The 57,671-nt window shown below is 61.4% G+C and carries 49 protein-coding genes; 30 read left to right on the top strand and 19 right to left on the bottom strand.

Annotation, left to right across the window (positions count from 1 at the left end):
• The first annotated feature begins 284 nt into the window (after nt 1-284).
• From QRN48_RS18600 to QRN48_RS18610, 3 genes are all read left to right on the top strand, one after another.
• Nucleotides 285-752 carry a DUF1203 domain-containing protein gene (locus QRN48_RS18600; RefSeq protein ID WP_191945593.1) on the top strand — a complete coding sequence of 156 codons (468 nt, stop codon included), beginning with the start codon at nt 285-287 and terminating at the stop codon, nt 750-752.
• 434 nt (nt 753-1,186) lie between these two features.
• Nucleotides 1,187-1,888, top strand: coding sequence for a glutathione S-transferase family protein (locus QRN48_RS18605; RefSeq protein ID WP_191945592.1), 702 nt, complete (start codon nt 1,187-1,189; stop codon nt 1,886-1,888).
• Nucleotides 1,889-2,134: 246 nt separating this feature from the next.
• Nucleotides 2,135-2,698, top strand: coding sequence for a TetR/AcrR family transcriptional regulator (locus QRN48_RS18610; RefSeq protein ID WP_285352259.1), 564 nt, complete (start codon nt 2,135-2,137; stop codon nt 2,696-2,698).
• 117 nt (nt 2,699-2,815) lie between these two features.
• Here the strand turns inward: QRN48_RS18610 and QRN48_RS18615 are convergent, their stop codons facing one another.
• Nucleotides 2,816-4,186 (bottom strand): HAMP domain-containing sensor histidine kinase, encoded by a 1,371-nt coding sequence (locus QRN48_RS18615; protein ID WP_191945590.1) that lies wholly within the window; start codon nt 4,184-4,186, stop codon nt 2,816-2,818.
• A complete protein-coding gene (locus QRN48_RS18620; RefSeq protein ID WP_191945589.1) occupies nt 4,179-4,925 on the bottom strand; it encodes a response regulator transcription factor in 747 nt (248 codons plus the stop codon). Before QRN48_RS18620 ends, QRN48_RS18615 begins: the two co-directional genes overlap by 8 nt.
• Before the next feature lie 673 nt (nt 4,926-5,598).
• On the opposite strand from QRN48_RS18620, the gene QRN48_RS18625 reads away from it, so the two are divergent.
• From QRN48_RS18625 to QRN48_RS18640, 4 genes are all read left to right on the top strand, one after another.
• On the top strand, nt 5,599-8,352 hold the full coding sequence (locus QRN48_RS18625) for an ATP-binding protein (RefSeq protein WP_191945588.1): 2,754 nt from the start codon (nt 5,599-5,601) through the stop codon (nt 8,350-8,352).
• 713 nt (nt 8,353-9,065) lie between these two features.
• Nucleotides 9,066-10,049: a 2-hydroxyacid dehydrogenase gene (locus QRN48_RS18630; protein WP_285352265.1), complete on the top strand. Its 984-nt coding sequence runs from the start codon at nt 9,066-9,068 to the stop codon at nt 10,047-10,049.
• A gap of 143 nt (nt 10,050-10,192) precedes the next feature.
• Entirely contained in the window at nt 10,193-10,630 is a 438-nt protein-coding gene (locus QRN48_RS18635; RefSeq protein WP_285352267.1) for a hypothetical protein, read from the top strand.
• Nucleotides 10,627-11,031 (top strand): META domain-containing protein, encoded by a 405-nt coding sequence (locus QRN48_RS18640; RefSeq protein ID WP_191945585.1) that lies wholly within the window; start codon nt 10,627-10,629, stop codon nt 11,029-11,031. The genes QRN48_RS18635 and QRN48_RS18640 overlap by 4 nt, the downstream gene beginning before the upstream one ends.
• A 34-nt stretch (nt 11,032-11,065) precedes the next feature.
• Here the strand turns inward: QRN48_RS18640 and QRN48_RS18645 are convergent, their stop codons facing one another.
• From QRN48_RS18645 to QRN48_RS18675, 7 genes are all read right to left on the bottom strand, one after another.
• On the bottom strand, nt 11,066-11,620 hold the full coding sequence (locus tag QRN48_RS18645; RefSeq protein WP_191945584.1) for an ankyrin repeat domain-containing protein: 555 nt from the start codon (nt 11,618-11,620) through the stop codon (nt 11,066-11,068).
• Nucleotides 11,621-11,690: 70 nt separating this feature from the next.
• Nucleotides 11,691-13,166, bottom strand: a complete 1,476-nt coding sequence (katB, locus tag QRN48_RS18650) for a catalase KatB (RefSeq protein WP_244653757.1) — start codon at nt 13,164-13,166, stop codon at nt 11,691-11,693.
• Between the two features lie 204 nt (nt 13,167-13,370).
• On the bottom strand, nt 13,371-14,495 hold the full coding sequence (locus QRN48_RS18655; RefSeq protein WP_191945582.1) for an acyltransferase family protein: 1,125 nt from the start codon (nt 14,493-14,495) through the stop codon (nt 13,371-13,373).
• 219 nt (nt 14,496-14,714) lie between these two features.
• Nucleotides 14,715-15,746 carry a hypothetical protein gene (locus QRN48_RS18660; RefSeq protein ID WP_285352271.1) on the bottom strand — a complete coding sequence of 344 codons (1,032 nt, stop codon included), beginning with the start codon at nt 15,744-15,746 and terminating at the stop codon, nt 14,715-14,717.
• Nucleotides 15,743-17,704 (bottom strand): hypothetical protein, encoded by a 1,962-nt coding sequence (locus QRN48_RS18665; RefSeq protein ID WP_285352273.1) that lies wholly within the window; start codon nt 17,702-17,704, stop codon nt 15,743-15,745. Before QRN48_RS18665 ends, QRN48_RS18660 begins: the two co-directional genes overlap by 4 nt.
• A complete protein-coding gene (locus QRN48_RS18670; RefSeq protein ID WP_285352275.1) occupies nt 17,704-18,597 on the bottom strand; it encodes an SH3 domain-containing protein in 894 nt (297 codons plus the stop codon). The genes QRN48_RS18665 and QRN48_RS18670 overlap by 1 nt, the downstream gene beginning before the upstream one ends.
• A gap of 137 nt (nt 18,598-18,734) precedes the next feature.
• Nucleotides 18,735-19,559 carry an SDR family NAD(P)-dependent oxidoreductase gene (locus QRN48_RS18675; RefSeq protein ID WP_276209509.1) on the bottom strand — a complete coding sequence of 275 codons (825 nt, stop codon included), beginning with the start codon at nt 19,557-19,559 and terminating at the stop codon, nt 18,735-18,737.
• Between the two features lie 191 nt (nt 19,560-19,750).
• Between QRN48_RS18675 and QRN48_RS18680 the strand changes: the two genes are divergently transcribed.
• Entirely contained in the window at nt 19,751-21,211 is a 1,461-nt protein-coding gene (locus tag QRN48_RS18680; protein ID WP_285352278.1) for an MFS transporter, read from the top strand.
• A 20-nt stretch (nt 21,212-21,231) separates the two neighbouring features.
• Here QRN48_RS18680 and QRN48_RS18685 read toward each other — a convergent pair whose 3' ends face one another.
• On the bottom strand, nt 21,232-22,083 hold the full coding sequence (locus QRN48_RS18685) for a LysR family transcriptional regulator (RefSeq protein ID WP_037012065.1): 852 nt from the start codon (nt 22,081-22,083) through the stop codon (nt 21,232-21,234).
• A 64-nt stretch (nt 22,084-22,147) separates the two neighbouring features.
• Nucleotides 22,148-22,615, bottom strand: coding sequence for a TlpA family protein disulfide reductase (locus QRN48_RS18690; protein WP_285352280.1), 468 nt, complete (start codon nt 22,613-22,615; stop codon nt 22,148-22,150).
• A gap of 134 nt (nt 22,616-22,749) precedes the next feature.
• Here QRN48_RS18690 and arsC point away from each other — a divergent pair, with 134 nt between their 5' ends.
• From arsC to QRN48_RS18770, 16 genes are all read left to right on the top strand, one after another.
• Nucleotides 22,750-23,103 carry an arsenate reductase (glutaredoxin) gene (gene arsC, locus QRN48_RS18695; protein ID WP_285352281.1) on the top strand — a complete coding sequence of 118 codons (354 nt, stop codon included), beginning with the start codon at nt 22,750-22,752 and terminating at the stop codon, nt 23,101-23,103.
• Nucleotides 23,100-23,705 carry an NAD(P)H:quinone oxidoreductase gene (gene wrbA / locus QRN48_RS18700; RefSeq protein WP_037012069.1) on the top strand — a complete coding sequence of 202 codons (606 nt, stop codon included), beginning with the start codon at nt 23,100-23,102 and terminating at the stop codon, nt 23,703-23,705. Before arsC ends, wrbA begins: the two co-directional genes overlap by 4 nt.
• Nucleotides 23,706-23,948: 243 nt before the next feature.
• Entirely contained in the window at nt 23,949-24,620 is a 672-nt protein-coding gene (locus tag QRN48_RS18705; protein WP_037012071.1) for a DNA-3-methyladenine glycosylase I, read from the top strand.
• A 90-nt stretch (nt 24,621-24,710) separates the two neighbouring features.
• Nucleotides 24,711-25,394 (top strand): GntR family transcriptional regulator, encoded by a 684-nt coding sequence (locus QRN48_RS18710; protein WP_285352283.1) that lies wholly within the window; start codon nt 24,711-24,713, stop codon nt 25,392-25,394.
• Between the two features lie 708 nt (nt 25,395-26,102).
• Nucleotides 26,103-27,053 (top strand): 4-hydroxyproline epimerase, encoded by a 951-nt coding sequence (locus tag QRN48_RS18715; protein WP_191945575.1) that lies wholly within the window; start codon nt 26,103-26,105, stop codon nt 27,051-27,053.
• Nucleotides 27,050-28,186 (top strand): NAD(P)/FAD-dependent oxidoreductase, encoded by a 1,137-nt coding sequence (locus QRN48_RS18720; RefSeq protein WP_285352286.1) that lies wholly within the window; start codon nt 27,050-27,052, stop codon nt 28,184-28,186. Before QRN48_RS18715 ends, QRN48_RS18720 begins: the two co-directional genes overlap by 4 nt.
• Complete coding sequence (locus QRN48_RS18725; RefSeq protein WP_191945573.1) at nt 28,179-28,415, top strand: (2Fe-2S)-binding protein; 237 nt, start codon at nt 28,179-28,181, stop codon at nt 28,413-28,415. Before QRN48_RS18720 ends, QRN48_RS18725 begins: the two co-directional genes overlap by 8 nt.
• Nucleotides 28,412-29,668: an FAD-dependent oxidoreductase gene (locus QRN48_RS18730; RefSeq protein ID WP_285352288.1), complete on the top strand. Its 1,257-nt coding sequence runs from the start codon at nt 28,412-28,414 to the stop codon at nt 29,666-29,668. The genes QRN48_RS18725 and QRN48_RS18730 overlap by 4 nt, the downstream gene beginning before the upstream one ends.
• 421 nt (nt 29,669-30,089) lie before the next feature.
• Complete coding sequence (locus tag QRN48_RS18735; protein WP_285352290.1) at nt 30,090-30,842, top strand: AraC family transcriptional regulator; 753 nt, start codon at nt 30,090-30,092, stop codon at nt 30,840-30,842.
• Nucleotides 30,843-31,282: 440 nt separating this feature from the next.
• On the top strand, nt 31,283-32,095 hold the full coding sequence (locus QRN48_RS18740; RefSeq protein WP_285352292.1) for an ABC transporter substrate-binding protein: 813 nt from the start codon (nt 31,283-31,285) through the stop codon (nt 32,093-32,095).
• A 589-nt stretch (nt 32,096-32,684) separates the two neighbouring features.
• Complete coding sequence (gene lhpI, locus QRN48_RS18745; protein ID WP_285352294.1) at nt 32,685-34,457, top strand: cis-3-hydroxy-L-proline dehydratase; 1,773 nt, start codon at nt 32,685-32,687, stop codon at nt 34,455-34,457.
• Nucleotides 34,450-35,115 carry an amino acid ABC transporter permease gene (locus QRN48_RS18750; RefSeq protein ID WP_065992814.1) on the top strand — a complete coding sequence of 222 codons (666 nt, stop codon included), beginning with the start codon at nt 34,450-34,452 and terminating at the stop codon, nt 35,113-35,115. Before lhpI ends, QRN48_RS18750 begins: the two co-directional genes overlap by 8 nt.
• A gap of 10 nt (nt 35,116-35,125) precedes the next feature.
• The gene (locus QRN48_RS18755; protein ID WP_285352297.1) at nt 35,126-35,776 is read left to right on the top strand and encodes an amino acid ABC transporter permease; all 651 of its coding nucleotides are present in this window, start codon (nt 35,126-35,128) and stop codon (nt 35,774-35,776) included.
• Complete coding sequence (locus QRN48_RS18760; RefSeq protein WP_037012088.1) at nt 35,769-36,491, top strand: amino acid ABC transporter ATP-binding protein; 723 nt, start codon at nt 35,769-35,771, stop codon at nt 36,489-36,491. Before QRN48_RS18755 ends, QRN48_RS18760 begins: the two co-directional genes overlap by 8 nt.
• 495 nt (nt 36,492-36,986) lie before the next feature.
• A complete protein-coding gene (locus QRN48_RS18765; protein ID WP_285352300.1) occupies nt 36,987-38,024 on the top strand; it encodes a trans-3-hydroxy-L-proline dehydratase in 1,038 nt (345 codons plus the stop codon).
• A gap of 247 nt (nt 38,025-38,271) precedes the next feature.
• Nucleotides 38,272-39,189, top strand: coding sequence for a dihydrodipicolinate synthase family protein (locus tag QRN48_RS18770; RefSeq protein ID WP_191945564.1), 918 nt, complete (start codon nt 38,272-38,274; stop codon nt 39,187-39,189).
• Nucleotides 39,190-39,432: 243 nt separating this feature from the next.
• Here the strand turns inward: QRN48_RS18770 and ttcA are convergent, their stop codons facing one another.
• Nucleotides 39,433-40,311, bottom strand: a complete 879-nt coding sequence (gene ttcA / locus QRN48_RS18775) for a tRNA 2-thiocytidine(32) synthetase TtcA (protein ID WP_285352303.1) — start codon at nt 40,309-40,311, stop codon at nt 39,433-39,435.
• A gap of 270 nt (nt 40,312-40,581) precedes the next feature.
• On the opposite strand from ttcA, the gene QRN48_RS18780 reads away from it, so the two are divergent.
• Both QRN48_RS18780 and QRN48_RS18785 read left to right on the top strand, forming a co-directional pair.
• Nucleotides 40,582-41,184 (top strand): Yip1 family protein, encoded by a 603-nt coding sequence (locus tag QRN48_RS18780; protein WP_037012096.1) that lies wholly within the window; start codon nt 40,582-40,584, stop codon nt 41,182-41,184.
• Nucleotides 41,185-41,288: 104 nt separating this feature from the next.
• Nucleotides 41,289-41,783 (top strand): SprT family zinc-dependent metalloprotease, encoded by a 495-nt coding sequence (locus QRN48_RS18785; RefSeq protein WP_037012098.1) that lies wholly within the window; start codon nt 41,289-41,291, stop codon nt 41,781-41,783.
• Between the two features lie 1,025 nt (nt 41,784-42,808).
• On the opposite strand, the gene QRN48_RS18790 is transcribed toward QRN48_RS18785, so the two are convergent.
• The 4 genes from QRN48_RS18790 to QRN48_RS18805 form a co-directional block, all read right to left on the bottom strand.
• The gene (locus QRN48_RS18790; protein ID WP_191945561.1) at nt 42,809-44,146 is read right to left on the bottom strand and encodes a dicarboxylate/amino acid:cation symporter; all 1,338 of its coding nucleotides are present in this window, start codon (nt 44,144-44,146) and stop codon (nt 42,809-42,811) included.
• Between the two features lie 307 nt (nt 44,147-44,453).
• Nucleotides 44,454-45,797, bottom strand: coding sequence for an ATP-binding protein (locus tag QRN48_RS18795; RefSeq protein WP_037012099.1), 1,344 nt, complete (start codon nt 45,795-45,797; stop codon nt 44,454-44,456).
• Nucleotides 45,794-46,471 (bottom strand): response regulator transcription factor, encoded by a 678-nt coding sequence (locus QRN48_RS18800; RefSeq protein ID WP_037012102.1) that lies wholly within the window; start codon nt 46,469-46,471, stop codon nt 45,794-45,796. The genes QRN48_RS18795 and QRN48_RS18800 overlap by 4 nt, the downstream gene beginning before the upstream one ends.
• Nucleotides 46,472-46,627: 156 nt before the next feature.
• Nucleotides 46,628-47,071 carry a hypothetical protein gene (locus QRN48_RS18805; RefSeq protein ID WP_285352309.1) on the bottom strand — a complete coding sequence of 148 codons (444 nt, stop codon included), beginning with the start codon at nt 47,069-47,071 and terminating at the stop codon, nt 46,628-46,630.
• An 887-nt stretch (nt 47,072-47,958) separates the two neighbouring features.
• Here QRN48_RS18805 and QRN48_RS18810 point away from each other — a divergent pair.
• Nucleotides 47,959-48,684, top strand: a complete 726-nt coding sequence (locus tag QRN48_RS18810) for a 4'-phosphopantetheinyl transferase family protein (RefSeq protein WP_285352311.1) — start codon at nt 47,959-47,961, stop codon at nt 48,682-48,684.
• A gap of 107 nt (nt 48,685-48,791) precedes the next feature.
• Here QRN48_RS18810 and fhuF read toward each other — a convergent pair whose 3' ends face one another.
• From fhuF to QRN48_RS18825, 3 genes are read right to left on the bottom strand one after another with little or no spacing between them, the layout of a single operon-like run.
• Complete coding sequence (gene fhuF, locus QRN48_RS18815; RefSeq protein WP_285352313.1) at nt 48,792-49,508, bottom strand: siderophore-iron reductase FhuF; 717 nt, start codon at nt 49,506-49,508, stop codon at nt 48,792-48,794.
• On the bottom strand, nt 49,466-51,097 hold the full coding sequence (locus tag QRN48_RS18820) for an ATP-binding protein (protein WP_285352315.1): 1,632 nt from the start codon (nt 51,095-51,097) through the stop codon (nt 49,466-49,468). Before QRN48_RS18820 ends, fhuF begins: the two co-directional genes overlap by 43 nt.
• The gene (locus QRN48_RS18825) at nt 51,094-51,837 is read right to left on the bottom strand and encodes a response regulator (protein WP_285352317.1); all 744 of its coding nucleotides are present in this window, start codon (nt 51,835-51,837) and stop codon (nt 51,094-51,096) included. The genes QRN48_RS18820 and QRN48_RS18825 overlap by 4 nt, the downstream gene beginning before the upstream one ends.
• A gap of 1,284 nt (nt 51,838-53,121) precedes the next feature.
• Here QRN48_RS18825 and QRN48_RS18830 point away from each other — a divergent pair.
• The 3 genes from QRN48_RS18830 (at nt 53,122) to QRN48_RS18840 (ending at nt 57,054) form a co-directional block, all read left to right on the top strand.
• A complete protein-coding gene (locus QRN48_RS18830; RefSeq protein WP_285352319.1) occupies nt 53,122-56,037 on the top strand; it encodes a ribonucleoside-diphosphate reductase subunit alpha in 2,916 nt (971 codons plus the stop codon).
• Between the two features lie 247 nt (nt 56,038-56,284).
• The gene (locus QRN48_RS18835; RefSeq protein ID WP_108120523.1) at nt 56,285-56,455 is read left to right on the top strand and encodes a YhfG family protein; all 171 of its coding nucleotides are present in this window, start codon (nt 56,285-56,287) and stop codon (nt 56,453-56,455) included.
• Complete coding sequence (locus QRN48_RS18840; RefSeq protein WP_285352322.1) at nt 56,455-57,054, top strand: putative adenosine monophosphate-protein transferase Fic; 600 nt, start codon at nt 56,455-56,457, stop codon at nt 57,052-57,054. The genes QRN48_RS18835 and QRN48_RS18840 overlap by 1 nt, the downstream gene beginning before the upstream one ends.
• The last annotated feature ends 617 nt before the right edge of the window (nt 57,055-57,671 follow it).

Consider the following 57,671-nt stretch of genomic DNA (forward strand, 5'->3'; position numbering starts at 1 on the left):
TTATTAAATCACGGCACTGAATTCCAGACTCGCCCTGCATCCTGCGGTGCTTGTCTCAGCCACAACGTCAACGGATGCGTTCTTCTCTCACCCAAGAGAAGATCACCCCTCATCTTTTTACGGCCAATGCAGAGTCAGCTTCGGGTCGATAGCTGTCAGTTGCAGCTCTCTGGTTTCGACTCAAAGCAGCCGGTCGGGGCAGTTGAATAAGGCAGCAAGAATCAGATAGTAAGTACTGTGCGTCTTACAGTCTGATAGGACTCCGAACCAATAGGAGTCCGACCATGGCGTTCCGTATAACTGGCCTTGCCCCCGAGCCATTCCAGTCACTTTATGGATTGCCCGACCAGGATCTGGCATCTTTTGGAGTGAAGCGTTACATCGTCGACAGCAACCCGGGTTTTCCTGACCGTATCGAAATGAAAGATGCGGAACTGGGTCAGAGCGTGCTTTTACTCAACCATGTCTGTCAGCCAGCCAAGACGCCATACCGCGCTTCACACGCGATCTTCATACGGGAGTGGGCTACGCAAGCTTATGACGCAGTCGACCAGGTACCTGAGTCGATGCGCATCCGCCTGCTATCACTTCGTGCTTTCAATGATGATGGGATGATGCTGGAAGCCGACGTAGCTGATGGAATGGTGATGGAACCTGTAGTCACTCGGATGTTTGCCAATCCAGAGGTAAGTTACATTCATGTTCACAATGCCAAACAGGGTTGCTACTCAGGGCGAATAGATCGGGCGTAGTTAACGCAGGTCTGTTTGGCCATTCCTTCTATCGAGTCTACCGGTTACCGACTGACCGCTCTTGCCCGCTGCGGCCGGTTGCAACTGACCGATCTTGTCCCAGAGTTGACTGTCAGCTACACCCTTCTTCTCGTACCCATACTGCCTAGCCAGCCTGAACCACGTGGCCTTGCTGGAGTTGCAGTACGCGGTCAAATCCATGCAGGCCGGCATCTCGGATAAAGCACGTGAATCGCGCCCGATGCCACGCGGCGCGCGCCCTTCCGGATCGAACCGAGCGAGACACCTCAATCGAACCAATGCAGCCAGACACCGCGAGAAAAAATTTACCTAACAATCGTTAGATAGGTGTTGACGAGGGCCAGCTGCTTCGCTAAGGTTTGTATACCTAACGAGTGTTAGGTAGACAAACCATCTCTTTTGCAGGATTAACCATGACTACTCAACTCCAGCTTTTCACTTCACCTTCGGCCTTCCCTAACCCGCAGCGTCTGCGCCTGTTCATGCACGAAAAGGGCATCGCTGACCAATTTGCCGAGACCATCTACGACATGTCCCCTGTCGGCGAACAGCGTGGCTGGCGTCATTTGAATATGAACCCGTGGGGCGAAACGCCCACCCTTCAACTGGCTGACGGAAGCTACATTTCAGAAACGGCTGCCATCGTTCGTTATCTCGATCAGGAGTATCCCGGTCGCAAGATCATGGGAGCGACCCCACTGGAACAGGGTCTGGACAACATGTGGGATAACCGGGTGTGGGTGCACATCCTGTACCGCATCGTTACCGCGTTCCATGTGTTGCACACCGGGCTCGGCTTCAAGCTGGAACTGACCAAAAACGAAGCCTGGGGCGAGCACTGCCGTAAGGAAGCGTTGGCTCACGCTGCACTGGTCAATCGTCATCTGTCAGACGGCCGCGAATGGCTGCTGGGCGGCGATGCCCCGACCTTCTCGGACATTACCCTGGCAACCGCGATCGCCTTCTCGAAATTCCCGGTCAACGCCACCCCGTTGGACGAGCGTTTTGAGTTTCTGGATGCGTACTGGCAGCGCTGGACCAAGCGTCCGAGCTTCCAGGCTGCCTACGCTGATGGCAACAGCGGCATTCCTGAACTGGATTCGCCAGCCCGATAACGGTATCTCAATGGAAACTCCGTACGCCGAGATCGCCACACGCAGGCTTTCTCGGTGACGGCAGTGGTCTCCTTGGTATCGGATGACGATGCCGCCTGCTGGACCTTGATGGAACGGCTGCTGTTTAAAGATCCAACTCGCCTTGAGCTCGCTGCTCTCGATGGCAATCTACCGGTCACACGGCAGGCCTTTGCTGTAAATTAGCCACCCTGTTTAAGAGATCGTCCCAAGACGAAAGGCATCAAGATGAGCGTCAACGCCAAAGAGGCCATTTTGCTGGCTGCCAAGAAAATCGCCCAGTCGCAGGGCTACAACGGTTTGAATTTCCGCGACCTTGCGCAAGCCGTTGGTATCAAAGCGGCGAGTGTTTACTACCATTTCCCAAGCAAAGCCGACCTGGGCATTGCCGTTGCCAAACGGTATTGGGAGGACGGCGCGCTCGCGCTCGAGATGATCGAATCTGAAAGCTCTTCCCCGATCGAGGCCTTGCGTCGCTTTCCCGAGATCTTCCGCAGATCGCTTGAGGCCGACAATCGTCTCTGCCTGGGGAGCTTCATGGGGGCTGAAACCGACACTCTGCCCACCGAGATGACGAAAGAAATTCAGACCTTTGCTGATGTGAACATTGCGTGGCTAACCAAGCTTCTATTGGCTGCGAAGGTGTGCGAACCCAGTGAGAGTGAATCCCGAGCACGTGCCATTTTTTCCGCTATTGTCGGTGCCCAGCTCTTCGCCAGAAGTCGCTCGGACATCTCGCTTTTCGATGCCCTGGTCGATTCGTATCGCGCGTATGGGCCGTTGCCGGCGTAGCAAACGCCGCGCCGTGAGCTTTTCGACACGGGTTGAATAGCAGGCTGCTTTGGGGGGCGAGCAGTTCGTAAATGACGGCTGAGGGTGTGCTTGCCCGATACACCTCTTTTCACGGGGTTACGCCCCTCCCCCCACAGCCAGCCGCATGGTCATGCGCAGCCCCTGCCCCGTGTTCTCGGCCCACAGATCGCCGCCTTGCAGCCGCAGCGAATTGCGCGCGATGCTCAAGCCCAGGCCGAAACCGCCGTCACCGGGACGCGCGCCGTCCAGGCGGATGAACGGCGCGAAGATGCGCTCCAAGTCGCCTTCGTCGATGCCCCCGCCTTCGTCTTCCAGCCAGAGCAGCCAGTCATCTCCGTCAAGACGCCCGTCCAGGCGCACGATCCCTTGCGGGGGTGAATGCCGGATGGCGTTGCGCAGAATGTTTTCCAGCGCCTGTGCCAGCGTATTGAGATGGCCACTCACCCAGCATTCGCTGTCCAGATCGCAACGCAATTGGCGGGACGGCCAGCAGGTTTCGAAACAGGCGTCGTCCACCAGCATTTCCCAAAGCGCCACAACCTGAATATCTTCACCGGGAAGTTTTTCGCGTTCGGTGTCCAGCCAGGCCAGTTGCAGGGTGTCATCCACCAGCCGGCGCATGCCGTCGACCTCACGCCGCAAGCGCTCGCGCAGTTCAGTCAGGCTTTGCTCGCTGTCGCACGCCACTCGCAGGCGACTGAGCGGCGTGCGCAGTTCATGGGAAAGGTCACGCAGCAACTGCTGTTGAACCTGCACGGTGGAATGCAGGCGCGCGGCCATGTGATCAAACGCGCGGTTCAGCTCGCCCAGTTCGTCGCGGCGCCCGGTCATTTGCGGGGAGAGACGGCTGGACAGTCGGTCGGCACGCCAGGCGTTGGCCTGTTCGCGCAGTTGATTGAGCGGGCGGATCAGCAGGCGGTACAGCCCTACGCACAACAGCAAGGTGAACAGCGCAGGAATCAGCACGTTGGTGAGCATTTGCCCGATGAGCGCATATCGCCCGGGCTTGAAGCGCTGGGGCAATTCGATCACCAGACTGCCTGCGTCGGGGTTGCCGGGGAAGGCAATCTTGAGCCAGGGCACGGCCTTTTGGCGTGTGCTCATGGGCCAGTCAATGCCGCGCATGAAGGTCATGTGTTGCGACTGATCCCGGGTCAGCGGCGCGCTGCCCAGTGGCTGCAAATCGCTGCCGATCACTGTGATCCAGACGTCTTCCTGCTGACGAATGTGCGTTAGCCATGTGTCGATGCCCGCTCGCCCGCCGGTGTCCCAGGCCTGTTCAGCCTGGGCCGCATAGCCATTGAGTACCCTATGGGCTTCGGCGCTCAGGTAGGCGTTGCGGGTCTCTATGTAGCGGCCCCAATACCAGCTCAGCCAGATCATCAGCAGGCAGAATCCCACCAGCAGAATGGCCAGTTTCCAGAACAGCGAGTGGCGGCCGGGCAGCCGTTTGCGCACCTCAGGCATCCAGCACGACCGCCGTCAAGACATAGCCTTTGCCCCAGACCGTACGCACCTGCCGCGCCTGGTATCCGATGGCCTTGAGCTTGCGGCGAATCTGGCTGATGTGCATGTCCAGGCTGCGGTCATGCTGTGAGTAGCCGCGCTGGAGCACATGCTGATAGAGAAAGGCTTTGCTGAGGACGTCTTCGGGATTGCGCCAGAGGGTGTCGAGCAGGCGGAACTCGGTGCCGGTCAACTGTGCCGGGGCCCCCGCGAACAACACGTCGCAACGCCCTTCGTCGAACGTCAGGCCGTGCGCATCTTCGGTGTCGTCATCGGGCTCCGGCGGGCTTACCGTCAGCGCGTGAAAACGTCGCTCGAGTTCGACCCGGCGCAGGATGGCTTCGATGCGCACTCGCAGCTCATCGACGCTGAAGGGCTTGGGCAGGTAATCGTCGGCACCGTTCTGAAAGCCGGTGATGCGGTCGGCCTCGGCCCCCAGCGCCGACATCAGGATGATTGGCATGCTGTGGCGACGCCGCAGGTGGGTAAGGATGTCGAGGCCGTTCATGCCCGGCAGCAAGATGTCCATCAGCACGACGTCGAACGGCTCTCGCTGCGCGCAGGCCAGCCCTTCGGCGCCATTCTGGCACCAGGTCACCTGAAACCCGCAGCGGTCAAGCTGGTCGTGGACGAAAGCGCCGAGCACGGGGTCGTCCTCGATGGCGAGTATGTGGGGGCGTTGGGTGCTGGCGGGAGTCATTGGCGTCTGCGACTGATTCTCAAGACGCGGATTATTCAAGATTGAGCGTGCCGGGGCAATGCTGGCCCGCCGGTGCCGTGCGCTTTTCAGTGCTGCCGCGGTCAGGGAACCAGACAACCAGGACACCGTCGATTTCCGCGGTGTTACCTCTAATGCATTCCCGGCTAAAGCCGGTCCCACAATGCGTACGCGTTTCTATAGTGGAACCGGCTTCAACAGGTCCCATGGGGCGTACGCGTTTCTATAGTGGAACCGGCTTCAGCAGGTCCCATTTGGCGTGCGCATTTCTGTAGTGGAACCGGCTTCAGCAGGTGCCATCAGGCTTGCGCATTTCTGTAGTGGAACCGGCTTCAGCAGGTGCCATCAGGCGTGCGCGTTCGTGCAGTGGGCACGGCTTGAGCAGGTCCCGTAGGCCTACGCGTTTTTATAGTGGGACCGGCTTCAGCCGGGAAGAGGCCAGTTTGCGCACCCTCCATTGCGCGGTGTGATGTGTCGCTTTTCCCCACCTAAAGCGACTGCTGCGTGGGCAGTTTTCCGTCCATCAGATGCTCGCGCGATTCATCGGGCCAACCCTGGGGAAGCGCAAATGACTACACTGCGCAGATGATCAAGCGTTACGCGCCGCATTGACGCAGCCGTTGCTTGGATTCGTCGGAATTGCTGGAGAACACGTGTGCTGAGAAAAGTGGGCATCAAAGGCCGCGTCATGCTACTGACCCTGGTGCCGGCCTGCATGATGGCGGCATTGCTCGGGGGTTATTTCACCTGGATGCAGCTGTCTGAGCTGCAGACCCAACTGCTCAAGCGTGGCGAGATGATCGCCAACGAGCTGGCGCCCCTGTCTGCCGGTGCGCTGGCTGATGGTGATCAGGCCATGCTGGAGCGTATCGCCGGGCAAGTGCTGGAGCAGGCCGACGTGCGCGCGGTGTCGTTCCTCGACGCTGACCGCGCCATGTTGGCGCACGCCGGGCCGAGCATGATCAACCAGGCCCCGGTCGGTAATAGCTCCCACATACAGCAGCGTTCGGAAAACGACGCCACGCGCTACCTGATGCCGGTGTTCGGGCGCAGTCGCCACCTGACCGGCAATGTCGTTCCGGCCGAGGCCGACCGCCTGCTGGGCTGGGTCGAACTGGAGCTTTCACACAACGGGACGCTGTTGCGCGGCTATCGCAGTCTGTTCGCCAGCCTGATCCTGATTCTCATCGGTCTGGGTCTGACCGCCATGCTGGCGTTGCGCATGAGCCGCACCATCAATGGGCCGATCACGCAGATCAAACACGTGGTCGCGCAGCTCAAAGACGGCAACCTTGAAGCGCGGCTGCCGCCGATGGGCAGTTACGAACTCGACCAACTGGGCTCGGGCATCAACCGCATGGCGGCGACGCTGCAGAACGCCCAGGAAGAATTGCAGCACAGCATCGAGCAGGCCACAGAAGACGTGCGTCAGAATCTGGAAACCATCGAGATCCAGAACATCGAGCTGGATCTGGCGCGCAAGGAGGCCCTGGAGGCCAGTCGGATCAAGTCCGAGTTTCTGGCAAACATGAGCCACGAAATCCGCACGCCGCTCAACGGCATCCTCGGCTTCACCCACCTGTTGCAGAAAAGCGAGCTCACGCCGCGCCAGTACGACTACCTGGGGACCATCGAAAAATCTGCCGATAACCTGCTCAGCATCATCAACGAGATTCTCGATTTCTCGAAGATCGAGGCTGGCAAGCTGGTGCTCGACGCAATCCCCTTCAACCTGCGCGACCTGTTGCAGGACACACTGACCATTCTTGCCCCCGCGGCCCACGCCAAACAGCTGGAGCTGGTGAGCCTGGTCTACCGCGACACGCCGCTGTCACTGGTCGGGGACCCACTGCGGCTGAGGCAGATTCTGACCAATCTAGTCAGCAACGCGATCAAGTTCACCCGCGAGGGGACCATCGTCGCGCGGGCGATGCTGGAGGAAGAGCACGACACCACCGTGCAACTGCGCATCAGCGTGCAGGACACCGGCATCGGGCTGTCCAGTCAGGACGTGCGTGCGCTGTTTCAGGCGTTCAGCCAGGCAGACAACTCGCTGTCGCGCCATTCCGGCGGGACCGGGCTGGGGCTGGTGATTTCCAAGCGACTGGTCGAGCAGATGGGCGGCGAAATCGGCGTCGAAAGCACGCCGGGCGAAGGCTCTGAATTCTGGATCAGCCTGACGCTGCCGAAAACCCGCGACGACCTCGAAGACCTGCCCGCCCCGCCGCTGCTGGGCCGGCGCGTAGCGGTGCTGGAGCATCACGACCTGTCACGCCAGGCGCTTGAGCACCAGTTGGAGGATTGCGGTTTGCAGCCGATGGTCTTCAACAATCTGGAGAACCTCATCAACGGCGTAACGGTGGTGCATCAGACGCCCCACGCCATCGACATGGCTGTGTTGGGGGTGACCGCCCACGAACTGCCACCCGAGCGCCTGCGCCAGCAAATCTGGGACCTGGAAAACCTCAATTGCAAGGTGCTGGTGCTGTGCCCGACCACCGAGCAGGCGCTGTATCAATTGTCGGTGCCTGATGCGTACAACCAGCTTCAAGCCAAGCCGGCCTGTACGCGCAAGTTGCGCCGCGCCCTGTCGGAGCTGATCAATCCCAAGCAGTTGCGCAACGAGGTGCCGGAGCCGCTGTCGAGCCGGCCGCCGCGCATTCTGTGCGTCGACGACAACCCGGCGAACCTGCTGCTGGTGCAGACGTTGCTCGAAGACATGGGCGCGAAAGTGATGGCGGTCGACAGCGGTTACGCTGCCGTGCAGGCGGTGCAGGACGAACCTTTCGATCTGGTGTTGATGGACGTGCAAATGCCGGGCATGGACGGCCGTCAGGCGACCGAGGCGATTCGCGGCTGGGAAAGCGAGCGCCAGGCGACGTCGCTGCCAATCGTCGCTCTGACCGCCCACGCCATGGCCAACGAAAAGCGCGCGCTGTTGCAGAGCGGGATGGATGACTACCTGACCAAACCGATCAGCGAACGCCAGCTGGCGCAAGTGGTGTTGAAATGGACCGGACTGGCGTTGCGCAATCAGGCGCCGGAGCGGCACGTCGAATTTGCCCAGAACGGGCTCAACCTGCAGGTGCTCGATCATGAGGAGGGGCTGCGCCTGGCAGCGGGTAAAGCCGACCTGGCGGCGGACATGCTGGCCATGCTGCTGGCTTCTCTGGCCACCGACCGGGAAGCGATCCGTAACGCCCGCGAGGCCAAGGATACCGTTGCGCTGATTGAACGCGTGCATCGTTTGCACGGTGCGACCCGTTACTGCGGCGTTCCGCAACTGCGCGCGGCGTGCCAGCGCAGCGAAACCCTGCTCAAACAGGATTCTGCCGACAGCGACAAGGCGCTGGACGAGTTGGAGAAGGCGATCAGCCGGCTCGAGACCGAGGCCCGCGTGACGGCTTGATCTGGGTCATCGTGTTCGGTTTTTTAATGGATAGACTGCGGGGTTTCGGTGGTGGATCAGGATGAATAGCGAGTGCTGAAGGGCCCTGTTCGCCAGCAAGCCGGCTCCTGCAGTGGATTAGCGTTAGCTTGATATTCCGCGTCCCCGCCAGGTCCGTAGGAGCCGGCTTGCTGGCGAACGCGGTGGGTCAGGCAATGGCGATAGGGCTGGCAGATCGCGATGTATCAAGCGATGGCTATGGCGCGAACAGATCGCGGTGGGTCAGGCCATGGCGATGGCGCCGGCAGATCGCATTCGCGGGCAACCGCGCTCCTGCAGTGGGTTTGGGTCATCCCCCAATTTCGCGTTCAATACCACATCTGTAGGAGCCGGCTTGCTGGCGAACGCGGTGGTCAGGCAATGACGAAGGCCCTGACGAATCGCGGTGGGTCAGGTGATGACGAAGGCGCGAACAGATCGCGGTGTATCAGGCAAGTACGATGGCGCTGACAGCACGCGTTCGCGGGCAAGCGCGCTCCTACAATGGGTTTGGGTCAGCCCCCAATTTCGCGTCCGATACCACATCTGTAGGAGCCGGCTTGCTGGCGAACGCGGTGGTCAGGCAATGACGATGACGCCGACAGATCGCGTTCGCGGGCAAGCGCGCTCCTACAGTGGGTTGGGTGACCGCCCCAACGCGTTCGAATTCAAGGCCCATCTTTTGAGGAGCAACCATGCGTACGCTTATCTACAGCAGCCAAACCTACGACCGCGAGAGCTTTCTGGCCGCGCAGGTCCTGGCGGACATCGAACTGCACTTCCAGCCCGCGCGGTTGACGCTGGACACCGTGGCGCTGGCCGAGGCGTATGAGGTGGTCTGCGCGTTTATCAATGACGACCTGAGCGCGCCCGTGCTTGAGCAACTGGCCGCTGGCGGCACACGGCTCATCGCCTTGCGCTCGGCAGGTTTCAATCACGTCGATCTTGCTGCCGCCCGGCGTCTGGGCCTGGGCGTCGTTCGGGTGCCCGCCTACTCTCCCCATGCGGTGGCGGAGCATGCGGTGGCGTTGATCCTGTCGCTGAACCGCCACCTGCACCGCGCCTGTAACCGGACCCGCGACGGCGATTTCAGCCTCCACGGCCTGACCGGTTTCGACCTGGTCGGCAAGACCGTCGGCGTGGTCGGCACCGGACAGATTGGCGCCACTTTCGCGCGCATCATGGCGGGCTTCGGCTGCAAACTGCTGGCCTACGACCCTTACCCCAACCCGCAAGTCGAGGCGCTGGGCGCGCGCTATCTGCCCCTCGACGCCTTGCTCGCCGAAGCGCACATCATCAGTTTGCACTGCCCGCTCAACGACGACACCCGGCACTTGATCAACCCCGCGTCGCTGTCACGCATGCAGCGTGGCGCGATGCTGATCAACACCGGACGCGGCGCGCTGGTCAACACGCCGGCATTGATCGACGCGCTGAAAAGCGGCCAGCTGGGGTACCTGGGGCTCGACGTCTACGAAGAAGAAGCCCAGCTGTTTTTCGAAGACCGTTCGGACCTGCCGCTGCAGGACGATGTGCTCGCCCGCCTGCTGACATTCCCCAACGTGGTGGTCACCGCCCATCAGGCGTTTCTCACCCGTGAAGCCCTTGGCGCCATTGCGCAGACGACGCTGGACAACATCAGCGGCTGGGCGACAGGTAGCCCGCAGAATCAGGTGTAGCCCATCGTTCCCAACTGCGTTCTGCCTGCCGCGGTACGGCTTCGGCACAGGCCACGGCACGGCAGATCAGCCCGGTCGTCCGCCGCGCGGCTGCGAGAACCCCGCCGCTAAGTGTTAGCATGCGCGCCTATTTGGAGACCCCCATGGCCGAACACGATTTTCGCTACAGCATGCTTACCCCTCAACACACCCTGATCGAATTCCGCAGCCTGGCCGTCGGTCGTTATCAAGTGACCGGCAACGGCGGCTCAATCAAGCCCGACGACGTTCTATTGGTCACTGTCAAAGGCAGCAAAGAGCTGTTCATGCGCCTGAACGTGGAAAAGGTCCGTCACCTGATCAACCCCACCGGCCAATGGGTAGCCGTGGCCAACGGCCCGGCGTTTACCGAGCTGGCGATCCACACCTGGAAGGTCAACTGCAACGACTGCGGCAAAGAGCGTGAAATCGAATTCATGGTCGATGGCAAAGACGGCAAAAAAGCCCTGAAACCCGCTGCCACCGCGCGCATTCAGGAGCTGGGCTGGAAGGTCGTCGGCGAGAACCACCTGTGCCCTGCCTGCGCGAAGAAAGCCGCATGAAATCGCTGTTGTTGACACTGCTGACAGCCACCCTGATGACCGGCTGTGCCAGCGAGCCTGCACCGCTCAAACAGGACCACGGCTACGTGCTGGAATGGATCGGCGAGCGTCCGTTGATCGACAACAGCCACCTGACCATTACCCTGGGCAACGACGGCCGCGCTTACGGCAACGCCGGCTGCAACCACTGGTTCGCGCCTTACCAATTGCAGGGCGAGACCCTGAGCTTCGGCCCGGTCGGAAGCACCCGCAAAATGTGCGCGCCGGCACTGATGGAGCAGGAGCATCGCTTCCTTGAAGCGCTGGGCAACGTGCAGCGATGGGACATCTCGCCCATCGAGCAATTGCGCCTGTGGCCTGCCCAGGGCAAACCGTTGCGGTTTTGGCTGGAAGAGAACTGACCGCATCCGGACTCACGAATGCGCGTCGCGTGAGTCACCGGGTCGCCGGCAACGGCTGGAATTCCCCGCGCTCCAAATTCTGCACCCGGTTGCCCATGGCGTCCGTTGCATTGAGATCCGCACCTTTGGCGGCCAGTGCCTCAAGAATGTCTTTGCGATGGAACAGCGCCGCGTACATGGCGGCGGTCTGACCGGCGTTATTGCGTTGATCGGCCGCGCAGTCAGCGGCGACCAGTTGCCGAGCGATGCTGAGCTCGCCTTTGAATATCGCCCCCATCAAGGCCGTGTTGCCCCTTAGATCCTTGGCGCAGGGATCAGCACCCGCATTCAGCAGTTGAGTAACGGCCGCTTGTTGCCCGTGGTAAGCAGCGAGAATCAGAGCGGTGTAGCCTTTTTCGTCCTGTACGTTCAGATCGAACCTGGCATTGACGAACTCGCTGAGCATGTCCTGGCGGCCGTCTCGGGCGGCCTGAAAGAACAGCTCCCTGAGCTGCGCCTGGGTGTCGGCGGCGGTGCCGGTATCAGACGGACTGGCGTGGGCCATGCTCGCCGTCATACACAGCAGCAACGCATACAGGGTTGTGCGCATGTGATGTCCTCCACAAGGTGATCGGTTCCAAAAGCCTCGGCCCGCCGTGCAAGCGGGCCGAGGGGGTCGGTCAGTCCTGCAGTGCCGCGGCCAGTTGCTTGACCTTGGCCAGATCGCCCTTGGCAACCTTGGCTACGCCGGTGCCGTATTCCGGGTCAGCCTTGTAAAGGAACGACAGCATGATGTTCTTGCTTTCGGTATCGGTCGTCGCCAGCGATTCACCAAAACTCTGAATCAGGTCCTTGCGGTCCTTCTCGCTATAGGAACGGTACAAGTCGCCCGCCTGCTTGAAGTTCTGCTCTTTCTGGATTTTGGCTTGCTGGGTGCTGCCGGACAACGGCAGTTGGCTGTAGCGCGCCTGTTCCACCGCTGGACGCGGGTTGAGTCGGCTTGGCTCGTAGTTCACGCCAGTCGTGGTGTGCCCGGTATTGAGCGGCCCGTCCTGGTTGCCGTTGTTGACCTTCACCCGTGGCGCGTTGATCGGCAGGCTCAGCACATTCGGGCCCACGCGATAGAGCTGCGTGTCGGCGTAGGAAAACACCCGGCCTTGCAGCAGGCGGTCTTCCGAAGGCTCGATACCCGGCACGACGTTGGCGGGCGCCATGGCGACCTGCTCGGTTTCCTGGAAGTAGTTATCCACGTTCTTGTTCAAGACCATCTGGCCGATTTTGCGCTCGGGGATATTTGGCCAGATTTTGGTCGCGTCCAGCGGGTCGAAGTCGAACTTCGCCAGGTCCTCAGGCTTGACCACCTGGACGTACAGGTCCCACTTCGGAAACTCGCCCTTGTTGATGGCGGCAACCAAGTCGTTGGTCAGGTGGCTGTAGTCCTTGGACTGCACCTCGGCGACTTGCTGTGGATCGAGGTTTTTCAGGCCCTGCAGGCTTTTCCAATGGAACTTCACATAGTTGACTTCGCCCTTGGCGTTCACCAGTTTGTAGGCGTGTACGCCGTTGCCGTCCATGGTCCGATAGCTGGCGGGTGTGCCTTCGTTGGAGTACAGCAGCGTCAATGTGCGCGTGGCTTCCGGAACGTGCGAGAAGAAGTCGAAACGTCGCGAATCGTCATCCAGGTTGGTGCGCGGGTCAGGCTTGAAGGCGTGGACCATGTCCGGGAACTTGATCGCGTCACGGATGAAAAAGGTCGGGAAGTTATTGCCGACCAGGTCCCAGTTGCCATCGGCCGTGTAGAACTTGGTGGCGAATCCGCGAGGGTCGCGCAGGGTTTCAGGGGAGTGGTTGCCGTGAACAACGGCCGAGAACCGCACGAATACCGGTGTGTGCTCGCCTTTGCTGAAGACCTTCGCTTTGCTCAGGTCAGAGGCGTCGTCGGAGGCGACGAATTCGCCGTGTACGCCCGTCCCACGCGCATGCACGACGCGCTCGGGAATGCGTTCGCGATCAAAGCGCTGGAGTTTTTGCAGCAATTGCACGTCTTGCAAGAGGACCGGGCCGGTGGGGCCGGCGGTTTGGGAGTTCTGGTTATCGCCGACGGCGGCGCCGTTGTCGCGGGTCAGGGTGTCTGCATAAGCGGCAGAACTGACCATCAGGCTCGCGCCAATCAGGCTGGCGGCGATAGGGGAGCGGGGTAAGTACATCGTGGACTCTCTCTGTTTTGGTTGTTCTGAGAGTCAAAGCCTACGGTCCGAGCCCGTTATTCCTGAATTGGTTCTGGCTATGTGTTTGATAAATTAACAAATATTGACGCTGGCGTGGTTATCGGCGTAACGGCGGTAGAAGGACTCACTGCGTTAACCCGCCGGGACCATCCTGCGCCGCAGCAACTGCTTGCCCAACCCCTGCCCTTTGAGCTCAACGTAGTGGTAAGTGGCGCAGGAAACCGTCACCACCACCGCCAGAATCAGCAGCACCATCACGTTATTCGACCAGACATGACCTGTGTCCAGGTAACGGATATCCCCGATCATGGGCGCGGCTTCCAGGCCGGTCTTCTTCTGCACCACCATAAACCCCGAAATCACGAAGAACAGCACGGCCAGATGGGTCAGATAGATCGAATAGGACCAGCGCCCCAGACGCGCGAAGAATTCGTACCTGAGCACCCGCGAGAGCGCGCCGCCATCGAAGGCAAACAACACGATGGTCACACAGAACACTGCGCTGGCGGCCAATGATTTTTGCTGCAACTGACTGGTCAGCACCGCCCAGATCGCAATGGCTGCCAGCGCTTCCAGCACGCTGAGCAGCGCAAAGCCCGGCGCTATCCTGCGTCTGAGATGGTTAAAGCACACGTAAGCCAGGGTTCCGGCGAAAAAACAACCCAGACCCTTTTGCGCGTAACTGGTCAGCACGTCCGCCTGACTGTAGAACAGCGCAAATCCGCTGAGGGCAATAACGGCCCACAGCAGGTAGCGACCCACGGACGCGGTGAGCATGGTTGCGGCGAAGACCATATAGGTCCAGTACTCGATGCTGATGCTCCAGGCCGGGGTATTGAATGACAGGTTTTCCGTCAGGTGTGTCCAGCTTTGCAGCAGCAGGAGATTGGGCAGAATCTGCGAGGGCGCGTAGATGCCGGTGAACGGCGTCTGATTGAAGCCGAATCCGTGTTGGTAGGCGGCGTACTTGATGAACTCCAGGCCGACGAACACCGCGAGCATGACGGCATGCAGGGGCAAAAGGCGAAAGGTGCGAGACACCAGAAAGTGGTTGAAATCCAGTTGCGGCTTGCTGCCGTAGGCATGAGCCATGACGAAGCCGCTGAGGACGAAGAAGAACTCGACGAACAGGTCGGCATTGGAGAAGAAGGCCCACTCCGTGACGCTGCCGACCAGGTGAGTGTGGTAGAGCACAACCGCTATCGCGCAAATACCGCGCAGGCTGTCCAGCGCGTGAAATCGTCTCACCTCTTGCATACGAATCCCCGATCAGTTGCTATCGCTCGAAAGCGCCTAAAGCAACCCATCGGGTTCGGCCGCGTTAATACCTCAGGCCAGACGATAGCCCAGCATTGGTTTTGCGCAAGGGAAGTGGTCGAAGACGTGTGATGAAGTGAGGTCAAGGCATGTTGAAGGCCCCTCCCCCATGGGGAGAGGACTTCGATATGTGCGGGTTTGAGCCTGCCGGCGCCAGACCTACAGTGAACTCACCTCGGGATTCAACCGCTCCAGCACGCGCCTGCTATTGCCTCCTCCAAACACACTCATCAGGTCCATGACCCGTACCGGGTCTTTCGGGTCAATGCTCAACTGGATGCCGTCGTTTTTGCCCTTGAACAGCTTGACCATCAGCTCGCAGCCATCACTGAGCATCGGCGCATTCTGCCGCATGCCGCTTTCACAGTTCTTCTGCCAGTTATCCAGGCTTGTTTCAAACCAGGCCTGACGCTGTTTATCGGCGCTGCCGGCAAGCGGGTCCAATGGCGTTGCGTAACGCTGCTGCAGCAGCGCACTGCGCTTGACCATCCCCTTGTCCTGGAAGCTGACTTTCAGCTCGCTCAACTCAGCCCTCGCGAATGCGCCTTGCAAACCCTGGGCTGCGCCGCCGAGTACCGCATAGGCGTCCGTCCTGCTGCCGCGTTGCAAGTCGTTGACCGTACGGTGAAGGTCCTTGACGTTGTCCATGCGATAGCTGGCACTGAAGGTGAACAGGTCAGGCATGTCTACGAAGGTTTCGCCCGTCGCCCGGGTGGCGTCGTCATCCAGGTCAAGGAACAGCGTGAGGTCGAACGGTTTGAGTTGATTGCGCCCGCTGCTCAACAGAGGGCCAAAACCATTCATGCCCATGAAGCCTGCGCCCATCATGCTCGCCATGGCACCCAGGTTTTTGAGGCTCTGCAGCGAGCCGTCAGAAGCCTGAATGCCGGCGGCTTGCAGGCGAACACGGGAACGGCTGTCGCTGTTGATCAGATCGGTCAACGTGACGGTGTCGGCATGTACACCGCCGGACTTGCCGTTACCAAACTCGACGCCTTTGATCACGACCTTGCCGCCGAAGGGCGACGAGCTCACCGACGCCCAACTGAGGCTGTCATTGAGATGGTTGTCGTACACAAAGTCGTCCAGACGCTTCTCGGCCTGCTTGCTGGCATAGGCACAGAGACCAAAATAACCCGCTGCGAGAATCACCACAGCGGCAGCAGGGACAAGCAGTTTTTTCTGGATCATTGCACATCCCCCTCGATACTGCGGTCAGGCCAGGCCTGTTTGAATACCTGGCGCGCCGCGTCGGGTGTCCAGTTGTCGTCGCCCAACTGCATGCGCATGAGTTTCAGTGGATCACGCAGATCGCTGCAGCCCTCTTCGGCGCACGGCTGAAGGTAACTGACAGCGACCAGGGTCAGTGGCAGGTCTTCCCCGTCTCGCTTGACCGGATCCAGCGTGACGTTGCCTTTGGCCAGAAACCAACCCTTCTCGGGTTTTGAATTGGCACCCACGATGTCCAGCTGAGATTCATAGGGATAGTCGGTTTCCCAACGTCCGTCCGACTTGCCGCTTATGTGCACAATCTGGCTGTAGTCGGCTTTGCCGCCGGCCACCAGGCGGGCATACCCTCCTCCCGACATGGGTGAATAACTGACGTCGTTCAGCAGTCGAGACTGGATCTTTTTAAGGTCTTTGGTTTCGGTTTTCAGCCGGGCAAATTGCTCAAGTTGAGTCTGCGCCTGGTAGCCAGCCTGCTGAAGCTTGAGCTGTTCTTCAAACTGGCGCTGATTTTCGGCAGCACGTTGTCGCTCGGCCATCTGCGCCTCATGCATGAAGAGGTAGTTGTTGGCGTTTTGCGGGTTGAACTGCCAGCCTTTGGTGCTCCAGCTACGGTTGATATTGATTTCGTAAAGCCAGCTGTCGCGGTCATTTTTCAGCAGGCCCTGCGATAGATCCCGAACGGCGATGAAGTTAACGCCTGAGGTCTTCGGCTGAACCTGGTCCAGCGCGCTCAGCGCACTGAACACAGTGGTTTTAATGGTTTCAAGCTGGCGGAAAAGCTCCTGATTCTCAGCGACAGCCACCAGCGCCGGGTTGCGTGTATCCCAAGAGCCACTCCAGCTGTAAGACGCTCGCAGCAGGTAATGAATGCGGCTGGCCGGGTCACTGGCAAGCAGCATCAGGGCGTTCTTCTGGTTGTCGAAACCCACGATTGGCAGCGCCGGCGCCTGGCGATTGAACGCGATGCCCTTATGGAAGCTGCCCTCATATTCCTTCAGCTTCACCCCGTCTGCGCGCATGAGCACCACTGCCCCTTCGCCTGTGGCGTAGCCATCGGAGCCACAGGTCACACCGGTGGATTTGGCACTGACAAAGTTGGCGTCACCGTCCGGCTTGTAGGTGGTCCGAAACAGGCAGCCGTTCTGGTCTTTGAGCTCGTAGAAAAAGGTCGCGGCCTTGATCGCATCGGCCTCGGCGGGCGGTGTCCAGCCGGACACCGCAAAAGCCGGCGCCACACGGGCGTTCGTCGCGGGCGCATGTGATTCGGGCAGCGCAATCGGATCAGCCGCTTGTGGCGTTGCAGCAGCGGGTGCGGCTGCAGGCGGTGCAGGGGCTGGAGCTGGAGCTGGAGCTGCAGCCACTGCAGGCGCAGGTGGCGGAACTGGATCTGAAGCCGCAGAGGCTGCAGGTGCAGGTGCAGTCACCGGATTTGCCGCCTTAGCCGCAGCGGGTACAGCGGGTGCAGGTGCAGGTGCAGGTGCAGGAACAACCGGCGCGGAGGTCGGGTTTGGCTCAGGCACACGTGCGGCAGCGCTTTCAGAGCCCGATGCAGCCGACGCAGGGCTTGCCGCTACGTGGCTGGACCAATCCTCAGCCTTCGCGGCCGCGCCATTGGCAACAAGCTGACCTTGGGCGTTGTAGCTTTTCCAGGTCACCGTCGCAGCGCTCGGGCACTGGCTGGCAAGCAGGCCGCCCAGTTTAGGCAGCAGGCGCGCCACCGCTGCGTTATCCGGCGAGCCTGCGAAGGCAAAGCGCAACGCAAGCGGGTTGGTGCACCACGGCTGGTTGTCGGCATGGTCAACGAATACTTCGACGTTTTCGCCCTTGGAAAACGCCAGTCGGTACGCGGCCGCATGGACGTTCGCGCAGACGGCGAGCCCCAGGAGGGCCAGCGGCAATTGTTTACTCAGGTTTTTCATCAAATCAGTTCCCAGGCGCCGTCGCCCGCCTGGCAGGCCTTGACAGTCTGCTTCTCGGCTTGACTGTCCTTGGCTTTGACGTCGTAGGTAATCGTGCGGCAGGTGGTTTGTGCAGTGAGCTTGTCTTCCACCGGCTTGGCATCGATGGCATCAAGATCTACGCCCTGTTTGGCGGCGCTGGCAGCGTCGAGGTTGTCCAGATCGGTGGCGCTGTCGGCAGGCGCCTGTTTGGCAGCATTGGCGGCAACCATGACAGGCTTGGGCGCCACGGCTTCCACCAGTGGGGCGTACACGTAGCCTACGGTCACGCCGCGGCGGCCGACCATGATCCAGTCGTTGTGGGTGCGGCCCAACGCCGTGAAGGTCGAGCTCGGCGGTAACCCACCCACTTTCTCGGCATTGCTGTCCGGCGCGCTGCGCAGGTTGGCCGATTTGATGGTCCGGTAGGGCTTGTTCAACACGGTCATGTCGGTGACCGGCTGGATCTTCGGCAGGCGCTTGACCGCTACCTGGCGCGCCTGGGTCTCGGTACTTACCGGGGTAATTTGTGCGGTGCTGCCGCTGTGATCGGACTGCCAGCTGCTGGCCTGCCCGTCCTGGTTTCTGCTGAGCACTTGCTGGGTCTGGACGGCGAGCGCCGCACGGTCAGCCTCATCCATCTTCGCGCCGATGGTTTTACCCAGCAATGCGCCGCCGAGGCCGCCGATCAACATCGCTGCGGTTCGCCCGCCGCCCGAGCCAATGCGGCTGCCGATCAGCACACCAGCGGCGCCGCCAATGACCGTGCCGATGTTTTCCTTGTTAGCCCAGTCGGGACCCGACGTGGCGCAACCGGATGAAAAACCAATGCTCAATACGAGCAACGCGGCAGCGGTTTTTTTTGCAAGATCCATCGCACAGTCCTCTGGCGTAAAAGAGAAATCTGCAGGGATGGATCAGCACATCGGTGTAATCAAGCGGCCTTCATCCCTGAAGAAGTGCGCGGATTACACACAAATTCGAAAAGAGTCACAACAAGTTTCACGGTGCGTCAGATTTGCGACAAGCCTCCATCCACCATCAATTCCACGCCGTTCACGTATCTGGCGTCTTCAGATGCCAGGAACAGCGCCGCACTGGCGATTTCTTCGGGCTCTGCCATGTAGCCCAGGGGCGTGATCCGCTCGACGTGCTGGCGCAATGCAGCGATGTCGCTCTCGCTCATGTTGAGGCCGTTGTCCATTAGTGGCGTGCGGGTGAAGCCAGGGCTCAAAACGTTCGCGCGGATTCTACGGTCCTTGAGCTCATTGGCCCACGTGCGCGCAAAAGATCGCACTGCCGCCTTGGACGCGTTGTACAGGCTCAATCCTTCCATGCCGTTGCTGGAGCAAATCGAGGCGGTCAGGATGATGGAGGAAGCGTCCTTCATCAGGGGAAGAAGCGTCTGGACGCTGAAGAAAACGCCTTTGACGTTAACGTCAAACATGCCGTAGTAAGCGGCCTCGCTGGTTTTTCCCAGCGGATTTTTCTCGCATATTCCGGCGTTCGCGAACACGGCGTCCAGCCGGTCGCCCTGCCTTTCAATTGTGGCCTTGAGCGCATCCAGATCCGCCTGGCACGACACATTGGAGATCACCGCAACGGCCTTGTCGCCGAGCCTGTCAGCCGCCGCGCCCAGCGTGTCTGCTCCCCGTCCGGTGATGTAAACGCGTTTCGCTCCCTCGGCGATCAAGCCTTGTGCGATGGAAAAACCGATCCCCGTGGACCCGCCTGTTACGACGGCCACCTGCTGGGCGAATTTACCTGACATGTCTGACTTCCTGGTTGTGGATATTGGAGGTGGTCTGGAACGACCTCGCCCAATGATGAGCGTCACGGCAGCCGCGCGGCACTGACACGAATGAACGACCACCGTGCAGTTTTGTAAGGCGAAAAGGCGGCAGCATTCGCCTAAGTTGGGGCGCAGCGGTCTGGCCGGCCGGGCGAGACGCCTGTTCCAAACGGCCGGGTCTTTAATCTCTGTCTTTCTCTCGCTGCGAACCCTGAGTTCCGCACAGGATGTCTGTCATGTCCCGAACCGAAATTGAAATCGACGCGCCCGACCCTCGGCGCTGGTTGATGTTCGCCATATTGCTGGTAGGGGCGTTTCTCCCGCCTCTGGATTTTTTTATCGTTAACGTCGCGCTGCCGTCGATCCAGCAGGACCTGGGCACCGGGTCCTCGGCCGAGCAGTTGGTGATCTCCTCTTATGCGACGCTTTATGCCGTGACCCTGATAACCGGTGGGCGGCTTGGCGATCTGTACGGGCGGGGGCGGATGTTTTTCCTGGGTCTGCTGGGCTTCGCCGCGGCGTCGCTGATGTGCGGCCTGGCGGCGTCACCCGGGATGCTCATCCTGGGACGCGCCTTGCAGGGCGTGACCGCCGCCGTCATGGCGCCTCAGGCCCTCGCCTCGGTGCAGGCGATCTTCCCGGCGTCGCAAAGACCACTGGCATTAAGTCTGTATGGGGCTGTATTCGGGCTCGCGTCCGTGATCGGCCAAGCGCTGGGTGGCTTTTTGATTGCGGTCGACGTGATGGGCATGGGCTGGCGTGCGATTTTTCTGGTCAATCTGCCGGTGGCATTGCTGGTCATCGCGTTCGGCCTTCCGGTGCTCAAGGAAACCCGTGCGCGGCGCGCCAGCAAGCTCGACCTGGTGGGCACGGCATTGTCGATGCTGACACTGACTGCGCTGGTGGTGCCCTTGATTGAGGGGCGCGCAGCAGGATGGCCGCTGTGGGCATTGTTATCTCTGGCCGCAGCGCCCGTGCTGGCCGCGCTGTTCTGGCGCTATGAAACCCGCCTGCACCTGGCCGGCGGCACGCCCCTCCTCGACCCGGCTGCGCTAAAGGCGCCTGGTCTCGGCCGAGCTTTACTGGTCGCGCTGTGTTTCTACGCGGTCGGCGTGTTTTTTCTGATTTTTTCGGTGTACGTCCAAGGCGCGCTGCAGATGAGCGCACTGGACGCCGGGCTGATCTTTTTGCCCTTTGGAGCGGGATTTCTGCTCGGTCCCCTGTCGGTTCCTGCACTCAGGCGCATCCTTGGAGACTACGTGAATCCCGCTGGCATGGGACTGGAAGTCATCGGCTTTCTATGGCTCGGCTGGCTGGTGTCATCAACCCCGGCCGCGATCGCACCACCCTTCAGTTCCCTGGCCGTCATTCTGTTTCTGATCGGATTGGGGCAAGGGCTGGCGCTGCCGACCTTGATGCGCATGGTGACGGGCCGAGTCGCGCCAGCGTATGCCGGCATGATCGCAGGCATCACCAGCGCCACATTGCAGATCAGCACATCGCTGAGCGTCGCCCTGATTGGCGGCGTGTTCTATACGCTGCAAGGGGAACAGGCAACGACAGTCAGCATTACTCACGCCTTCACGGTCTCTGTTCTGTGCATCGCCGTCTGCCTGGCGGCAGGTGTTGCGCTGAGCCTGAGTCTGGTCCGCCAGCCTGTGCAGATAACGGAAACCTCGGCTGCGCGCTCGACCTGAGAAACGACGACCCTCCCGCTCTACCCTGCGCCGATCATGCTTGAGGCAAGGTCGGCCAGCGCACGCAACCGATCCATCTGGCGCATGTCCTGGTGATAGCCCATCCAGATGTCTCGTCCCGGTGGCGGCTCGTCCTCATCCAACCGTCGCAGCCCCGGCTCCGAGTCGCCCAGCACCCGGGGCAAGACGGCGACGCCCAGACCTTTCGCACACATTCGCGCCTGAACCGTTCGGCTACTGCTGGTGAACACGGTGCGTGCGAGCGGATAACGCTGCTGCAGCCATTGCACGTCAGGGTAGTGAGCCTGGGCGACATTCATGAGAATCAGGCCCAGGCCCTCGCCGTCAGTATTCGGCGCCGGGGCATGCAGCGCGGCGTAAAGTCCGTAGGGCAATGTGGTCAGCTTGCGATGGACGATGTCAGGTTCGGTAAAAGGGACGATCCGGAAGGCAATGTCGGCGTCCCGGCGGGCAAGGTCAAACAACCGATGCCCGGCGATGACCTCAGGAACGATCAGCGGATACCGCCGCACCAGTTCGCTGAGGACCGGCGACAGCACGTGGCAGGCGAACCAGTCCGCTGAGGAGATGCGCAACAGCCCTTCCGGCTGATCGCCATGCCCTGCCAGACGACGTTCGATGGCCAGGGCGCTGTGTTCCATGTCCTGCGCCAGACTGAGAATCTTCTCGCCGCTGTCGGTGAGTACCAGCCCTTGGGCAGTGCGCAGAAAAAACGGCTGCCCGCTGGTTTGCTCAAGCACTTGCAGGCGTCGCCCCACCGTCGGGTGACTGACCCCCAACTGCCGGGCGGCGCCACCCAGCGAGCCGCTGCGGGCAATCGCCAGAAACACCCGCATGTCACTCCAGTCCATGCCTCACCCCGTTCGAAAATAAAGGACGAGGCTGCAACAATGGCAGTCCCGCAGCAATACCGCCTCACCCCCTGCCCTTCAGCTCCGCCAGTTTCTGCATGACGCCCGCTGCCGTCTGCTCGCCCATCAGTTGCTCGCGCACCTTGCCTTTGTCGTCAATGATGTAGGTCACCGGGAGGGCTTCGCTTTTGGGGAGGTCGTAATGCTCGGCGGGGTCTTGGGCCAGCACAGTGAATGTGATGCCGAGTGCCTTGCTGGCGCTCTTGAGGTCTTCACCTTGCAGGTTGTCGAAATTGACACCGAAGACGCTGACGTTCTGATCTTTCAATTGCTCGGACAGCCGGTTCAGTTCGGGGATTTCCGTACGGCACGGGCCGCACCACTCGGCCCAGTAATTGAACACCAGCCAGTGCTTGTCGATGCGGTCGCTGGCCACTTTCTGGCCGTTCTGGTCCGTGCCCAGGTCCACGCCGCAGCCGCTGAGCAACAGACTTCCCACCAGCGCTGCTACCGCTGCCAATCGCCTTGCCATGATGCCGTTTCCTTCTGCGTGCTGTTTATTCCGGCTCTTCGCGGTGTCGGTTGTGCATCGTTCAACGCTCGATACCGGTCATTGCCGTGACGAAGGTAGAATAGCCGCCACCTCAGGCAAGATGCGACCTGCAAATGACCGAACTGACGCTCTACCACAACCCGCGTTGCAGCAAATCCCGTGGCGCGCTGGAATTGCTCGAAGCCCGCGGCCTGACGCCGACCCTCATCCGTTACCTGGAAACCCCTCCCGACGCGGCGCAATTGCGCGACCTGCTGAGCAAGCTCGGCATTGGCGCGCGTGCACTGATGCGCACCGGTGAGGAGGAGTACAAAATCCTCAATCTGGCCGACACCGGCCTCAGCGACGAACAACTGATCGCTGCGATGGCGGCGCATCCCAAGTTGATCGAACGCCCGATTCTCGTCGTTGGCGACAAGGCCGTGATTGGCCGCCCGCCGGAAAACATCCTGGAGATCCTGCCGTGAGTGCGCCTTATATTCTGGTTTTGTTTTACAGCCGTAACGGCGCAACGGGCGAAATGGCCCGGCAGATCGCCCGCGGCATCGAGATGGGCGGCATGGAGGCGCGGTTGCGCACCGTTCCGGCCGTGTCCACCGACTGCGAAGCGGTGGCCCCGAGCATTCCGGAGACCGGCGCCTTGTACGCCACGCTGGACGACCTGAAAAACTGCGCCGGCCTGGCGCTGGGCAGCCCGACCCGCTTTGGCAACATGGCCGCGCCCTTGAAGTACTTCCTCGACGGCACCAGTAACCTGTGGCTGACCGGCGCGCTGGTGGGCAAACCTGCCAGCGTGTTCACCTCCACCGCCAGCTTGCACGGCGGCCAGGAAACCACGTTGCTGTCGATGCTGCTGCCGCTGCTGCACCATGGCATGCTGATCAGCGGCCTGCCGTACAGCGAAGCGGCATTGGTCGAAACCCGTGGCGGCGGCACGCCTTATGGCGCGAGCCACCACGCAGGGGCGGACGGCAAGCGCGCGCTGGATGAACACGAAACCGCGCTGTGCCGCGCACTGGGCCAGCGTCTGGCGAAAACCGCGCTGCTGCTGGATCCGGCCAAGGGTTAACAACCGCAGGCAGTGCTCGCGCTCGATTGTGGGAACCCCTTGCTCAAACCGGGTCGAATGCACAGCTTTGTGAACGCGCACCGGGGCTGGGCCGCAGCGATCTGTCCGAGACGTCGCCATCGACTGATACGACGATTCTTGGCTGCGGCCCAGACCCAGCGCGCCCCTGCAAGGGGGCGGCGTCAACATTCGTAACCGGTTTTGAGCAGCGATCGCGCACATGAATTTTGTTTTGGAGAGGGCATGCAAGACTACAAATGGCTGAATGAATACTGTCTCAACCGCTTTGGTTCCGCCGCCGCCCTTGAGGCGCATCTGCCCACCCCTGCCACGCCGAAGAAACTCAAGGCCCTGACTGACGACCGCTACCTGTCGACCATGGCGCTGCGGGTATTTCGTGCCGGCCTCAAACACAGCCTGGTGGACGCCAAATGGCCGGCCTTCGAGCAGGTCTTCTTCGGCTTCGATCCGGAAAAAGTCACGCTGATGGGCGGCGACCATCTGGAACGCCTGATGCAGGACGCGAGGATCATCCGCCACCTGGGCAAGCTCAAAAGTGTGCCGCGCAACGCGCAGTTGATCCTCGACATCGCCCATGAACACGGCAGCTTCGGCAATTTCATCGCCGACTGGCCAGTGACCGACATCGTCGGGCTGTGGCGCTATCTGTTCAAGCACGGCAACCAGATGGGCGGGCTGTCGGCGCCCCGTTTCCTGCGCATGGTCGGCAAGGACACCTTCATCCCCAGCCATGACGTGGTGGCTGCGCTCAACGCCCAGAAAATCGTCGACCGCGTGCCGAGCAGTCAGCGCGATCAGGCAGCGGTGCAGACGGCGTTCAACCAGTGGCACGCCGAGAGCGGCAGGCCGATGAGCCAGCTGTCGATGATGCTGTCTTACACCGCCAACCACTGATCGCTTTCCCGGCAGAGCAAAAAGACACAGCGCGTAACAAATCGGCGGTCGTATACAATATTCGCCATCCGTTCCTGCCGAGTCATTCGCGTGCCTTTTCTTCTTTCTGACGCCCCCAACCTCGGCGTCGCGCCCTCCGCGTCCGAGGTGATCTCCAAATACCTGCGCGAGTCGATCATCTCGGGGCAATTCGCCGAGGACGAGCCGATTCGCCAGGACGACATTGCCCGGGTGTTCAACGTGAGCAAGATCCCGGTCCGTGAAGCCCTGAAGCGCCTGGAGGCCGAAGGACTGGTGCAATTCCAGCGCAACAAGGGCGCCGTGGTCACGCGGATTTCCGAGCCGGAGCTGGCGCAGATTTTCGAAGTGCGGGTGCTGCTGGAGGTCCAGGCCATACGCCTTGCAGTGCCAAGGATGACCGCCGCCCAGCTTGATCGGGCTCAGGCGATTTGCGATGAGTTCATGAGCGATGACGACATCGGGCGCTGGGCAGAGCTGAACTGGGCGTTCCACACCTGCCTGTACGAGGCGGCGCAACGGCCGTTTTTGCTGAACATGATTCGTTCGATCCACGACAAGGTCGAACGCTACCTGCGCGTGCAGATGAGCTTTGACGAGGGCAAAGAACGCGCCGATCAGGAACACCGCGAGATCCTCAAGGCCTGTGCCGATCGTGATGTCGAAAAGGCCGCCGAATTGATCGAGCACCACATCATCGGTGTCTGCCGAACGCTATACGCCCACCTCCCCCACGCAGTCCTCAGCGAAATCTGAGCGGTCAGCCGCTGTGCCGATTTCGTCATCGTGACGGGCGAAATCGGTCAAGACCCCGGGCCTGCTTCGCGGCACTCTGATCGGAATCGAAACGCAGCGCGCTGCTCTACGTGGCAGAGGATAGGTACGCAGTGCTCTACGTGGGACCAGAGATGTACGCAGTGCTCTAAGTGGGACCAGAGATGTACGCAGTGCTCTAAGTGGGACCGGCTTTAGCCGGGAAGACGCCAGCGGCAACAACCTGAATTTTGCAGCGTGACGGCCAATGCCTTCCCGGCTGAAGCCGGTCCTACCACGCAGCGCTGCCAGCTCCCAAGATGTACGCAGTGCTCTACGTGGGACCGGCTTTAGCCGGGAAGAAGCCAGCGGCAACACCTGTATTTTGCAGCGTGACGGCCAATGCCTTCCCGGCTGAAGCCGGTCCTACCACAAAGCGCTGCCAGCTCCCAAGATGTACGCAATGCTTTAAGTGGGACCGGCTTCAGCCGGGAAAAAGCCAGCGGCAACAACCTGAATTTTGCAGCGTGACGGCCAATGCCTTCCCGGCTGAAGCCGGTCCTACCTCACGGCGTTGCCAGCTCCCAAGATGTACGCGGTGCTCTACGTGGGACCGGCTTTAGCCGGGAAGAGGCCAGCGGCAACAACCTGAATTTTGCAGAGACACAACCAACGTCGTTCCGGCGCAGGCCAGACCTACCAGGGGAATACATGAAACGCATCCAGATCCTTGACTCCCACACTGGCGGTGAACCGACGCGTCTGGTGCTGGATGGTTTTCCCGACCTCGGCCGAGGCAGCATGGCTGAACGGCGTCAGCGCCTTGCCGACGAATTCGATGACTGGCGCGCCGCCACGGTGCTCGAGCCGCGCGGCAGTGACGTGCTGGTCGGCGCGCTGCTGTGTGAGCCGGTCAACCCTGAAGCCTGCGCTGGCGTGATCTTCTTCAACAACACCGGCTACCTCGGCATGTGCGGCCACGGCACCATTGGCCTGGTGGTGTCGCTGGCCCACCTGGGCAAAATCGGCCCCGGTGTCCATCGCATCGAAACCCCGGTCGGCACCGTCCAGGCCACACTGCACGAGGACCGCTCGGTCAGCGTCGACAACGTGCCCTCCTACCGTTACCGCAAGCATTTCGTCGTCGAAGTGCCCGGTCTGGGCAGTGTCACCGGCGACATCGCCTGGGGTGGCAACTGGTTTTTCCTGATCGCCGACCATGGCCTCAGCGTCGCCGCCCATAATCTCGACGCCCTCACCGACTACACCTGGAAAGTCCGCCAGGCGCTGGAAAGCCAAGGTATCCGCGGAGAAGACGGCGGCATCATCGACCACATCGAGCTGTTTGCCGACGACGATCACGCCGACAGCCGCAATTTCGTGCTCTGCCCCGGCAAAGCCTACGACCGCTCGCCCTGCGGCACCGGCACCAGCGCCAAACTGGCCTGCCTGGCCGCCGACGGCAAACTGGAGCCCGGCACGCTCTGGCAGCAGGCCAGCGTCATCGGCAGTCAATTCGAAGGCAGCTTCGTCTGGCAGCACGGCGAGCGTCAGGTCGGGGATCGTATCGTGCCAACCATCCGAGGCCGCGCGTACATCAGCGCCGAAGCGACCTTGTTGCTGGATGACGAAGACCCGTTCGCCTGGGGCATCCGCGCGTGACCGACGGCCCTGCGCTCAAAGGCGACGCTGCGGATGTGATCATCATCGGCGGCGGGATCATCGGTGCGGCCTGCGCCGATGAACTGGCGTCACGCGGGCTGCATGTGCTGGTGCTGGACTGTCAGCGCCCCGCCGCAACCGCTGCCGGCATGGGCCACCTGGTGGTGCTCGACCACAGTGAGGCCGAGCTGGCGCTGGGCGAATACTCGGTCCGGGCCTGGCGCGAGCTGGCCACGCAGATGCCGGAGGACTGCGCGATGCGCACTAATGGCACGATGTGGCTGGCCTGCAACGAAGAAGAAATGGCCGAAGCCGAGCGCAAGCAGGTGGCGTTAAGTGCCTACGGTCTGAGCTGCCAGCTGCTGACCGGTGCCGAGCTGGCCCGCGCCGAGCCGTCCTTGCGCCCCGGCCTGTTGGGCGCCTTGAAGGTCAGCGGCGACGGCATTCTCTACGCGCCCAATGCTGCGCGCTGGCTGTTGCAACGCCAGGGACAGCGGATCACCCGGCGTCAGGCAGAAGCGGTGGAGTTACAGGGCAACCGCGTACGACTGGCCAGCGGCGAATGGCTGCAAGCGCCGGCCGTGGTGCTGGCCAGCGGTATTTATGCCCGCGAGCTGTGCCCGGATTTACCGCTGCAGGCGAAAAAAGGTCACCTGCTGATCACCGACCGTTACCCGGCGCAGATTACCCACACGCTGGTAGAGCTGGGCTATGTCACCAGCGCGCACAAGGGCAATGGCCCCTCGGTCGCATTCAACGTGCAGCAGCGCCCGACCGGCCAGCTGTTCGTCGGCTCATCGCGGCAGTTCGACAACCACGACCCGGACATTGACGCGGCCATGCTCGGGCGGATGCTGCGCCGGGCCATGGACTTTCTTCCTGGCCTGGGCGAGATGAACGGTATTCGCAGCTGGACCGGCTTTCGTTCTGCCAGCCCCGACGGCCAGCCGTTGATTGGCGAGCACCCGCATCAGCCCGGGCTGTGGCTGGCGGTCGGGCATGAAGGGCTCGGCGTGACCACCGCGCCAGGCACCGCGCATTTGCTGGCAGCGCAAATGCTGCGTACTCAACCGCCTCTCGACCTGCAACCGTATTTGCCCCAACGATTTATCGGAGCCCACGCCCATGCCTGAGTTGAGCATTGATGGTCTGCCGCATCGCTTTGCCCCGGGCACCACGGTGGCGGCCGCGTTGATGTCCAGCGGCGACCGCTGCAGCCGCACCTCGGTCAGCGGGCAACGTCGCGCCCCGCTGTGCGGCATGGGCATTTGTCAGGAATGCCGAGTGAACATCGACGGCCTGCGCCGGCTCGCCTGCCAGACCCTGTGCCGCGACGGCATGCAGGTCGAGACGCGGCCATGACCGAGCATGTCGATCTGCTGATCATCGGCGCAGGTCCCGCCGGAATGGCCGCTGCATTGGCGGCGGCGCCTCGCGGGCTCAACATTGCCGTGCTCGATGACAACCCGCTGCCGGGCGGGCAGATCTGGCGTGACGGCCCTCAGGCGCACGTGCCTCAACAGGCCCGGGACATGCGCGCGCAGTTACAACAACTGGACAATGTGCGCGTACACAGCGGCTGCAAGGTGATCGCTCTGGCGGGGCCGAAGCGCTTGCTGCTGGAAGACGCCGAGCGCGGCTGGCTGCTGAGTTACGACACCCTTATTCTGTGCACGGGCGCGCGCGAACGCCTGCTGCCCTTCCCCGGCTGGACACTGCCAGGCGTCACCGGCGCGGGCGGGCTGCAGGCGCTGATCAAAGGCGGTTTGCCGGTCGCCGACGAACGCATCATCATTGCCGGCAGTGGCCCGCTGCTGCTGGCGTCGTCCGCTACCGCGCAGAAACACGGCGCGCAGGTGGTGCGCATCGCCGAACAGGCCCCTTTGGCCGCCGTCGCAGGATTCGCCGCCGGGTTGTGGCGCTGGCCGAACAAGGCCATACAGGCCATCACGCTGGGCAGCGCCGTCTACCGAACCTCGGCCCACGTGCTGGCGGCATTGGGAAGGGATCGCCTTGAGGCTGTGCGGGTCAAGGTGGGTGACAAGGTAGAAGAACTCGCCTGCGAGCGTCTGGCCTGCGGTTTCGGTCTGGTGCCCAACGTCGAGATCGCCAGTGCCTTGGGCTGCGCCGTGCGGGATCAGGCCGTGGTGGTGGATGACTGGCAGGCCAGCAGCGTCGCTGATCATTATGCTGCGGGTGAGTGCACCGGTTTCGGCGGCAGCGAACTGGCGCTGGTTGAAGGGCGCATCGCCGGGCTGGCGGCCATCGGCGCACGCGACGAGGCGCGAAAGCTATGGCCCGAACGGCGTCGCTGGCAGGGTTTCGCGGACCGCTTGAACACAGCTTTCAGCCTTGACCCTGCGCTGAGAACCCTGGCGCAGCCGGACACCGTCGTTTGCCGCTGCGAGGATGTGCGTCACGCCGACCTCGTCGAGCACGGCAACTGGAGCCATGCCAAGCTCGCCACCCGTTGCGGGATGGGCGCTTGTCAGGGGCGCATCTGCTCGACCGCCGCGCAGACCTTGTTCGGCTGGGCACCGCCCCAGCTGCGCCCACCCTTCAGCCCCGCGCGGATTTCAACGCTGGCGTGCCTGGATGAGGGTGACGTGGTTTAAAGGGGGGCGGAGTACAGGATGGCGCGGTCAACCCAGGCCATTTCACTCTTATGAGGGACAGGCTCTTTTGATACCTCGCCCTGTTCGTTCGCAGGGGGAAGCTGCGGTGACAGACCCGCCGCCTTCGCGACCGTCGTAACCTCCGATTGCTCCTACAGTGGGATTGCGCCCGGCGCGGGATTTGAGGGTGTCATCGTCTGACTTTATCTCGGCCAGTTCACCGCAACTGTAGGAGTGAGCTTGCTCGCGAAGGCGGCGTTGCAGACGCAGGATATTCAGCGGTTGCACCCACGTCTTCGCGAGCAAGCTCACTCCCACAGTCCCCGCGACAACTGGAGAATCGGCCCCCTCGACTAGGCGGCGCATGGCAGATGTCGCATGATCGGCTTCATCTTCCTGTCCGGCTGTCCCGCCTGTGAACATGATCGACCTCCTCCCCGCCACGCCGCTGCACGACCTGGACCAACTGCTCGCCAGCCTGGCGCAGGTCGCGCCGCTGTTCGATGCGATTCCCGGCGTGGTGTTCTTCGTCAAGGACGCCCGGGCGCGCTATGCGCTGGTCAATCAAACGCTGGTGCAGCGCTGCGGCTACAAGGCAAAGAATCAGATTGTAGGCCTGACCGCAGAAGAGGTATTTCCCGCGCGCTTCGGGCCGCTGTACACCGCGCAGGATCGTCGCGTGCTGGCCGATGGCAGGCAATTGAGCGATCAGCTGGAGCTGCACTTGTATTACGGCAACCAGCCGATCTGGTGCCTGACCCACAAAATCGCCCTGCGCGACCGTGACGGCGTGATCATCGGGCTGGCGGGCATTTCGCGGGACCTTCAAACCCCGCAAACGACCCAGCCGGCCTATCAAAAGCTGGTGGAGGTCGACCGCTACATCCGCGAGCACTTCGCCCGGCCTATCACCCTGCAGCAACTGACCGCCATCGCCGGCCTCTCGATCGCGCAGCTGGAGCGGCACTGCAAACGCATTTTTCAGCTCACACCACGGCAGATGATCCACAAGGCGCGGCTGGGCGAAGCGTCGCGGCTGTTGCAGGAAGACCTGTCGATCACGGAAGTCGCCCTGCGCTGCGGCTACACCGATCACAGCGCGTTCAGCCGCCAGTTCAAGGCCTTGACCGGCGCGTCACCGAGCGAGTATCGGGACACGCGAAAGAGCGTCTGAATTCCTGCCATTCATTTCGATGATCACCTATTTTTCTTGTGGGACCGGCTTCAGCCGGGAAGAGGCCAGTGCGCTTTCGTGGGACCGGCTTTAGCCGGGAAGAGGCCAGTGTGGACACCTAAGTCCTTGCAGTGTGACCACTGACGCATTCCCGGCTGAAGCCGGTCCCACAGGTGATCGCAGTCCACTGAAGACTTGCCGTGCGGGGCAATATTCCCACCCTTTCGCCTTACAGCAACGTGCATCTATGAAGCACACCGCGTATTCCTGCTCCTTTATGTAACACCCGTCACCTCGCTCGAAAGACGCCCTCCCCGACCAACCCGCTGATCCAGAGCCCTGCACGACAGCCCTGCAAAACGGGCACGCTGCATGCATATCAAATATCGTATACGAAATTACCTAACCGGCCGTTTCTCATCTGCACGCACGAGGCTTTCATGAAAAACCAAGCTGTCGCCGTCGCTCTTCTCGCCGTCATGACCTCATCGATCCTCAACACTGCGCAGGCCGACAAGCTCGATGACATCATCGACTCCGGCAAACTGCGCTGCGCGGTGACGCTGGACTTCCCGCCCATGGGCTCGCGCGATGATAAAAACAACCCGGTCGGGTTCGATGTGGATTACTGCAACGACCTGGCGAAGGTGCTTGGCGTGACGGCCGAAGTGGTTGAAACCCCGTTCCCGGATCGCATCCCTGCGCTGGTCTCGGGTCGTGCCGACGTGATTGTGGCCTCGACCTCGGACACACTGGAACGGGCCAAAACGGTCGGCATGACCATTCCTTATTTCGCGTTCCAGATGGTCGTGCTGACCCGCGACGACGCAGGCATCAACAGCTACGACGACCTCAAAGGCAAGGACGTCGGCAACACCAGCGGCACCTTTGAAGCCATCGCGCTGGAGAAGGACCAGAAAAAATGGGGCAGCGGCAGTTTCCGGGCGTACCAGACCCAGAACGACACCATTCTCGCGGTTGCCCAGGGCCACATCAAAGCGTCCGTGGTCACCAACACCGTCGCCGCCGCGACGATCAAATCAGGCAAATACAAAGGCCTGAAAATCGCCGGCAATGCGCCCTACACCATCGACTACGTTTCCCTTGCAGCAAAGCGCAACGAGTACGGGTTGATTCACTACCTGAACCTGTTCGTGAACCAGCAAGTGCGGTCAGGCCGTTACGCCGAGCTGTATGAAAAATGGGTAACGGGCAAGCCGGTCGACCTGACCGTGCCGGGGGTTTACTACTGATTCGTGGCGCCGAGGCCTGGCCAGATCGTTACCCCGCAAGCGCGGGAACGATCACCAGCGCCGCTACCGCAGGGAGGGTGGGAACGATCATCGGCGGCACGGGGAGCGTGGGAATGATCATCAAGCCGGACGCAAAATCTGTAGGAGCCGGCTTGCTGGCGAACGCGGTGGGTCAGCTGCCATTGCAGGCACAGACAGATGGCTTTCGCGGGCAAGCGCGCTCCTACAGCTTGCGGTGCCATTCATGATCGTTCCAATGCTCCGCATGGGCATGCATCCCCTGACGCTCTGCGTCAGAACCACAACGCGGAGCGTTGCAAGCGGCGTTACCACGCAGAGCGTGGGAACGATCACCGGCGGCACGGAGAGCGTGGGAATGATCAACGTCATCAAGCCGGACGCAAAACCTGTAGGAGCCGGCTTGCTGGCGAACGCGGTGGGTCAGCTGCCAATGAGCACACAGACAGATGGCTTTCGCGGGCAAGCGCGCTCCTACAGCTTGCGGTGCAGCTCATGATCGTTCCAACGCTCCGCGTGGGAACGATCATCGGCGTCACCCGCAACCGATTCACTCACTCAGGAGCCCACGATGTCTGAAGTTTCGTTGAACGGGCGGTGTCTCGTCGCCGGCAGTGCTCAGGGCGCGTTGCTGTATGCCGACGTGGGCCTGAGCTTCTGGGGCGGGGTCGAGCCGTTCACCGGCGAAGTTATCGACCGTCACCATCCACTCAGCGGGCAATTCATCAGCGGCCGCGTGCTGGCCATCCCCAGCGGGCGCGGCTCCTGTACCGGCAGCAGCGTGTTGCTTGAGCTGATGCTCAACGGCCATGCGCCGGCTGCACTGGTGTTCGAGCGCGTCGAAGACATCTTGACCCTGGGCGTGCTGGTGGCCGAGCAAATGTTCGGCCACTCGATCCCGGTCATCAGCCTGGGCGAAGCAGGCTTCGCGGCGCTGCGTGGCGTCGCTTTCGTACGGGTCGAGGCCGATCGCGTGACCGGCTTCAACAGCCCTCCCCCAGCCCTTGAACGGCGGCCAGAAAACCGACCCGCCATCGACGCCGTCAGCAAGATCAGCCTGAGCGAAACCGATCAGGGCCTGCTCGACGGCGCCTATGGCAAAGCCGCGCAGGTGGCGATGGGCATCATCCTGCGCATGGCTGAACTGCAAGGCGCCACCGACTTGCTGGACATCACCCAGGCGCACATCGACGGTTGCATCTACACCGGGCCGGCCAGCCTGCGCTTCGCCCGTCAACTGGTGGAATGGGGCGCCAAGGTTCGCGTCCCCACCACCCTTAATTCGATCTCGGTGGACAAGCGCCGCTGGCGCGAACTCGGCATCGATCCGGCCCTCGGCGAGCCGGCCAGCCAATTGGGCGATGCCTACATGGACATGGGCGCGCGGGTCAGCTTCACTTGCGCGCCGTACCTGCTCGACAGCGCACCCGAGCTGGGCGAGCAAATCGTCTGGGCCGAATCCAACGCCGTGGTGTACGCCAACAGCGTGATCGGTGCGCGTACGTTGAAATACCCGGACTACCTCGACATCTGCATCGCCCTCACTGGCCGCGCGCCGAAAATCGGGTGCCACCTGACGCAACAACGGCTGGCGACCCTGCGCATCGACGTGCCTGAACTGGACGGCCTGGACGACAGCTTCTACCCGTTGCTCGGCTATCACGTAGGTCTGTTGTGCGGCGCCGCGATCCCGGTGATCTGCGGGCTGGAGCACAAGGGACCGACGCTGGATGACCTCAAGGCCTTCGGCGCGGCCTTCGCCACCACCTCTGCTGCGCCGATGTTTCACATGGCCGGCGTGACGCCCGAAGCGACCACCGCAGAGTTGGCCCTCGGCGGGCATGCGCCGGACAAAACCCTGCGCATCGGTGCGGCGGACCTGCTGCACAGCTGGCGCGAACTGAACAGCGCGCAAACGTCCGACGTCGATGTCATCACCCTCGGCAACCCGCATTTTTCCCTGAGCGAATGCGCGACGCTGGCGCACCTGTGCGGCGTTCAGCGTAAGCACAACGCGGTGGCGATCGTGGTGACCTGCGGCCGTGCCACGCTGGACCGCGCGCAACAGGCCGGCTATGTCGCCACGCTGGAACGCTTCGGCGTGCGGTTCGTCACCGACACCTGCTGGTGCATGCTGGGTGAGCCGGTCATCCCGCCCACGGCGCGCACGCTGATGACCAACTCCGGCAAGTACGCGCATTACGCCCCGGGACTGGTGGGCCGTCACGTGCATTTCGCCAGCCTGGCCGAGTGCGTGGAAAGCGCCTGCACGGGGCTGGCCAGCGGCCGTCTGCCGGAGTGGCTGCGCGGCGCCGCACACGCGGAGGATAGCGCGCATGTTTGACTACAACTTCCATTGGCGCGCGGCGTTCAAGGCCCTGCCCGACATGCTCAATGGCGCATGGGTAACGTTCGAAACCGCAGCACTGTCGATGATCCTCGGCGTGACCATCGCGCTGTTTCTGGTGTTCATGCGTCAAGGCAAAAACCGTTTGTTCCGCGGGTTCGCCGCGACCTGGATTTCCATCGCGCGCAACACGCCGTCGCTGTTTCAGGTGTACATCCTGTATTTCGGCCTCGGCTCGTTCGGCTTGCACATCAGTTCGTGGGCGGCGTTGCTGGCAGGCATCACCATTAACAACGCGGGCTATCTGGCGGAGAATTTTCGCGGCGGCCTGAAGGCGGTGCCCGACACGCAATTGCGCGCTGCCCGCTCGCTGGGCATGAGCGCGCCGCAGGCCTACCGGTTGATCGTCATTCCACAGCTGCTGCGCATCGTCTTCTATCCGCTGACCAACCAGATGGTCTGGGCCGTCTTGATGACGTCGATGGGGGTGATCGTCGGGCTGAACAATGACCTCACCGGTGTGACCCAGGACTACAACGTCAAAACCTTCCGCACCTTTGAATTCTTCGCCATTGCGGCGGTGCTGTATTACCTGATCGCCAAGCTGATCGTGGCCGTCGCACGGCTGCTGTCCTGGCGCTTATTCCGGTACTGAGGAGATGGGCATGTTCGACAGCACGTTCACCTGGAGCGACCTGCAATTCATGCTGCAGGGCGCCTGGGTCACGATTTTGCTCACTGTGGTGTCGATGCTCATCGGCACGGTCGCCGGGGTGGTCTGCGGCATGGCGCGGGCTTTGTTACCGCGCAGCACGATTCCGCTGGCCTGGGTGCTGGACGTGTTTCGCAGCGTGCCGTTGCTGATTCAGTTTGTGTTGTTCAACGCACTGAAAAGCATCGCCGGTTTGAACTGGAGTGCGTTTACCGTGGCTTGCGTGGTGCTCGGTCTGTACGTCACCGCTTACTGCACGGAGATCGTGCGCAGCGGCGTGCTGTCGGTGCCGCTCAGCCTGCGCCGCGCCAGCCGCTCGCTGGGCCTGACGTACTGGCAGGACTTGCGCCAGATCGTCATGCCGATGGCCACTCGTGTCGCTTTTCCCGGCTGGATCAATCTGCTGCTCGGGGTGATGAAGGACACCGCGCTGGTGATGTGGATCGGCATTGTCGAGCTGCTGCGTGCCTCGCAGACCATCGTCACGCGCATTCAGGAACCGCTGCTGGTGCTGTGCATCGCCGGGCTGATTTATTACGTCATGAGTCTGGTGGTCGCGCGTCTGGGCGCCCGGCTGGAAACGAGGTGGCAGGAAAATGATTGAGATCGACAACGTTCACAAGTCATTCGGCGAGCTCGAAGTCATCAAAGGCGTGAGCCTGCAGGTGAACAAGGGCGAAGTGGTTTCCATCATCGGTGGATCGGGCTCGGGTAAGTCGACGCTGCTGATGTGCATTAACGGGCTGGAATCGATCAAAAGCGGCAGCATTCGCGTTGATGGCACGGAGGTGCACGCCAGGGGCACGGACATCAACAAGCTGCGGCAGAAGATCGGTATCGTTTTTCAGCAGTGGAACGCGTTCCCCCATTTGACGGTGCTGGAAAACGTGATGCTGGCGCCGCGCACCGTGCTGGGCAAAAGCAAGGCCGAAGCCGAAGCGCTGGCGGTCAGGCAGCTGACCCACGTGGGGCTGGGCGACAAGCTCAAGGTGTTTCCCGGCAAGCTCTCGGGCGGGCAGCAACAGCGCATGGCCATCGCCCGGGCGCTGGCGATGTCGCCGGATTACATGCTGTTTGACGAAGCGACGTCCGCCCTTGATCCGCAATTGGTGGGCGAGGTGCTCGACACCATGCGCATGCTGGCCGAAGACGGCATGACGATGATTCTGGTGACCCACGAAATCCGTTTCGCCCGCGACGTGTCGGACCGCGTGGCGTTTTTCCGCAACGGCCTGGTGCACGAGATCGGCACGCCGGATCAGGTGATCGGCAATCCGCAGCGGCCGGAAACGGCGGATTTTTTGCGGTCGATCAATTGATCGATTATGCGGTGAGGTCAACCGATGTCGGGATGTTTGACACAACACGCCTGTAGGAAGCCATCAATGTTGTGGAGTACGGCACAACACGTCTGTAGGAGGCCATCAATGTCGCGGTGTTTGACACAACACACCCGTAGGAGCCGGCTTGCTGGCGAACCGGTCCGTTCAGCCACCACGGCGGTGAATGACACCACGCGTTCGCCAGCAAGCCGGCTCCTACGGATCGAGTCGAACCGGCCTGATTGGTTGAGCTCACCGGTTCAATCGAATCCAATGGATCCAACGGCTCAATCGAACTCAACTGATCCAGCAGCAGGCCAGTCAATGTTGGGACGTTTGACACAACACACCCGTAGGAGCCGGCTTGCTGGCGAACCGGTCCGTCCAGCCACCACGGCGGTGAATGACACCGCGCGTTCGCCAGCAAGCCGGCGCCTGCAGGTTGATCTTCTTCGTCAGTTCAACCCGTGTCCGACAGGAGGGCTTTAAAGTATGCGCTCATCGAAAGTGATTCATGTGGTCAGTTGTCACGCCGAAGGCGAAGTGGGCGATGTGATTGTCGGTGGGGTTACGCCGCCGCCCGGGGAGACGATTTGGGAGCAATCACGCTGGATCGAGCAGGACAACGTGCTGCGCAATTTCATGCTGAACGAGCCGCGCGGCGGCGTGTTTCGTCACGTCAATCTGCTGGTGCCGCCCAAGCACCCGAAGGCGCAGATGGGCTGGATCATCATGGAGCCGGCGGACGTGCCGCCCATGTCCGGTTCCAATTCCCTGTGCGTGGCGACGGTGCTGCTGGACAGCGGCATTCTGCCGATGACCGAGCCGGAAACCCGCCTGATTCTGGAAGCGCCCGGCGGCCTGATCGAGGCGATAGCCCAATGCCGCGACGGCAAGGTGCAAAGCGTTGAGGTGCACAACCACCCCTCCTTTGCCGATCAACTGGACGTGTGGATCGAGGTGCCAGGGCTGGGTTCGATTCAGGTCGACACCGCCTATGGCGGGGACAGCTTTGCCATCGTCGATTCGGTGAAGCTGGGGTTCGCCCTGACCGCTGATGAGGCGAAGGATCTGGTAGACACCGGCCTGAAAATCACCAAAGCCGCCAATGAGCAGTTGGGTTTCAGCCATCCGCTGAACAAGGACTGGAACCACATTTCGTTTTGCCAGATCGCAGCGCCGGTTAACTATGACGGCGGCGTGGCGAATGCGGCCAATGCGGTGGTGATCCGCCCCGGCAAGATCGACCGCTCTCCCTGCGGCACCGGGTGTTCGGCTCGGCTCGCGGTGCTGCATGCCAAAGGCCAGCTGAACGTCGGCGACCGGTTTATCGGGCGATCAATCATAGGCTCCGAGTTCCACTGCAAGATCCAGAGCGAAACCGAGGTCGCCGGACGCAAGGCGATCATCCCTAGCCTGTCGGGCCGCGCATGGATTACCGGGACACACCAACACATGCTCGACCCCAGCGACCCATGGCCGGAAGGGTACAAGCTGAGTGATACCTGGCCGGTGGGGTTGAAGCTGTGACGGCTACATCGATGTCGCGAAGACATACAAAACCACTGTAGGAGCGCGCTTGCCCGCGAATGCATCGTGTCGGTCAGCCTGTGCATCACAGACATACCGCGTTCGCGAGCAAGCTCACTCCTACAGGAACTGCGCGGCTACAGGCATGGGGAACATTGTGAAGTACCAGTGAAACGCCAAATCATCGGGCGTGGTTTGCCCAAAACAGAACGTATACGAAATACCTTTAGCCCAACAGGAGTCAATTATGAGCCAGTCCGTATCCTGGAGCGGGGTCTTCCCTGCCGTCACTACTCAATTCAACGATGATTTTTCGCTCAACCTGGAGGCAACCCACAAGGTCATTTCCAACCTGGTGCGCGACGGCGTTTCAGGGCTGGTGATTTGCGGCACGGTCGGTGAAAACACCTCGCTGAGCGTGGCCGAAAAAATCAGCCTCGTGGAGGCGGCCAAAGACGCGTCGGGTGGCCGAGTGCCGGTGATTTCGGGCATCGCCGAGTTCACCAGCGCCAACGCCTGCTCCGTGGCCAAGGACGTGCAGAAAGCCGGAGCCGACGGGATCATGCTGATGCCGGCACTGGTCTATTCAGCCAAGCCGTTCGAGACCGCCACGCACTTTCGCACCGTGGCCGCCGCCACCGACCTGCCGATGATGGTCTACAACAACCCGCCGATTTACAAAAACGACGTGACGCCGGACATCCTCATCTCCCTGGCGGACTGCGACACCATCGTCTGTTTCAAGGACTCGTCGGGCAACACCAACCGGTTCATCGATGTGCGCAATGAAGTCGGTGACCGTTTCGTGCTGTTCGCGGGGCTGGACGACGTGTTGGTGGAGAGCGTGGCGGTCGGCGCGGTGGGCTGGGTGTCAGGGATGTCCAACGCGTTTCCGAAAGAGGGCGAGACGCTGTTCCGTCTGGCCAAGGCCGGCCGCTTCGCCGAGGCGATGGCGCTGTATGAGTGGTTCATGCCGCTGCTGCACCTGGACGCGCGTCCGGACCTGGTGCAGTGCATCAAGCTGTGCGAAGCGATCATGGAACGCGGCAGCGCCCTCACCCGCCCACCTCGCCTCCCGCTGCCCGACAGTGATCGGGATTATGTAGAAAAGTTGATGAAGACGGCGTTGGCGAACAAGCCGGTGTTGCCGGAGGTGGGTTTGTAATGCACGCGGTTTCCGGGTGAGCGAGTCTGCGTGTTCCGATGCAGATCGAGGGTGCCCGAACCGGCCTCTTCCCGGCTGAAGCCGGTCCCACTGTCCGGGCATTCAGTGGGATCTGCTAACCGATTCCATTGATCGACACGAACGCAGTGAGACCGGCTAACCGATTCCACTGGATCGACGCACACTCAGTGGGACCGGCTTTAGCCGGGAAGGCGGTTTCACGGGTTCAGCCTGCATCACGCCTTACACATTCACTACATTCACAAACCGAGACGCGGCGGTTTCGTCGATGCGCAGGCGGTTGAAGTCGAACAGGTTGCGGTCGGCCAGTTGCGAGGGATGCACGTTCTGCAGGCTGCGGAAGATCATGTCGGAGCGGCCCGGGGTTTGGCGGTCCCATTCCTGAAGCATGTCCTTGACCACCTGACGCTGAAGGTTCTCCTGCGAACCGCACAGGTTGCACGGGATGATCGGGAACTGCTTGAGGTCCGAATACGCCTGAATGTCTTTTTCGGCGCAGTACGCCAGCGGCCGAATCACCACGTTGCGGCCATCGTCGGCGCGCAGCTTGGGGGGCATGGCCTTGAGGCTGCCCTGGAAAAACATGTTCAGGAAGAAGGTCTCGACGATGTCGTCACGGTGGTGACCCAGGGCCATTTTGGTCGCGCCGATCTCATCGGCAAAGGTATACAGCGTGCCGCGACGCAGGCGAGAGCACAGTGAGCACGTGGTCTTGCCTTCGGGAATCAACTCCTTGACCACCGAGTACGTGTCTTTCTCGACAATGTGGTACTCAACGCCCAACTGTTCCAGATAAGCCGGCAGCACGTGCTCGGGGAAACCCGGCTGTTTCTGGTCCATGTTCACCGCGACAATGTCGAACTTGATCGGCGCCACCTTCTGCATGTGCAGCAGCACATCAAGCAGGGTGTAGCTGTCCTTGCCGCCGGACAGGCAGACCATCACCTTGTCGCCCTCTTCAATCATGGTGTAATCGGCCACCGCTTCGCCCGCGAGCCGGCGCAGGCGCTTCTGCAGTTTGTTCTGGTTGACTGAAAGGGTGCCCATGGCGCTGTTTTCCGCTTGCTGTGAGGTGAAGAGACGATAAGAAAGGGTCGGCATTTTACGCATAAACCCCGAATCGGGTAATGGCTGTTGGTCCAGCCGGCGTGCCCTTGATATGCCTTCTGCCAAGCCCTGTTGATCGCCAATCGCGATTAGCAGCCGGTTTAAACGGCGCAATCACTCTAAGCAACAGGGTTTGCCCCGTGCCGTGGTTTCTATACTGCTTTAAAGGGCCATCATCCTTCGCGCGAGATGACCTCTTACCGACGGCAGTTGATCGGGCAGACGCTCCACACGGAGCGGCGCCACATCACGGGAGTTTCGACCATGATTCATCACGTTCTGGGCCTCTTCACCCACCCCGACCAGGAATGGCAAGAGATACGTGGCGAGGGTGAGGAAAGCATCGGCCACCTGTATCTCACCCACACGTTGATCCTGGCGGCTATCCCGGCAGTGTCTGCGTACATTGGCACCACGCAGGTCGGCTGGGTCATCGGCGACCGGGCTCCGGTAGTGGTCACCGCAGAAAGCGCCGGGTGGATGGCGTTGATGTCGTACATCGCCATGCTGGTCGGGGTCGGCGTCATGGGTGGGTTCGTGCACTGGATGGCGCGCACCTATGATGCGTTTCCCAGCCTGGCGCGCTGCGTTGCCTTTGCGACCTACACGGCAACGCCGCTGTTCATCGGTGGGCTGGCCGCGCTGTATCCGCACATGTGGCTGGGGATGATGGTCGGGCTTGCGGCGGTTTCCTACACCATGTACCTGCTGTACGTGGGCCTGCCCGTTTACATGGGCGTGCATCCGGAAGAAGGCTTTATGTTTTCAAGCTCGGTGCTGGCGGTGGGACTGGTCGTGCTGATGGCGATCCTGGCCTTTACCGTGGTCTTGTGGGGTGTGGGGATGGGGCCTGAATACGTGAATTAGCGGGTGGCTCGCGGGTGGCGACTTTCGGCACACCATTCGGCGCGCGGGTTTTCGGAAATGCCAGGCCTTGCGGCATACTTGCGGTCTCTGGAGACCGATGAAGCATGCTCGAAACACTCAATACCCGCGTCGAATCCTGCTATCAACAAGCCGAAGACTTTTTCAAACGCCCTTTCAAACGCCCGGTCGTGAGCGTCAAGTTGCGCGGCCAAAAAGCCGGCGTGGCGCACCTGCACGAAAACATGCTGCGCTTCAATCCGCAGCTGTTCCTGGAGAACAGCGAGGATTTCCTGCGTCAGACCGTCCCGCATGAAGTCGCGCACCTGGTCGCGCATCAACTGTTCGGCGACACCATCCAGCCCCATGGCGAGGAATGGCAGCTGATCATGCGCGGCGTTTACGAGCTGCCGCCGAACCGCTGCCATACCTATGAAATCCAGCGCCGCAGCGTGACGCGTTACATCTACCGCTGCCCATGCCCGGACAGCGATTTCCCCTTCACTCCCCAACGCCACAAACTCGTGCGCAAAGGCCGGCGCTATCTGTGCAAACGCTGCCGCGGACTGCTGGTGTTCAGCGGCGAAACGCGGGTGGAGTGACGGCAAGTCCCCGGTTCAGCGAAGGTCTACTTGCAGGAATGCGCTTGCCTGCGAAGGCGGTGTGTCTGTGCCGTGGATTTGGGCTGGGACACCGGGTTAGCCAGCAAGCCGGCTCCTACAGGTTTTGCGGCTGAAGCAGAACCGGTGTAGGAGCGCGCTTGCCCGCCAAGGCGGTGTGTCTGTGACATGGATCTGGGCTGAGACACCGCGTTCGCCAGCAAGCCGGCTCCTACAGGTTTGGCGTCTGGCTTGGGAAATGTCGGCGGACGCAGATTTGGGGTTCACCCGGAAATGTCGGCTGGCGCAGATCCGGTGTAGGAGCGCGCTTGCCCGCGAAGGCAGCGTGTCTGTGCCGTGGATTTGGGCTGGGACACCGCATTCGCCAGCAAGCCGGCTCCTACAGGTTTGGCGTCTGGCTTGGGAAATGTCGGCTGACGCAAATTTGGGATTCACCCGGAAATGTCGGCTGACACCGAACCGGTGTAGGAGCGCGCTTGCCCGCGAAGGCGGCGTGTCTGTGCCGTGGGTTTGGGCTGAGATACCGGGTTCGCCAGCAAGCCGGCTCCTACAGGTTTGGCGTCTGGCTTGGGAAATGTCGGCGGACGCAAATTTGGGATTCACCCGGAAATTTCGGCTGACACAGAACCGGTGTAGGAGCGCGCTTGCCCGCGAAGGCGGCGTGTCTGTGCCGTGGATTTCGGGTGAGACCGCGTTCGCCAGCAAGCCGGCTCCTACAGGTTTGGCGTCTGGCTTGGGAAATGTCGGCGGACGCAAATTTGGGATTCACCCGGAAATGTCGGCTGACACCGAACCGGTGTAGGAGCGCGCTTGCCCGCGAACGCGGTGGGTCTGTGCTGGGGATTTGGGCTGGTAGACCGCGTTCGCGGGCAAGCGCGCTCCTACAATTGATCTCCATGTGACGAATCTGGGCGCTGCGACATTCGTTAGGCCGTTTCCTGTAAAAACCCATAAAAAAAGCCTGTCCGAAGACAGGCTTTTTCAGCAACCGTTACCGCCTTTGCGTATTACGAACGCACAACCGGGGTCGGTGCAGTTTCAGCAACGCCCAGGTCGTCGGTTGGCGCGGTGTTGTCGATGGCGCGGCCACCGGATGCCAGCTCGGCCTGCATCTGTGGAACGTCCAGCTCGCCGACCCACTTGGCGACAACCAGGGTTGCCACGGCGTTACCGCACAGGTTGGTCAGGGCACGGGCTTCGGACATGAAGCGGTCGATGCCCAGGATCAGCGCCAGACCGGCCACCGGCAGATGGCCCACGGCAGACAGTGTGGCGGCCAGCACGATGAAACCGGAACCGGTGACGCCAGCAGCACCCTTGGACGACAGCAACAGCACCAGCAACAGGGTGATCTGATGGGTGATGTCCATGTGGGTGTTGGTCGCCTGGGCGATGAACACGGCGGCCATGGTCAGGTAGATCGAGGTACCGTCCAGGTTGAACGAGTAACCGGTCGGAATCACCAGGCCAACAACGGATTTCTTGGCGCCCAGACGCTCCATCTTGATCAGCATGCGTGGCAGCGCCGACTCAGAGGACGAGGTACCCAAAACGATCAACAGCTCTTCACGGATGTACTTGATCAGCTTGAGAATGCTGAAGCCGTGAGCTTTCGCGATGGAGCCCAGCACCACCAGCACGAACAGCAGGCAGGTGATGTAGAAGCACAGCATCAGCTGACCCAACTGCACCAGCGAACTGACGCCATAGGCGCCGATGGTGAATGCCATGGCACCCAGTGCACCGATCGGGGCGAGCTTCATGATCATGTTGATGATGTTGAACATGACGTGAGCGAAGCGATCGATGAAGTCCAGGATCGGCTTGCCGTAAGCACCCAGGCGATGCAGGGCGAAACCGAAGATCACCGAGAACATCAGCACTTGCAGGATGTCGCCGTTGGCGAACGCGCCGACGATGGTGTTCGGAATGACGTTGAGGATGAAGCCGACGATGCTCTGATCCTTACCGGCGGTCACGTAGGCAGCGACTTTGGAGGCATCGAGGGTGGAAACGTCGATGTTCATGCCGGCGCCCGGCTGCACGACGTTGACTACGATCAAGCCGATGATCAGCGAGATGGTCGAGACGATTTCGAAGTAAAGCAGCGCGTAGCCGCCGGTCTTGCCCACGGATTTCATGCTCTGCATGCCAGCGATGCCGCTGACGACGGTGCAGAAGATGATCGGTGCAATGACCATTTTGATCAGTTTGATGAACCCGTCGCCCAGAGGCTTGAGCGTGACGGCAGTTTCGGGGTACCAGTGACCGAGGGCGATACCGACGATGATCGCGACGATCACCTGGGCATACAGGGATTTATAGATGGGCTGACGAGTCGTCATTGCAGTTTCCTCAAGAGCATCGGTCTGCAGCATTCCGGTTGCAGAGACGCCTAAAGTGCGAACCCTCCTGCTCGGAGGGATTTGTTTTTGTCGAGCTGCGCGCGGCAGACCTCTGCACAGTGCATCGCAAGCACCGTGCCAGTATCGAGTAAACCGCTGAAAGGCCCGGATCCTGTGAACCGGGCGGTCAACAGGGCCCTATACGGGCAGAGTGAGGGTGGCGGTTTTCCGCCGTTTGACGTGAATTCGCTCGCCACACTGGCGGGTATCCGCCTTGACCAGGGACGCGCAGCGAGTGGAACCGGCGCTAGATCGTGAATTGAATACGGAACGCCGCGCCGCCCAGCTCCGAATCGCCCAAGGTCAATTGCGCGCCGTAGCTTTCGATAATGTCCTTGACCACCGCCAGGCCGATGCCTTGCCCCGGGTTCTGCGTGTCGAGCCGTTCGCCCCGCTCGAGGATGCGCGCGCGCTGACTTTCCGGGACGCCGGGGCCGTCGTCTTCAATGCACAACTCGTCGCCCATCATCGACGGCCGCCAGCTCACGCGCACTTCGCTCAGGCAGAGGCGGTAGGCGTTTTCCAGCAAGTTGCCCAGCATTTCCAGCAACGCGCCCTCTTCCATCTGCACCTGGCAGTTGTCCGGCAGATCGAGCACCACGTTCACGCGCTTGTCGCGGTAGACCTTCTCCAGGGTGTTGCACAGGCTTTGCACCACCGGTTTGAGCGCCACGTGGTAGCGCACCAACCCGCTTTTGCGCAGGCTGGCGCGTTGCAATTGGTAGCTGATTTGCTGACTCATGCGTTCGATCTGCGACTGCAGAATCCGCGCCTGCTCCAGGTCCTCCGGGCGTTTGGCGATCTTCTCGCTGACGCCCTGCAACACCGCCAGCGGAGTTTTCAGGCTATGGGCCAGGTCGCCCAGCGAGTCGCGATAACGAATGCGCTGCTCGCGCTCGCTGCGTAACAGCCGGTTGAGCGAGTCGGTCAGGCGCAGCAGTTCGCTGGGGTGTTCCTCACTGAGGCTCTCCCGGGAGCCGGCCTCGACCTGATCGAGCTCCTGACTCATGCCCCGCAACGCACGCAGGCCCCAGGTCAAACCTCCCCATAGCAAAATCAGCAACACCAGCAACGCGCCGCCGAAACCCAGATAGAGTTTCTGGCGCAGGCCGGAGATGGTTTCCTGGTATTCGCGCACCGGTTGCAGGGCGACGATGCTGAACGCGGCGTTACGTCCGCCAAGCAATTTGATTTCGACGTCGTAGACGAAAAACTCGTCGCCATTGGGCTGGCGGATTTTGGCGAATTCGTTGCCGCGCCCGTCGTAGCGCGGCTGGTAGTCGATGGCTTCGTCTTCGGTCGCCCGAGAGCGCCACACCAGTTTGCCGGCACGGTTGTAGATATAGCCGAGCAGGCGACTGTCGGGCAGGCTGAACTGCTCGCCGGGCAACAATGCGGGCATGAGCAGGTGGTCGTTTTCAACGCGAGCGGCGGAAATCAGTGTGGTGACGTCCGAAGCCAGGCGTTTTTCGATGGAGCTTTCCAGTGCCAGGCTGAAGGCTTTTTGCAGCGCCGGCAGCATCAGCAGCATGAAGATGACCGCCAGGGTCGCGGCGCCCAGCATCAATCGCAGGCGCAGCGAACCAATCATTTACAGCGCTCGGTGAACAGGTAGCCCAGACCACGCACGGTGTCGATCGGCTTGAAGCCGGACGGTGCTTCGAGCTTGCGACGCAGGCGCCCGACCAGCACTTCGATGACATTCGGGTCGCGTTCGTCGTCATCGGGGTACAGCTGCTCCATCAGGCGCTCTTTGGGCACCACTTGCTGGTGATGGCGCATGAGGTATTCGAGAATCCGGTATTCGTAGGCGGTCAGCGCCAGCGGTTGCTCATCCAGCGAGGCTTGCTTGCGGTTGAGGTCCAGGGTCAGCGGGCCAGCGACGATGGTCGAGTGCGTAAAGCCGCTGGAACGTCGCAGCAGGGCATTGAGGCGCGCTTCGAGCTCTTCGAACTGGAACGGCTTGACCACGTAGTCATCGGCGCCGGCCGCGAGGCCTTCAACTTTGTCCTGCCAGTTGCCGCGCGCGGTCAGGATCAGGATAGGGAACGCCTTGTTCTGCACGCGCAGCTGGCGGATCAAGTCCAGACCGCCCACGCCGGGCAGGCCCAGGTCGATGACCGCCAGATCGTGGTTGAACTGGCCCGCCTGATACAGCGCTTCCTCGGCGTTGCCCACCGCCTCGACCACATGACCGCTTTCGGTCAGGCGGGTCTGCAGGTGATGACGCAGCAGGGCTTCATCTTCGACGACCAGCAATTTCATGACGCTCTCCCAGGCAAAGGCATACCTCTCGTTTCGCGAATCTGTATGTCTCACGAATCGTTTGTTCACGAGTCAAAGACGCTGCCGAGCGCGGTCATAGTGACGAGCCAGGCAGCGATTGTGCAATCCAGACGCTGCGAAAAACAGGCTGGCGGCTTAGAAAATGTGGTGGACGGGTAAATAGGTGTGCGGGCTTTCGCTCAAACTCAGCGAGGGTGACTGTTGAAGAGTGCGGGGCGATGCGTTGGCGTTGACGTTGACGTTGGCGCTCGACAGTCTGGTCGTACTCGTCTGGGGCATTGGCACAGTGTAGGCGCTAAGGCTGACCGGTTGCAGTCGGACGCCGTTGACGTGGGCTGTAAAGCTTGCGTAACCCGCAACGTAGGCATTGTCCGCAGGCTGCTGGCTGAACGCCTGGCTCCAGCTGCCGACCTGGGCACTGGTCGCAAGGCTGCGACGAAGGCCGTTGATGCGGTCGGAGCGTTCGGTGTTCTTGCCGTAATCGGTGCGGGAAACGTCTGCGTTGCCATCAGCTGCTTGCGCCGCCGCGCTGCTGCCAAGAAACGCCAGCGCCAGAAAGAGCTTGTTGAACGTCAGCATGAGCAGGTCCTCCGGCGCCACGCGCCTTGTCAGGTACGGGTGAAGCATACCCAGCGAGCGCTGAACCCCTCCTGAACCGCATTCAACCCGGGCTGAAGAAGCGTTGCGGCTGTAGGGGCGCGCTTGCCTGAGATTGGGGGGGGTCTGTGGGATTGATGTCGCCTGACACGCCGCGTTCGCCAGCAAGCCGGCTCCTACGGGTTTTGTGTACGGCTTTGATATGGCATCCGCCGGAAACCGGTGTCTTGCCTTGATAGGTCGGCCGCCGCACACCGGTGTAGGAGCGCGCTTGCCCGCGATTACGGTGGGTCTGTGGCATTGATGTCGGCTGACACACCGCGTTCGCGGGCAAGCGCGCTCCTACAATTTGATCTTCGCATGCCGATAAACCGTGGCGCACTGCAACGCTCGTCACGGGCCTGGCCGCGATGGCGGTGGATTTGTGGCATTGATGTCGGCTGACACACCGCGTTCGCGGGCAAGCGCGCTCCTACAATTTGATCTTCGCATGCCGATAAACCGTGGCGCACTGCAACGCTCGTCACGGGCCTGGCCGCGACGGCGGTGGGTTTGTGGCATTGACGTCGGCTGACACACCGCGTTCGCGGGCAAGCGCGCTCATGCAATTGATCTTTGTATGCCGATAAACCGTGGCGCACTGCAACGCTCGTCACGATCCTGGCCGCGATGGCGGTGGGTCTGGGTCGTTGATATCGCCTGACACGCCGCGTTCGCGGGCAAGCGCGCTCCTACAATTTGATTTTCGTATGGCGATGAACCGCGGCGTAGGGCGATTTTCGATACCGTCGCCTGACGCCTGCAGATTCTGGGACCTGCCGGCAAACCGATTTTGCGCACGGCGTCGTGGTTCCGGCAGAATGCCGGGCATGACCCAGCCCACAGAACTCCCCGAATGCTGCCCTGCCCTGACCGCTCACTGGCCGTTGCCCAAAGGGCTGGCGGAGGTGGTGCTGGTCAGCGCTCGTTTCGATCCGCATTCCCTTGGCGATGGTGACTTTCGGCGTTGCCTGATCGACCCGCCCGCCTCGATTCAACGCTCGGTCGCCAAGCGCCAGGCCGAGTTTCTGGCCGGGCGTCTGTGCGCCCGCGAGGCCATGCGCCGTCTGGACGGTCGCCTGCACGTGCCGACCATTGGTGAAGATCGCGCGCCGGTCTGGCCTCAGGGCATCACCGGCTCGATCACACACAGCGCCGGATGGGCCGCGGCAATCGTTGCGTGCAATACCCATTGGCGTGGATTGGGTCTGGACGTGGAGCAACTGATGAGCAACGAACGCGCCATGCGCCTGGCCGGGGAGATTCTGATTCCGGCAGAGATGCAGCGCCTCAATGATGGGCCCGAGCATGACGCCGCCAAAGTCGTGACCCTGACCTTTTCCCTCAAGGAAAGCCTGTTCAAGGCGCTCTACCCTCTGGTGCTCAAGCGCTTCTATTTCGAGGACGCCGAGGTGCTGTCATGGTCGGACGACGGCAGCGCTCGGCTGCGCCTGAACATTGACCTGTCACCTGAATGGCATCACGGCAAGGAATTGGACGCCCAGTTCAGTGTGCAGGATGGGCAGTTACTCAGTCTGGTGGCAATTGCGGGCTGAGAGGAATTCGGTGGATGAGGCGGACTCTTCGCGAGCAAGCTCACTCCTGCAAGTGCTGCATCGCCGGTAAGACGCTGCACGGTTCCAACACATCCCGCCCCGCTGGCCTACACCTGCAACGGACAATGCTCACACCTGCCCACCCACGCCACGCGATGGCTCAGGCAACAGGTGCGCCGTTGACGGACACTCTGCCCATCTGCCTGGGCCTTATAACGGATGGCATTGAACAGCGGGTTACGCAACCCGCTCGGCGTCAGCTTTTCCTTTAACAAGGCATGCCCCGGCGCGAGACAAACATCGCTGACGGCGGCAAGCTCTCGCAGGCAGGTTTCCAGGTAATCCCCGGCGGTGCACCACAGCACCGCTGCAGGCACGTTGGCATAAGCGCTCAAACGCTCAATCACCTGCCGAAGGTTTTCCAGCAGCGGCGCAAACGGCTCATCCGCAGGCGCCAGCGCACAGGCCGCCCCGTCAAAGCGCACCCCGTCCAGCACACCGCGTTCGTCCACGGCAAAGGCAAGCCGGTCGAGCGCCAGCGGCCAACTCACGCCATGGACAAGGCTCGCCACCACCACCGGCGGAATCAGCTGCATGGCGTAGTACTTAATCCATTGGGAGGCCAGCACCGGCAACTGGTCCCTCACCAACTCCGCGCCGTAGACCTGCAGCAGCAAACGCTCCAGGACCTCGTCGCGCAACAGCTCAGTCAACGGCAACACCGGCCGCTCGCCATCGATCACCCGCGTTCGCCCAAACCCCGCCAGTGGGCCCTCGAACATCACGTCCGTTCCTGCCGGCGCGGCCAGGCGAGGCTGAAACATGCGCCGCCGAGGCTCTGACTGCGCCCGATCAGCGCGCGTCCGGCGTGCCAATGAATGATGCGCCGCACAATCGACAAGCCTAAACCGTGCCCGCCGGACGCCCGCGTGCGGCTGTCATCCAGGCGCATGAATGGGGTGAAAATACGCTCCCACGCACTTTCCGGCACGCCCGGGCCATCGTCTTCGACGTCGATGCGGCAATGGTCCTCGCTCAACTGGTACCCGATGCACACCTGCGACTCGGCATGGCGCATGGCGTTGCTCACCAGATTCTGCACGGCCCGGTGCAAATAGCGCGGTTCGGCTTCAACCCAGTGTCCGTCATCCGCTGCGCTGTGTTGAAGCGCATCGACACACTGCCCGCGCCTGACGCGAATAAGCGGCCGCAGCGGCGCCAGTTCGGTGATCACCTGATCGACCAGCGCATTCAGGTCAATGCGCTGAAAATCCAGGGTCGGCGCGCCCTGCTCAAGGCGCGCGTAGGTGAGCATCTCGTCCACGAGCTTGTCGAGGTCCTGAATATCGTTGTCCATCCCGACCATGTACTTATGTCGCGCCTGCGGGGTCGTGGCGTCGTTGATCATTTCCAGGCCGAAACGCAACCGCGCCACCGGCGTGCGCAGTTCGTGGGAAACGGCGCGCACCAGTTCACGCTGGATCATCAGCGAGCGCTGCAGGTGCTCGGCCATGCCGTTGAACGCCGACGCCAGCCGCCCGACCGAATCCGCGCCCGCCTCCGGCACCCGGGTTTCCAGACTGCCCTGGGCGATCTGCGTGGCGGCGGACTCCAGGCCACGTAAACGGTGCTCCAGCCGACGCACCAGCAGGTACACCACCAGGCCGATCAGGCACAGGCCGACCAGGGTGATCAGGATCAGCAACTGCGGCGGATAGGGATTCATCTGATACAGCGGTCCGATTTCCAGCACCCAAGGCGTTTCGCCCACGCCCGACAGGACGCGGATCGAATCGCCGCCCTTGCCCAGCGCCATCACCGTGTCGCCCTCGTCGATCCTCCGACGCTGATCATCATCGACATCCAGCTGCTCCAGGCGAATCAGTTGCATGTCGAAGCCGAAGCCCTTGCTGTGGTGCAACGCTTCAAGACGCGCCGGTTGCTCCTCCACCGGCAGCCGCACCAGCTCATCCAATAGAAGGAAGATCGTGGCGCGTGCCAGTTGCTCGCTGATTTGCCGCACCTCGCCGGTCAGCAGCAGCGGATTGTCCGCGGGCGCCGGCTCAACCTCCCGGAACACCCGCGCGGCATGAGGCCCGGTCTGCTCGACTACGACCTGCCCGCGACTCAGGCGGCTCAGCGCGATGCCGTCGAGTTTCGCCTGCTCGGCGCTTTCCAGCGTCAGGGGGATGCCCAGCAAACGTTCCCATACCGCGAGGGCGCGGGTGCGCTCGATGGCGTTCATGCTGCGCAAGTTGTCCGCCATCAGCGTGAACGTGCCGTGGGCCAACTGTTCGCGGTAGTGCTCGGCGCGAACGGTGTTGACCAGATGCAGCGTCAGCACCCCGAGCAGCGCCACCAGCACCAGAACGCCGAGCATCCCGCCGTAAATGCGCAGGAAAATGGAGTTCATTGCTCGCCCGTGGCGCTTGAGGGCGGCATCGGCGCGACGGCGTGGGGCACGAACAGGTAACCCTTGTTGCGCACGGTTTTGATCAGCCGCGGATGATCGGGATCGTCGCCGATGCGCGGACGGATTTTTGAGATGCGTATGTCGATGGAGCGATCCTGGCCGTCATAGCCCACGCCGCGCAGGGCGGTGAAGATTTCTTCGCGGGAGAGAATGCGCCCGGCGTTGGCGGCCAGGAGCCACAGAAGGTCGAACTCGGCACTGGTCAGCTCGATGCTCTGGTGGTTGAGCCAGGCGTCGCGCAGGGTGTTGTCCACCACCAGCGCGCCGAACTCCAGCCGTTGCTGGTTCTGGGCCGGGCTTTCGGGCGCCTCGCTGCGCCGCAACAGCGCATGGATGCGCGCCAGCAGAACCCGCGGATGCACCGGTTTACCGACGTAATCGTCGGCGCCCATGTCCAGGCCCTGGATCTGGTCGCTGTCGTCGGTGCGTGCGGTGAGCATCAAAATCGGCCCGTCGTAGCGGCTGCGCACCCTGCGGCAGATGCTCAGGCCGTCTTCGCCGGGCAGCATGAGGTCAAGGATCACAAGATCGGGCTGGTCATCGACAATCCGCTGCACCGCCCGCGCGCCGTCCCCTTCGATGCTCACGCGCAGGCCGTTGTTCTCGAGGTAGTCGCGGGTGAGTTCGGCCAGGCGTTGATCATCTTCGACGATCAATACCTGCCAGGGTTGTTGCGGCACGGTGAGGCTCCTGGTGTTGTTTTTATGAAATGGCCGGGGTGGGTGTGTCGGGGAGATGGCGCCTTTACTCGCAAATGCGGTTGATGATGGGCAAACCGGACGGCCGACACAACGCCTTCGCGGCCATCGGCGGTTTCAAACACCGGCGCATCGCTGTTCCTTTATAGATGACCCAACGATCCCGCGCCTGACGCAGAGATACCGGCCGACGCAAAACCAGGTGTAGGAGCGCGCTTGCCCGCGATGGCGGTGGGCCTGTGCCATGAATTTCGGCTGATACAGCGCCTTCGCCAGCAAGCCGGCTCCTACGGGTCCGTGTCATACCCTGATATATCGGCCAACGCACTACTGTAGGAGCGCGCTTGCCCGCGATGGCGGCGGGTCTGTGCCATGGATTTCGGCTGACACACCGCGTTCGCCAGCAAGCCGGCTCCTACGGGTCCGTGTCATGCCTTGATATATCGGCAAACGTAAACCGACGTAGGTGCCTTGCCTTGAGATGTCGGCCAACGCAAAACCCGGTGTAGGAGCGCGCTTGCCCGCGATGGCGGTGGGTCTGTGCCATGGATTTTGGCTGATACACCGCGTTCGCCAGCAGCCGGCTCCTACGGGTCCGGGTTTTTGACTTGAGGCGTGGGCCAGCGCAAATCCAGTGTAGGACCGCACTTGTCAAAGCGGTTTTTTGTGATAGCGTTCGCGCCCGCAAAAGACCGGCCAACCGTTTTTCGACACGCTGGGCGGCGCTGAAAAAACAGCGACCGGTGGCCCATCCCAGACGCCATGCGGCCTACACGCAATTTCCCCGTTTCACACACAAATTACACACAGCTTTATCCACAGGTCATGCGTTGCAGTAAGTGTCCGAAACGCATATCTTGTAGCCCTTCGACGACGGAGACCCTACATGTGGGGTTTTCATGCAAATTCCAAACACAAGTCGCATCAGGATTTCAAGGTTTTTTTCTCCTGTAGGACGTGTGCAAGAAGGGCCGTACAACCTCCGATTTCATCGCTGGACCGCGCTCACGCGAATGGCATACACCCCGCCTGGGGAGCTGCGCGTAGCGGCGCATGAGATGCAACATAAACGGCGCAATCTGCAACAGCTTTTCAGGGTGACGGGCTCAAATCCGGCGCCCTTTTCGACTTCAACGCCAGGGAGGGTAATCCGCCTTCCCATTCGTCTTGAAGTCATGGCCTGACGTTTGTCAGTTCACTGCCGCAAGACGAAACGGTGGGCGCGAACCTTGCGCCCAAACAAACATAGAGAACGTGGAGACACCCATGCAAACCGACACAACTCGCGAGAATCCGCAGGCCACTGCGCCGCAGACAGGGGCTACCCAGCAGGACCTGTCCGCTACCGCTCCGGGTCAGCTGCGCGTGATCAAGCGTAACGGCACCGTCGTTGCGTACACCGATGACAAGATCACCGTCGCCATCACCAAGGCCTTTCTCGCAGTTGAAGGCGGCACCGCTGCCGCTTCGTCGCGCATCCACGACACCGTCGCGCGCCTGACCGAACAGGTCACCGCGACCTTCAAGCGCCGCATGCCGTCGGGCGGCACCATCCACATCGAAGAAATCCAGGATCAGGTCGAACTGGCGCTGATGCGCGCCGGCGAGCAAAAAGTTGCCCGCGACTACGTGATCTACCGCAACGAGCGCTCCAAGGAGCGTGCCGGTCGCACTGCAGGTGAAACCACCGTGCAGGCGCACCCCTCGATCCGCATCACCGCCAAAGACGGCAGCCTCGCGCCGCTGGACATGGGCCGTCTGAACACCATCGTCACCGAAGCGTGCGAAGGCCTGGCCGAGGTTGACGCCAACCTGATCCAGAGCGAAACCCTGAAAAACCTCTACGACGGCGTTGCGCTGACCGACGTCAACACCGCACTGGTGATGACCGCGCGTACCCTCGTCGAGCGCGAGCCGAACTACTCGTTCGTCACCGCTCGCCTGCTGATGGACACCCTGCGTGCCGAAGGCCTGGGTTTCCTGGGTGTCGCCGAAAGCGCCACGCACCACGAAATGGTCGGCCTGTACGCCAAGGCCCTGCCGGCTTACGTCGAGAAAGGCATCCAGTTCGAACTGCTGAACCCGGTTCTGGCTGAGTTCGACCTGGAAAAACTGGGCAAGGCGATCAACCACGAGCGCGACCAGCAGTTCACCTACCTGGGCCTGCAGACCCTGTACGACCGTTACTTCATCCACAAGGACGGTATCCGTTTCGAACTGCCGCAGATCTTCTTCATGCGCGTGGCCATGGGCCTGGCGATCGAAGAGAAAGCCCGCGAAGACCGCGCCATCGAGTTCTACAACCTGTTGTCGTCCTTCGACTACATGGCCTCGACCCCGACACTGTTCAACGCCGGCACCCTGCGTCCACAGCTGTCGAGCTGCTACCTGACCACCGTGCCGGATGACCTGTCGGGCATCTACCACGCGATCCACGACAACGCCATGCTGTCCAAATTCGCAGGCGGGCTGGGCAACGACTGGACGCCGGTTCGCGCGCTGGGCTCTTACATCAAAGGCACCAACGGCAAATCCCAGGGCGTCGTGCCGTTCCTGAAAGTGGTCAACGACACGGCCGTTGCCGTGAACCAGGGCGGCAAGCGCAAAGGCGCTGTCTGTGCGTACCTGGAAACCTGGCACATGGACATCGAAGAGTTCATCGAGCTGCGCAAGAACACCGGTGATGATCGCCGTCGTACCCACGACATGAACACCGCCAACTGGATCCCTGACCTGTTCATGAAGCGTGTCTTCGACGACGGCAAATGGACCCTGTTCTCGCCATCCGAAGTGCCTGACCTGCACGACCTGACCGGTAAAGCCTTCGAAGAGCGCTACGAGTACTACGAAGCGCTGACCGAGTACCCGGGCAAGGTCAAGCTGTTCAAGACCATCCAGGCCAAAGACCTGTGGCGCAAAATGCTGTCCATGCTGTTTGAAACCGGCCACCCATGGCTGACTTTCAAAGACCCGTGCAACCTGCGTTCGCCGCAGCAGCACGTGGGCGTGGTTCACAGCTCGAACCTGTGCACCGAGATCACCCTGAACACCAACAAGGACGAGATCGCGGTCTGCAACCTGGGCTCGATCAACCTGCCGAACCACATCGTCAACGGCAAGCTGGACACCGACAAGCTCAAGCGCACGATCGACGTGGCCGTGCGCATGCTCGACAACGTGATCGACATCAACTACTACTCGGTGCCGCAAGCGAAGAACTCCAACTTCCGCCACCGTCCGGTCGGTCTGGGCATCATGGGCTTCCAGGACGCGCTGTACCTGCAGCACATTCCTTACGGTTCCGACGCCGCTGTCGAATTCGCCGACCGCTCGATGGAAGCCGTCAGCTACTACGCGATCCAGGCTTCCTGCGATCTGGCGGACGAGCGCGGTGCCTACGAGACGTTCCAGGGTTCGCTGTGGTCCAAAGGCGTGCTGCCGCTGGATTCGCAACAAATCCTGATCGAACAGCGTGGCCAGAAGTACATCGATGTCGACCTGAACGAAACCCTGGACTGGGCGCCAGTGCGTGCTCGCGTTCAGAAAGGCATTCGTAACTCGAACATCATGGCCATCGCACCGACCGCAACCATCGCCAACATCACCGGCGTGTCGCAGTCGATCGAACCGACCTACCAGAACCTGTACGTGAAATCGAACCTGTCGGGCGAATTCACCGTGATCAACCCGTACTTGGTTCGCGACTTGAAAGCCCGCGACCTGTGGGACTCGGTCATGATCAACGACCTGAAGTACTACGACGGTTCGGTGCAGCAGATCGAGCGCATCCCGCAGGAGTTGAAAGACCTCTACGCGACCGCGTTCGAAGTGGACACCAAGTGGATCGTTGACGCGGCCAGCCGTCGTCAGAAGTGGATCGACCAGGCGCAGTCGCTGAACCTGTACATCGCCGGCGCCTCGGGCAAGAAGCTGGACGTGACCTACCGCATGGCCTGGTACCGTGGTCTGAAAACCACTTACTACCTCCGTGCCCTGGCCGCGACCAGCACCGAGAAGTCGACCATCAACACCGGCAAGCTCAACGCCGTTTCCAGCGGTGGCCACGGCCCGGACGACTCGGCGATAACCGCCCCGCGTCCAGCCGAAGCCGCACCGGCCGGTCCAGCGCCAGTGCCTAAAGCCTGCGCGATCGACGAGCCAGACTGCGAAGCCTGCCAGTAAAACCCGCAGGCATGCGCGCCTGTCTGTAGGCGCGCTTGCCCGCGAAGCCCTCGCTCACACCGCAGATCCTTGTAGGAGTGAGCTTGCTCGAGAACCCCTCGCTCACACCGCAGTCCCCTGTAGGAGTGAGCTTGCTCGCGAAGCGGTTCAAGCAACACCGCGACCCGGGAGCCAAACACTCCCGGCCCTCGCTGCCCCTCCCCGGTTTCAGCTACACTACCCTCATTCCCAGCCAGGAGTACGCCCCATGCCAGCTGCCTCGCTAGAATCCAAAAAAGCCTACTGCGCCAAAACACGCCGCTCCAACTACGCGGCCAGCCTGCGTCTGGAAGGTTTCGAGAGCTCGCCCGCCGACTCCGAACGCCGCCTGCCCTCCCGGGAAGAGCTGCTTAACAGCTACCGCAAAAAACAGGCCTGATGGTCGACAAATACGGCGTAGGACAAGACCCTTACTGTCCGCCCGGCAGCCATGTGCTGCGCAACCGCCTCGACCTCACCGACGCAAAAATCCTGGCGCAAGCCGAGCGCGATCTTTCCGAAGTCGCCGCGCAAACCATCGACTTCTCCCCTCCTCCCTACGACCTGCCCTACCTGCAAGCCATCCACCGCCAGCTGTTCGCCGACCTTTATGACTGGGCGGGCGAACTGCGCACCGTCGACATCTCCAAAGACCAGACCCACTTCTGCGTCACCCACCGCATAGAGCCCGAGGTCAACAAGCTTTTCAGGGGCTTGGCTGAGGCGAACTGGCTTCAGGACCTGGATCGCGGGTGTTTGATTGCGGCCAGCGCGGAGCTGTTTGGGGATTTGAACGTGATTCACCCGTTCCGAGAAGGGAATGGCCGTGCGCAGCGGATTCTGTTTGAGCACATCATTGTGAATGCGGGGTTTGAGATCAGCTGGTGGCCGGTGGAAGCGGAAGAATGGATTCGGGCGAATGTGGATGCGGTGGGGTGTGATTATGAAGGGATGGTCAGGGTGTTTGAGCGGTGTGTTGGGGAGGCAATTGGCGGTTAATTGCAATTGATTGCAAAGAAGCTTGATACAAGTGACCGAGCACCTGCGGAACGCCATTCGTCGCGTTTAAGTCTCAATTTTTTCCTCCAAATGACAGCCCCTTGAAAGTCAGGGGCATGGCCCCCGAAGCTAGAGCCCTTTGAATCCGCAAGCGATGACCGCCTGAAAGCTAATCAGCAAGCTCTGCCACCCATTCGTAGCGACACATTGAGGCCAGTCAGCCGATTGCCGCATGGTTCCAGGCACTATATGATGTGTCTCGCAACACGAAGACACACTAGATACGTGATGCGATCTGATCCAGTGGCGTTTTTCCCAACGCATGAATGGGGAAATAACGCAAAGGAAAATGACGGCGAATCGGCCTTCAAATTCCGTCACGGACGAACCTGCGCCGGGCAAAATCTGTATAATCCCGCGCTCATCCAGGGTACTCAAAATGACCGCTTGCACTCGCAAAACCGTCACTCTGAAATCAGCTTCCGTTGACTTGTTTCGCAGGTACACCGCAGGCAACCCTCGCAGTATGTTCGTCGGTCGATCCGAAGCAGCGTTTAGCGCCTTTGTCGATCAATCACAGTAAGCACTAAGAACCGCCCAACCCTTTCCCGTTGCCA

The organism is Pseudomonas sp. ME-P-057 (assembly GCF_030208975.1).
Taxonomy (GTDB): domain Bacteria; phylum Pseudomonadota; class Gammaproteobacteria; order Pseudomonadales; family Pseudomonadaceae; genus Aquipseudomonas; species Aquipseudomonas lutea.

Bases quoted from the DNA above. Each gene is read 5' to 3' on its own strand.
- QRN48_RS18605 (WP_191945592.1), top strand. From the start codon at position 1,187: ATGACTACTCAACTCCAGCTTTTCACTTCACCTTCGGCCTTCCCTAAC.
- QRN48_RS18660 (WP_285352271.1), bottom strand. From the start codon at position 15,746: ATGATCCAGAAAAAACTGCTTGTCCCTGCTGCCGCTGTGGTGATTCTC.
- QRN48_RS18640 (WP_191945585.1), top strand. From the start codon at position 10,627: ATGAAATCGCTGTTGTTGACACTGCTGACAGCCACCCTGATGACCGGC.
- arsC (WP_285352281.1), top strand. From the start codon at position 22,750: ATGACCGAACTGACGCTCTACCACAACCCGCGTTGCAGCAAATCCCGT.
- QRN48_RS18630 (WP_285352265.1), top strand. From the start codon at position 9,066: ATGCGTACGCTTATCTACAGCAGCCAAACCTACGACCGCGAGAGCTTT.
- QRN48_RS18795 (WP_037012099.1), bottom strand. From the start codon at position 45,797: ATGATTGGTTCGCTGCGCCTGCGATTGATGCTGGGCGCCGCGACCCTG.
- QRN48_RS18765 (WP_285352300.1), top strand. From the start codon at position 36,987: ATGCGCTCATCGAAAGTGATTCATGTGGTCAGTTGTCACGCCGAAGGC.
- QRN48_RS18600 (WP_191945593.1), top strand. From the start codon at position 285: ATGGCGTTCCGTATAACTGGCCTTGCCCCCGAGCCATTCCAGTCACTT.
- QRN48_RS18830 (WP_285352319.1), top strand. From the start codon at position 53,122: ATGCAAACCGACACAACTCGCGAGAATCCGCAGGCCACTGCGCCGCAG.
- lhpI (WP_285352294.1), top strand. From the start codon at position 32,685: ATGTCTGAAGTTTCGTTGAACGGGCGGTGTCTCGTCGCCGGCAGTGCT.
- QRN48_RS18715 (WP_191945575.1), top strand. From the start codon at position 26,103: ATGAAACGCATCCAGATCCTTGACTCCCACACTGGCGGTGAACCGACG.
- QRN48_RS18750 (WP_065992814.1), top strand. From the start codon at position 34,450: ATGTTTGACTACAACTTCCATTGGCGCGCGGCGTTCAAGGCCCTGCCC.
- QRN48_RS18620 (WP_191945589.1), bottom strand. From the start codon at position 4,925: ATGACTCCCGCCAGCACCCAACGCCCCCACATACTCGCCATCGAGGAC.
- QRN48_RS18685 (WP_037012065.1), bottom strand. From the start codon at position 22,083: ATGGACTGGAGTGACATGCGGGTGTTTCTGGCGATTGCCCGCAGCGGC.
- QRN48_RS18615 (WP_191945590.1), bottom strand. From the start codon at position 4,186: ATGCCTGAGGTGCGCAAACGGCTGCCCGGCCGCCACTCGCTGTTCTGG.
- QRN48_RS18730 (WP_285352288.1), top strand. From the start codon at position 28,412: ATGACCGAGCATGTCGATCTGCTGATCATCGGCGCAGGTCCCGCCGGA.
- QRN48_RS18770 (WP_191945564.1), top strand. From the start codon at position 38,272: ATGAGCCAGTCCGTATCCTGGAGCGGGGTCTTCCCTGCCGTCACTACT.
- QRN48_RS18735 (WP_285352290.1), top strand. From the start codon at position 30,090: ATGATCGACCTCCTCCCCGCCACGCCGCTGCACGACCTGGACCAACTG.
- ttcA (WP_285352303.1), bottom strand. From the start codon at position 40,311: ATGCCGACCCTTTCTTATCGTCTCTTCACCTCACAGCAAGCGGAAAAC.
- QRN48_RS18645 (WP_191945584.1), bottom strand. From the start codon at position 11,620: ATGCGCACAACCCTGTATGCGTTGCTGCTGTGTATGACGGCGAGCATG.
- QRN48_RS18805 (WP_285352309.1), bottom strand. From the start codon at position 47,071: ATGCTGACGTTCAACAAGCTCTTTCTGGCGCTGGCGTTTCTTGGCAGC.
- QRN48_RS18790 (WP_191945561.1), bottom strand. From the start codon at position 44,146: ATGACGACTCGTCAGCCCATCTATAAATCCCTGTATGCCCAGGTGATC.
- fhuF (WP_285352313.1), bottom strand. From the start codon at position 49,508: ATGTTTCAGCCTCGCCTGGCCGCGCCGGCAGGAACGGACGTGATGTTC.
- QRN48_RS18655 (WP_191945582.1), bottom strand. From the start codon at position 14,495: ATGCAAGAGGTGAGACGATTTCACGCGCTGGACAGCCTGCGCGGTATT.
- QRN48_RS18780 (WP_037012096.1), top strand. From the start codon at position 40,582: ATGATTCATCACGTTCTGGGCCTCTTCACCCACCCCGACCAGGAATGG.
- QRN48_RS18800 (WP_037012102.1), bottom strand. From the start codon at position 46,471: ATGAAATTGCTGGTCGTCGAAGATGAAGCCCTGCTGCGTCATCACCTG.
- QRN48_RS18635 (WP_285352267.1), top strand. From the start codon at position 10,193: ATGGCCGAACACGATTTTCGCTACAGCATGCTTACCCCTCAACACACC.
- QRN48_RS18760 (WP_037012088.1), top strand. From the start codon at position 35,769: ATGATTGAGATCGACAACGTTCACAAGTCATTCGGCGAGCTCGAAGTC.
- QRN48_RS18705 (WP_037012071.1), top strand. From the start codon at position 23,949: ATGCAAGACTACAAATGGCTGAATGAATACTGTCTCAACCGCTTTGGT.
- QRN48_RS18725 (WP_191945573.1), top strand. From the start codon at position 28,179: ATGCCTGAGTTGAGCATTGATGGTCTGCCGCATCGCTTTGCCCCGGGC.
- QRN48_RS18610 (WP_285352259.1), top strand. From the start codon at position 2,135: ATGAGCGTCAACGCCAAAGAGGCCATTTTGCTGGCTGCCAAGAAAATC.
- katB (WP_244653757.1), bottom strand. From the start codon at position 13,166: ATGGTCAGTTCTGCCGCTTATGCAGACACCCTGACCCGCGACAACGGC.
- QRN48_RS18755 (WP_285352297.1), top strand. From the start codon at position 35,126: ATGTTCGACAGCACGTTCACCTGGAGCGACCTGCAATTCATGCTGCAG.
- QRN48_RS18835 (WP_108120523.1), top strand. From the start codon at position 56,285: ATGCCAGCTGCCTCGCTAGAATCCAAAAAAGCCTACTGCGCCAAAACA.
- QRN48_RS18740 (WP_285352292.1), top strand. From the start codon at position 31,283: ATGAAAAACCAAGCTGTCGCCGTCGCTCTTCTCGCCGTCATGACCTCA.
- QRN48_RS18810 (WP_285352311.1), top strand. From the start codon at position 47,959: ATGACCCAGCCCACAGAACTCCCCGAATGCTGCCCTGCCCTGACCGCT.
- QRN48_RS18680 (WP_285352278.1), top strand. From the start codon at position 19,751: ATGTCCCGAACCGAAATTGAAATCGACGCGCCCGACCCTCGGCGCTGG.
- QRN48_RS18820 (WP_285352315.1), bottom strand. From the start codon at position 51,097: ATGAACTCCATTTTCCTGCGCATTTACGGCGGGATGCTCGGCGTTCTG.
- QRN48_RS18785 (WP_037012098.1), top strand. From the start codon at position 41,289: ATGCTCGAAACACTCAATACCCGCGTCGAATCCTGCTATCAACAAGCC.
- QRN48_RS18670 (WP_285352275.1), bottom strand. From the start codon at position 18,597: ATGGATCTTGCAAAAAAAACCGCTGCCGCGTTGCTCGTATTGAGCATT.
- QRN48_RS18840 (WP_285352322.1), top strand. From the start codon at position 56,455: ATGGTCGACAAATACGGCGTAGGACAAGACCCTTACTGTCCGCCCGGC.
- QRN48_RS18690 (WP_285352280.1), bottom strand. From the start codon at position 22,615: ATGGCAAGGCGATTGGCAGCGGTAGCAGCGCTGGTGGGAAGTCTGTTG.
- QRN48_RS18665 (WP_285352273.1), bottom strand. From the start codon at position 17,704: ATGAAAAACCTGAGTAAACAATTGCCGCTGGCCCTCCTGGGGCTCGCC.